The sequence below is a fragment of the Pseudomonas sp. So3.2b genome (genome assembly GCF_019464415.1).
Classification (GTDB): domain Bacteria; phylum Pseudomonadota; class Gammaproteobacteria; order Pseudomonadales; family Pseudomonadaceae; genus Aquipseudomonas; species Aquipseudomonas shahriarae.
This window is the reverse complement of sequence record NZ_CP080494.1, coordinates 2,482,458-2,540,128: the sequence shown is the minus strand read 5'-3', so window position 1 is coordinate 2,540,128 and position 57,671 is coordinate 2,482,458. Positions and strand designations below refer to the sequence as shown.

The following is a 57,671-nucleotide window of genomic DNA, read 5'->3' as shown; positions in this document are numbered from 1 at the left end:
CCAGGTCGACGTATTGCGCGGGATCGACCTGTCGATCCATGCCGGGGAATTCGTGGCGATTGTCGGGGCCTCCGGCTCAGGCAAGTCGACCTTGATGAATATCCTCGGCTGCCTCGACCGCCCCACCGTCGGCCAATACCTGTTCGCCGGGGAAAACGTCGCGCAACTGGACACCGACGAACTGGCCTGGCTGCGCCGCGAAGCCTTTGGTTTTGTGTTCCAGGGCTACCACCTGATCCCGTCCGGCTCGGCCCAGGAAAACGTCGAGATGCCGGCGATCTATGCCGGCACGCCGGCCGCCGAACGCCATGCCCGCGCCGCCGCCCTGCTCACCCGCCTGGGCCTGGCCGGGCGCACCGGCAACCGCCCGCACCAGTTGTCCGGAGGCCAGCAACAACGGGTGTCGATTGCCCGAGCCTTGATGAACGGCGGGCATATCATCCTCGCCGACGAACCCACCGGCGCCCTCGACAGCCATAGCGGCGCCGAGGTCATGACCCTGCTCGACGAACTGGCCAGCCAGGGGCACGTGGTGATCCTGATCACCCACGACCGCGAAGTGGCGGCCAGGGCCAAGCGCATCATCGAGATCCGCGACGGCCTGATCATCAGCGACACCCCCAACTCCCACGCAGACACCGACGCCAACCCCAAGGCCTTGCAGGCCGTGGACCTGCGCCAACGCCTGGCCGATGGCGCCGAGCACAATGGCGCGTGGAAAGGCGAACTGCTGGACGCGGTACAAGCAGCCTGGCGGGTCATGTGGATCAACCGTTTCCGCACCGCGCTGACCCTGCTGGGGATCATTATTGGCGTGGCCTCGGTGGTGGTGATGCTGGCCGTGGGCGAAGGCAGCAAGCGCCAGGTCATGGCGCAGATGGGCGCCTTCGGCTCCAATATCCTCTATGTCAGTGGCTCGGCGCCCAACCCGCGGACGCCGCCCGGCATTATCACCATGAACGACGTCAGCGCCATGGCTGCCCTGCCCCAGGTCAAGCGCATCATGCCGGTCAACGGCGCGGAAGCCGGGGTGCGCTTCGGCAATGTCGACCACATGGCCTATGTCGGCGGCAACGACACCAACTTCCCGGCGATCTTCAACTGGCCGGTCGTCGAGGGCAGCTACTTCACCGAAGCCGACGAACGCAGCGCCGCCACCGTCGCGGTGATTGGCAAACGGGTGCGCGACAAGCTGTTCAAGGACCTGCCGAGCCCCATCGGCCAATACATCCTCATCGAAAACGTGCCGTTCCAGGTGATCGGCGTCCTCGCCGAAAAAGGCGCCAGCTCCGGCGACAAGGACAGCGACGACCGTATCGCCATCCCCTACTCCGCCGCGAGTATCCGCCTGTTTGGCACCTACAACCCCGAATATGTAGTGATTGCCGCCGCCGACGCACGCAAGGTGCATGAAGCGGAAAAAGCCATCGACCAACTGCTGCTGCGCCTGCACAACGGCAAGCGGGATTTCGAACTGACCAACAACGCCGCGATGATCCAGGCCGAGGCCCGCACCCAGAACACCCTGTCGCTGATGCTCGGCTCGATTGCCGCCATCTCGCTGCTGGTGGGCGGCATTGGCGTGATGAATATCATGCTGATGACCGTGCGCGAACGCACCCGGGAAATCGGCATCCGCATGGCCACCGGCGCCCGGCAGCGGGACATCCTGCGCCAGTTCCTCACCGAAGCGGTGATGCTCACGGTGGTCGGCGGGGTGGCGGGGATCGGCCTGGCCCTGCTGGTCGGCGGCGCGCTGATCCTCAGCAGCGTGGCCGTCGCCTTTTCGCTGCCAGCCGCCCTTGGCGCCTTCGTCTGCGCGCTGGTCACCGGCGTCATCTTCGGCTTTATGCCAGCCCGCAAAGCAGCCCGGCTCGACCCGGTCACGGCCCTTACCAGTGAATGATCGCCCTATGAAAGCGCACTTGACCCTCGTTGCCGCCAGCCTGCTGCTGGCCGCGTGCAGCAGCCCGGCGCAGCGCCCGGAGAGCGGTTTGCAGCCACCGCCCGCGTGGGACACGGCGAGCAAGGCCCAGGCCCAGCACGTCAACCAGCAATGGTGGACGGCATTTGCCAGTCCGCAACTCGACCAATTGATCGAACAGGCCCGCGCCGGCAGTTACGACCTGGCCAGCGCCATGGCCCGGGTACGCCAGGCCCAGGCCAGCGCGGTGGTCGCCGGCGCGCCCTTGCTGCCCGCGCTCACCGGCGGGCTCAACGCCAGCCGGCAGAAACAGCTGCGTGGCACGGGCAACAACCCACCGCAGAGCAACAGTAACAAAGACGCGGGGGACTACTTCAGTACAAACCTCACCGCCACCTACGAAATCGACTTCTGGGGCGGCAAGCGTGCTGCACGCGACAGCGCGGAACTGGCCGTGCGCGCCAGCGAATTCGAGCGCGCCACGGTGGAGTTGACCCTGCTAAGCGGCGTGGCCACGACCTACACCCAACTGCTGGCACTGCATGAACAACAGCGTATCGCCGAACTGAACCTGGCCAATGCGCAAAGCGTCCTGAAACTGGTGCAGACCCGCCATGACGCCGGCTCTGCCACCCAGCTGGAACTTGCGCAGCAAAAGAGCCTGGTCGCCGCGCAACAACGGCAGCTGCCAGAAGTCCGTCAACGCACCGAAGCCGCCCGGATCAGCCTGGCCGCCCTGCTCGGCCAACCGGTACAGACCCTGCAATTTACCGATCAATCCTTTGACCAACTGCGCTGGCCCAGCATTGCCGCCGGAGTACCCAGCGACCTGCTCAGCCGTCGCCCGGACATCGCCAGCGCCGAAGCACAACTGGCGGCGGCCCAGGCCGACATCATCGTCGCCCGCGCCGCCATGCTGCCCACAGTCACCCTGACCGCCAACCTCGGCTCCGGCGCCAATCGCACTGCCGATATGCTGCGCAACCCGTTCTACAACCTTGCGGGCGGGCTGGTCGCGCCAATCTTCAACAACGGTCGCCTCGGCGCCGAACGCGACAGAGCGACGGCACGCCAGGATGAATTGCTGCACACCTATCGCGGGGCGATCATCAATGGCTTTGCCGATGTGGAAAAGGCCCTGAGCAGCATTCGCCAGCTCGACGAACAACGCCAGTGGCAGCGTGAGGAGTTGAGCCAGGCACAGACCGCCTTCCGCATCGCCCAAAGCCGTTATGAGGCCGGCGCGGAAGACTTGCTGACGGTGCTGGAAACCCAGCGCACACTGTATGCCGCCCAGGACCTGAACGTGCAACTGCGCCAGGCGCGGCTGGAGGCCAGTGTGGCGCTGTACAAGGCGCTGGGTGGAGGCTGGCAGGCACCCGACCTTCAACGATGAAGATCTAATGTGGGAACTGGCTTGCCAGCTCCCACATGGTTTAGTGTGCATTCAGGTTGATGGCGCGTCGGTCAAATGATCCGCTCCCTGACCTTCAAATGCCGCGCATACCACGGCCGTTTCGGCACCTTGCGGAACAAGTCCTGTAACTTGTCATCATCAGCGCCAAAGGTGATGCGCAAGGCCAGCTTCATGGTTTCCGGATCCATCTCCACGGTGCGCCCCATCTGCAATCCCGGGGTGGTACTGCAACCATGGGTGTCCGGCCCCAGCCACGGATCACCCACCTCGACCCAGCGCCCCGGCGCAAACCACGGCACACCGTTGACCTCCAGGCGGCTCAGTTCACCCGGGTGAAAGCGCTCATGGGCGCGAAACCAGTCCTCGAGCCGATCATCGATCCAACCATGAAAATGCCAGAACACCGGGTTCACATGGGAGGAAAACGGATCGCCCAAAAAGTCATTCTCAGGCTCATACCAACGCGCCGCGAAGTCCGCCGGATCTCGCGCAAATGGCACGGGCGCACCATTGGAAGGATCGCGCGGCACCGAAGCCCAGCGCATATGCAACCAATCGTGCAACCCCAACTCAAGCTCCGAGCCGAACTGACCCAGAGTCAACTTGGCCAGGTAACGCGGGTCACGGTATTGCGACTCCCACACCTGGAAGTTGCTGTGATAAGTCTCGGCCGCCTTGATCTCACTGACCCACTGGGTGTACTGCTCGTCACCGCTGGCCATCCAAGTGGGTGGCAGCGCAAAGCCATCGTGATTGTCGAAGTAGCGCGCAAAACCCCGGCGATCAGCCTCAAGTGCCGGCTGCGGCCCAGGGAAACGTGGCCATGACGGCAAGTCCTGCATGGAGCGCGCAGTACCGAGCATGTGCCGATGCATAAAGAAAAAGTCGATCCCCGAACCGTTGCGGTCCTTGCGCGGGCCACGGGCGTCGCGCTCTTTATCTCGTGGCCCGGGCTGCCAGCCGATACCGCGCAGGGCATTACGCTTGTCTTCAGGGAGCTTGTGCCACTGGTCCCGCGAGGCGTGCCAGAGCTGATGAAACAGGCGGTGCTCGGGCGCAACCAACCACGCCAGCAGCGTCGGGTTCAGGCCGATACGCTCGCGGGCTTCGGGAAAAAGCTGCTTGGTAGCGACAAAACGGTTGTCCCGCTCCAGCAGCGCCAGCGGGCGGTCGAGACTGAGGATCTGCCCGCTAAGGGTGCCGCTACCGGCATTGCCGAAGCTGCCCCAGACTTCGTCCAGGCGCATCTTGAATTCATAGGCCGGCCTGCCGTCTGGCGAGTCGCGGTCAATCAGGCGCCAGTACAGCAGCGCCGCATTGCCTGGCGCCAGGTCGCCGAGCACCTGATAGCGCGGCTCACCCTCTGCGCGCAGTTGCCCGGCCGTATCCAGGTAGCCACGCAGGCCTCGGCCACGCGGCGCAATATCAAGAAACAGTTCCAGGCCGTCGAGGGGCAAGCCTTGCAGCCCGGCATCAGCCCCTTCCAGGCGCAGGCTCCAGACACCCCGCAGGCTGTCCGCCAATTGCTGGCCGGCGGTGTCCGCCAGGTCCACCGTGGCCTCTTCGGGCGTGATGGGGAATTCCTCACGCGTCAACTCACGATGGGCATAAAAGGCCGCAGGTACGGCGGCGCCGGTCAGCGCCAGGCCTGCGATAAACCCTCGTCGAGAAATCGTCATGTTCCTACCTGTGTCAGCCTTGGAGCAGGCTTTATCCAAGCTAGAACGTTTAGCCGGGTGGCAAATTTACTGTAGGCGCCGGCTGCCCGGCGATGGCGGTCTTCCTGTCGATGCATCACTGCCTGACCCACCGCTATCGCCGGCAAGCCGGCTCCTGCAGGTGATCGTTGGCGCGCTTAAATTTCCCTGCCCATCACTCGTTCTTCCCAGATAGCAAAGGCCCCTTGCGCCTGCACCTCAAAGGCGAACCGACTGAGATGGCAATGACAAAACCACGTTCGAAAAAGGCTCTATACATCGGCCTGCCCTTGGCCCTGGCCATTGCTGCCGGCGCAGGCTTTGCCTGGGATCACTGGTTTCGCGGCAATGCCGGCTACCCGCTGGAAGTGATCAAGCAAGCCAATGAACTGCAAGATCGGTTGATCTCGTTCGACAGCCATATCACCGTGCCCCTGGACTTCGGCACCGCAGGCCATGAAGCGGACAAGGACGGCAGCGGCCAGTTCGACCTGGCCAAGGCCAGCCGCGGACGCCTGTCGGGGGCGGCGCTGACGATTTTCGGCTGGCCCGAACTGTGGAACGGCGCCAACGCGCCCCACAAACCGACTGCAGGCTTTGTCGACGAGGCCCGGCATCAGCAAGAGGTGCGCTACAAGATCATCGCCGGTATGGTCCGCGACTTTCCCAACCAGGTCGGCATTGCCTATACCCCCGCCGATTTTCGCCGCCTGCATGGCGAAGGCAAGTTTGCGATTTTTATCAGCATGCTCAACGCCTACCCGCTGGGCAATGACCTGAACCTGCTGGACATGTGGACCGCACGCGGCATGCGCATGTTCGGTTTCAGCTACATCGGCAACAACAGCTGGTCGGACTCTTCGCGCCCACTGCCGTTTTTCAACGATTCACCGGACGCCCTCGGCGGCCTTTCGGATATCGGCAAGCAAGCCGTACAGCGCCTGAACGACCTGGGCGTGATTATCGACGTATCGCAAATGTCGACCACCGCCCTCGAGCAAGTCGCCCAGCTTAGCCGCACCCCCATGGTCGCTTCCCACTCCGCGCCCCGCGCATCGGTGGATATCCCACGCAACCTCAGCGACAAAGAACTGCAACTGATCAAAAACAGCGGCGGCGTGGTGCAAGTGGTGGCCTTCGGCGGTTACCTGCGACCGTTGAGCCAGCCGATCCAGGACAAGCTCAACGCACTGCGCGCGCGTTTCGACCTACCGCCACTGCCCAACCTGGCGATGGCATTGATGCCGGGGGATCCGATCATCGCCGCCTGGCCAGAACAGAAGTTCGGTGAATACGCCAGCGAGCTCTACGCCATTCTCGAAGAGGAACCCAAGGCCAGCCTCAAGGACCTGGGGGATGCCATCGACTACACCGTGCGCAAAATCGGCATCGACCACGTCGGCATTGCCTCGGACTTCAACGAAGGCGGCGGCGTCAAAGGCTGGAACGATGTCAGCGAAGTACGCAACGTGACCGCCGAACTGATCACCCGCGGTTACTCCGAAGCCGATATCGCCAAGCTGTGGGGCGGCAATTTCCTGCGGGTGTGGGAGCAGACGCAAAAATCCGCCAAACCTGGCGTCTTGCCAAGCGAGCCGACGCCATGACCGACCGCCGTACCTTTCTCAAGCAGGCCGGCATCCTCGCCGCCAGCCTGCCGTTGGGGGCCGGCCTTGAGGCCCAGGCAGCCCCCATCCCGGCACCCGCAGACAAATGGACGGGCCTGCGCCACCTGTTCGACCAGGACCCAAGCTACATCCACTTCTCCAACTTCCTGATCACCTCACACCCAAGGCCCGTGCGCGAGGCCATCGAACGGCACCGCGCCGCCATTGACCGCAACCCCGGCCTGACCATGGACTGGGACCTGCAGGAACCCTGGAAACGCGAACGCCAGGTGCGCGAATGGGCAGGTCGTTACCTGCAAGCCAAACCCGGCCAGATCGCCCTCACCGGCAGCACCACCGAGGGCTTGGCGATGATCTACGGCGGTATCCATGTGCGGCCCGACCAGGAGATCCTCACCACCGAGCACGAGCATTTTTCCACCGACAGCATCCTGGGGTTCCGCACCCGGCGCGACGGTACTCAGGTGCGCAAGATCAAGCTGTTCGCCAACGCCAATCAAGTGTCGATCGATGAAGTGCTGGCGGCCATCGAGCGCAATATCCGCCCCAACACTCGGGTGCTGGGTATGACCTGGGTGCAATCGGGCAGCGGCGTGAAGCTGCCGATCGGCGAAATCGGCCAACTGGTCAAACGCCATAACCAGGGGCGCGAAGAAAAAGACCGCATTCTCTACGTGGTCGATGGCGTGCATGGCTTTGGCGTCGAAGACCTGGCCTTCCCCGACATGCACTGCGATTTCTTTATCGCCGGCACCCATAAATGGATGTTCGGCCCACGCGGCACCGGCCTGGTATGCGCCGCGTCAGAGCAGGTGACCACCCTCACCCCCTGCGTGCCGACCTTCTCCGAAGACAGTGATTTCGCCACCTCGTTCTCCCCCGGTGGCTATCACGCCTATGAACACCGCTGGGCGCTGGACGAGGCCTTCAAGCTGCACCTGCAACTGGGCAAGGCCCAGGTTCAGCAGCGTATCCACAGCCTCAACACCTACCTCAAGGACCGCCTGCAAGCGCGACCGAACATCGAGCTGGTCACCCCGTCCAACCCGCAGTTCTCAGCCGGCTTCAGCTTCTTTCGGGTCAAGGGCCAGGACAGTGACAAGGTGGCCGCCTACCTGATGCGCAACCGTGTGGTCAGCGACGCAGTGAACCGCGACGTCGGCCCGGTGGTGCGCACCGCACCCGGCTTGCTCAATACCGAAGATGAAGTCGACCGCTTCCTGGTCCTGCTCGACAAAGCCCTCTGACACCCTTTTTTCTTGCCCACGAGACGACTCATGAACGATGAACCGCTCACCCCGACGCTCCTCAAATCCCTGGCCCTGACGGCATTGATGGCCTGCCTGTTGCCGTCCGCCCAAGCCGCGACGCCGCCCAAGCCCGGCACCGTGTTCAAGGACTGCAAAAACTGCCCGGAAATGGTGGTGCTGCCTACCGGCACGTTCAAAATGGGCACCCCGGATGATGAAGTCGGTCGCCAGCCCGATGAAGGGCCGATGCATGACGTGACCTTCGCCAAACCCGTGGCCATCAGCCGCTTCCAGGTGCTGGCCGGCGAATGGGACCGTTACGTACAAGAAACCGGCTACAAGATGCCCGACGGCGACGACCGTCCAGGGCGCAAATGCACGGCCGGCAAACCCACCTACAAGACAAGCCCCAAACATCCGGCAGTGTGCATGGACTTTGCCGAAGCCAATGCCTATGTCGCCTGGCTGTCGAAGAAAACCGGCAAGCAGTACCGCATGGTCAGCGAGTCCCTGCGTGAATACGCCGCCCGTGGCGGCACCTCCGGCCCGTTCCCATTTCCATTCGATGAAGGCAAGGAGTACAGCATCGCCAAGCACGCCAATACCTACGGGCCGGCGGATGGTTACAGCTATACCGCACCGGCCGGCAGCTATGCGCCCAATGCGTTCGGCGTGTATGACATGCATGGCAACGTCTACGAATGGGTCGAAGACTGTGAAAACGACAGCTATGTCGGTGCGCCCAGCGATGGCAGCGCCTGGCTGACCGGGCAGTGCGAAGTGCGGCAGATTCGCGGCAACGACTGGGGCGAAGCGCCGGTGTTTTCCCGCTCCGGCAACCGCAACAGCCTCAACTCCAACGTGCGCGGCGACTGGCTGGGCTTTCGCGTGGCACGGGATCTCTGAGCCTACGCACCTCGGGACGCGGCTAAATCGCGCCCCGCCCGACTCGTCCTCCTACTATCGGCCTGCCAACGGTAAACCTCCGCGCGCAGGCCTTCACTTGCCCACAGCACGTAGCCACGTCGCGATCGAGGTAGTTTCATGACCGCAGCACCGCGCAGCGCCATTCGAGAACTCTTGAGCCTGCTCAAGCCCTATCGGCGGATTGTTATTTCTTCCATCACGCTGGGCATCATCGGCGGCCTTAGCGTCACGGCGCTGCTGGCCACGGTCAACCGCGGCCTGCACAGCGCCGACGGCATGGGCACCGGCGTGGTGCTGGCCTTCGCCGGGCTGTGCCTACTGGCCCTGCTCAGCAGTATCGGCGCCGACATCGGCACCAATTTCGTCGGTCAGAAGGTGATTGCCAAACTGCGCAAGGACCTCGGCGCCAAAGTGCTCGCCGCCCCCATCGAGCAGATCGAGCGCTACCGCACTCACCGCCTGATCCCGGTTCTGACCCACGACGTGGACACCATCAGCGACTTCGCCTTCGCCTTCGCCCCGCTGGCGATTTCTACCACGGTGATCCTGGGCTGCCTGGGCTACCTGGCGGTGCTGTCCTGGCCGATCTTCCTGATGACCCTGCTGGCCATCGGCATTGGTTCGGCGGTGCAGTACGTGGCTCAAAGCAAAGGCATCAAAGGGTTCTACGCGGCACGCGACGCCGAAGACAACCTGCAAAAACACTATTCGGCGATTGCCGAGGGTGCCAAGGAACTGCGCATCCACCGCCCACGTCGGCATGCCATGCACACCCGTAATATCCAGGGCACCGCCGACAAAATCTGCGACACCCACATCCGCTCGATCAATATCTTCGTAATTGCCAAGAGCCTGGGCTCGATGCTGTTTTTCGTGGTTATCGGTCTGGCCCTGACCCTGCAACAATTCTGGCCCAGTTCGGACCCAGCGGTGATGAGCGGCTTTGTCCTGGTGCTGCTGTACATGAAAGGTCCGCTGGAAAACCTGATCGGCAACCTGCCGATCATCAGCCGCGCGCAAATTGCCTTCCGCCGCATTGCCGACCTGTCGGAGCGTTTCTCCTCGCCGGAACCACACCTGCTGCTCGATGACGCCGACAAAACCGTGCCCGTGATGAAGCACTTGGAACTGCGCAACGTGCAGTACGCCTTCCCAACGGTCGAAGGCAGCGAGCCGTTCAAGCTCGGGCCGGTCAACCTGAGCATCGAGCCTGGGGAAATTCTGTTTATCGTCGGTGAAAACGGTTGCGGCAAGACCACCCTGATCAAGCTGCTACTGGGCCTGTACACCCCGCAGCAAGGTGAAATCCGTCTCAACGGCCTGCCCGTGGACGCCCTGGGGCTGGATGACTACCGGCAGATGTTCACCACGATTTTTGCCGACTACTTCCTGTTCGACGACCTGGTGCAGAACGACAAGGCCTTGCCCGACGACGCCACTCAATACCTGGAGCGCCTGGAAATCGCCCACAAGGTCAGCGTGCGCGACGGCGCGTTCACCACCACCGACCTGTCCACCGGGCAACGCAAGCGTCTGGCCCTGGTCAACGCCTGGCTCGACGAGCGCCCGGTGCTGGTGTTCGACGAGTGGGCGGCGGACCAGGACCCGACCTTCCGGCGGATTTTCTACACCGAGCTGCTGCCGGACCTCAAGCGCCTGGGCAAGACCATCATCGTCATCTCCCACGACGACCGTTACTTCGACGTCGCCGACCAACTGGTACGCATGCAGGCCGGCCGAGTCATCACTGAAAAAGCCTGCGCCTGACCTCCCCTGTAGCAGCCGGCTTGCCGGCTACTACAACGCTCCCCGCCTGCTATTGCACCTAAATCTCATTGATCGAACTTCGTCTTCCTGACACAGCTTATTTCCTCTGCCGACGGCGACGAGATCGATCATGAACCAATTGAACCAACTTCCCGATGACGACCTGCTGGCCTTGTTGCTGGCCGATGAAGCCGGCGCCGGGCAGTCCATCCAGAGCCTCGCCGGGCGTGATCCGGTGCCGCTGTCGTTCGCCCAGCAGCGTCTGTGGTTCCTGCAACAGTTCGATCCGCAAAGCCATGCCTATAACCTGCCACGGGCGATTGCCATCAAGGGACCGGTGGACGCGTGCGCCCTGGAAGCGGCCCTTAACCAGGTGATCAATCGCCACGATATCCTGCGTACCGCCTTTCGCAACACCGAAGGCACGCCCCTACAAGTCATCGACCAGGGCGCACAGCTGAACCTGCTCGAAGAGGACCTGAGCGCCCTGGACAGCGTCCAGCGCGAACAGCAAGTGCAAGATCGCATCCGCCAGCATGCCACCCAGCCCTTCGACCTGAGCCAGGCGCCGCTGATTCGTAGCACCCTGCTCAAGCGCGCCACGCAGGATTATGTGCTGCTGCTCAATATGCATCACATCGTCTCGGACGCCTGGTCCAATCCGATCCTGATGCACGACCTGGCAAGCGCCCTTGGCCAACCAGGCCGGGCCCTGCCGCGCCCGTCCATCCAGTACGCCGACTACGCCCAGTGGCAACGCCAAGACTACCCGCTGACACCGCAACACGCCGCAGCCGCCCAGTATTGGAAGGCCATCCTTGGCAAGGATATCCCGGCCCTGACATTGCCTCGCGAGCGCCTGGAAAACCACGCAGGTGCCGGCCATCATGCCCACACCCTGCCTGCACACTTGAACGAGCAGCTCCAGAGCTTTTGCCAGCAACAAGGCCTGACCCCGTTCGTAGTGCTGCTCGGCACCTGGCAATTGCTGCTGGGACGCTACAGCGGCCAGACCGACTTCACCGTCGGCGTGCCCAACGCCACACGCAACCAGGCACAGATCCAGGACCTGGTGGGCTTTTTCGTCAGCAGCCAGGTGTATCGCGCGCGACTGGCACCCGAGCAATCGTGCAGCGCGTTCCTCCAGGCCCTGCGCCAGCAATCCCTCGCCGCCCTGGAACATGCCGACTACCCCATCGAGCTGATCCTCGAAGACCTCCACCTGCAACGCAGCCCCCAGGCCAACCCGCTGTTCCAGACCCTGTTCAACTGGCGCGCCGGCGCCGCGCAGGACGCGCCCCTGCACCTGGGCCCGTTGCAACTGACGTTTATGGACAGCCACCCGTTGCAGGCCAAGTTCGACCTGTCGCTGGACGTGGAGTACAGCCAGCAGCAGATCACCGCGCATTTCGACTATGACGCCGGGTGCTTCACCCCGGCGACCATCGCCACTCTGGCCGGGCACTGGCAGAACCTGTTGCAAGCCATGGTTGAGCAACCGCAGGCACTGATCGGCGAGCTTGCGATGCTCAGTGATGAGGAGCGTGAGCGGCAGTTGGGGCAGTGGAATACCACGGCCGTCCACTACCCCAACGCAGCCCCTGTGCATGTGTTGGTCGCGGAGCAAGCCGAACGCCTGCCACATGCCGCCGCTGTGGTGCTCGGCGAGCAGCAGTTGACCCTGGATCAGCTCAACCGTCGCGCCAACCAACTGGCTCACAAGCTGCTGGAGCTGGGCGTTGGCCCCAACGTCTGCGTGGGCCTGGGCCTTGAGCGCAGCCTGGAAATGGTCATCGCCCTGCTGGCCGTGCTCAAGGCAGGCGGCGCCTATGTACCGCTGGACCCGGCCTACCCCGCTGACCGCCTGGCCTACATGATCAACGATAGCGGCATCGGCCTGCTGCTGACCCAAAGCAGCCTGGCATTGCCCGCCCCGGACAGCCTGCCGTCCCTGTGCCTGGATCAGGACAGCGACTGGCTGGAAGGCTATGACAGCGCCAACCCGCAGCTAACAGTCAGCGCCGATAATCTGGCCTACATGATCTACACCTCCGGCTCCACCGGGCAGCCCAAGGGCGTGCAGGTGCGCCACGGCGCCCTGACCAATCATATGCTGTGGATGCAGGGCGAATTGGGCCTGAACGCTGCGGACCGGGTCTTGCAAAAAACCGCCTTCAGCTTCGACGCCTCGGTGTGGGAGTTCTGGTTGCCCTTGCTCAACGGTGCGCAGTTGGTCCTCGCCTCCCGCGAGTTGTCCGACGATTTGTCAGTGCTGTGGTCGGAAGTAGCCGCCCAGCGCATCAGCGTGCTGCAAATGGCCCCCTCCCTGCTGCAAGCCTTGCTCGTCGACGAACAGGGCGCGCAGATGCAATCCCTGCGCTTGCTGCTGCTGGGCGGCGAAGCCTTGGGTACTCCGCTGGTCGCACAATTGCGCGAACGCTGGAACGGCCGCCTGTGCAACCTTTATGGCCCAACCGAAGCCACTATCGACACCACCTTCTTTGATGTCGCCAGCCTGCCCGAAGGCGCCATCGCCCCTATCGGCCGCCCCCTCGCCAACGTGCATACCTACCTGCTCGACCACGACCTGCAGCTGTGCCCGGTGGGCACCAGCGCCGAACTGCTGATCGGCGGCGACTCCCTGGCACAGGGCTACCACCAGCGCCCGGGGCTGACCGCCGAACGCTTTATTCCCGATCCGTTTGCAGGCAATGGCGCACGCCTGTATCGCAGCGGCGACCTGACGCGCTACCGTGCCGATGGGGTCATCGACTACATCGGGCGTATCGACCATCAGGTAAAAATCCGCGGCCTGCGTATCGAACTGGGAGAGATTGAAGCGCAACTGCTGCAACACAAGGCGGTGCGCGAAGCCGTGGTCATCGCCCACCCAACCCCGGGCGGCCCGCAGTTAGTGGGTTATGTGGTGCCGACGGAACCGGCAACGGACATTAACCGCCAGGACGCCTTGCGCGAGGTCTTAAAAGCCTGGCTCGGCGAACAGCTGCCAGACTATATGGTCCCAGGTCATTTGCTGATCCTGGCGCAACTGCCCCTGACCCCCAACGGCAAACTCGACCGCAAGGCCCTGCCCGCCCCCGACGCGAGCCAGGCCCTGCACGCCTACGTGGCCCCGCAAAACGATCTGCAACAACGCATCGCAGCCATTTGGCAAGACGTGCTCAAACTTGCAAAAATCGGCCTGAACGACAACTTCTTCGAACTGGGCGGCGACTCGATCATCTCCATTCAGGTGGTCAGCCGCGCCCGCCAGGCCGGCATCCACTTCACCCCCAAGGACCTGTTCCAGCACCAGACCATCCAGGGCCTGGCCAGCGTGGCGAAAACCCACGGCCAGGGCCTCGCGATCGATCAAGGTCCGGTCACCGGCAGCGCACCACTGCTGCCGATCCAACACCTGTTCTTCGATACCGAGATCCCCGAGCGCCACCACTGGAATCAGTCGGTACTGCTCAAGCCCGCCACGGCCCTGGACCCGCACCTGCTGGAACAGGCCCTCAACGCCCTCATCCAACACCACGACGCCCTGCGCCTGAGCTTCACTCAGGCTGATTCTGGCTGGAACGCCGAATACCGCCCGGCCACGGCGTCGGTGTTGTGGCAGACCCGGATTGACGACGCAACGCAACTGCAATCTTTGGGCGACGAAGCCCAACGCAGCCTCAACCTGCAAGACGGGCCGCTGCTGCGCGCGGTGCTGGTCAGCCTGGGTGACGGTAGCCAGCGCTTGCTGCTGGCGATTCATCACTTGGTGGTGGATGGCGTGTCGTGGCGGATTTTGTTTGATGATTTGCAAACCGTGTACCGGCAAGTGCAGGCGGGCCAGGCGATTGAATTGCCGGAGAAGACCAGTGCGTATAAAGCCTGGGGCCAGCGTTTGCAGGAATACGGTCAAAGTGCCGGACTGCAAGGGCAAACCGCCTACTGGCAGCAACTGGCCGACGACTACGCCGACCTGCCTGTGTTGCACGCGGGCGCCAGCCTGAAGAAAACCGACAGCCTGACCGTCCATACTCATCTCAACCAGGACCTGACCCGGCGCCTGCTGCAAGATGCCCCGAGCGCCTACCGCACACAGATCAACGATTTGCTGCTCGCCGCACTGGCACGGGTCATCAGCCGCTGGACCGCACAGCCTCAGGTACTGATCCAACTGGAGGGCCATGGTCGAGAAGCGTTGTCCGACGAAATCGACCTGACCCGTACCGTGGGTTGGTTTACCACGGTATACCCGGTGCGCCTCACACCGCAGGCCGAGCTCGACGCCAACGTCAAACAGATCAAGGAACAATTGCGCAGCGTACCGAACAAAGGCCTGGACTTTGGTGTCCTGCGCTACCTGGGCAATGCCCAGACGCGGCAAGCGTTGCAGGCATTGCCGGTACCACGCATCACCTTCAACTATCTGGGCCAGTTCGACACCGACTTCAACGCCAACGACAACGCACTCTTTGCCCTCGCCCCGGAAAGCAGCGGTGCCGAACACAGCCCAGAGGCCCCGCTGAGTAACTGGCTGACCCTCAATGGCCAGGTGTACGACGGTGAACTGAGCCTGGGTTGGACCTTTAGTGCGCAAATGTTCGAGCCGGCGCGCATGCAAGCCTTGGCCGATGATTACGCCCAGGAACTGGCGCAGTTGATCGAGCACTGCTGCGACCCGCGCAACCGTGGCGTGACACCATCGGACTTCCCCCTCGCACACCTCGACCAGTGGCAACTGGATGCATTGCCGGTAGACGTCGCACAGATCGACGACATCTATCCGTTGGCGCCTATGCAACAGGGCATGCTGTTCCACTCGCTTTACGAGCAAAACGTCGGCGCCTATGTCAACCAGATGCGCCTGGACGTGACCGGCCTCGACCCACACGGTTTGCGAGATGCGTGGCAACAGGCGATGGACGCTCACGATATCCTGCGCACCTCGTTCGTCTGGCAAGGTGATCTGCAACAACCGGTACAAGTGGTGCACAAGCAGTTGACCCTGCCCATGACCCTGCACGACTGGCAGCAGTACCCAGACCTGCAGCCGGCCCTGGACCAATTGGCCCTGGAGCGTTTGCAACAACGCTTCGATCTGGCCCACGCACCCTTGCTGGACGTGCAGGTGATCAAGACCGGCGATGCTCAACATCACCTGATCTACACCGTGCACCACATCCTGATGGATGGCTGGAGTAACTCCCAGCTCATGGGCGAGATTCTCCAGCGCTACGCCGGCCAGGCCTTACCGGCCAAAATGGGGCGTTACCGCGACTACATTGCCTGGCTGCAGCGCCAGGACAACAGCGCCAGCCAAACCTGGTGGGCAGACCAATTGGCGACACTGCAAGAGCCGACCCGGCTTGCCAGTAGCCTGCCAAGTGTATCCACCACGGCCAGCGGCCACGGCGACCACTATCAGCATTTTGGCATCGTCGAGACCCGCTACTTCAACGAGTTCGCGCGCCACCAGAAAGTCACCCTCAATACTTTACTGCAAGGCGCCTGGCTGCTGCTGTTGCATCACTATACCGGCCAGGACAGCCTGTGTTTCGGCGCCACCGTCGCCGGACGTCCGGCCGAAATCGCCGGTATTGAGCAGCAGGTCGGGTTGTTCATCAATACCCTGCCCGTGATTGCCACGGTGAATCCGCAGACCCGGGTCGACCAATGGCTGCAGAGCGTGCAAGCGCAAAACCTGTCGTTACGCGAACACGAGCACACCTCGCTGGCCGATATTCAACGCTGGGCCGGGCACAACGGTGAAGCGCTGTTCGACACTCTGCTGGTGTTCGAAAACTACCCGATTGCCGATGCCTTAGAGCAACAAGCCCCCAAAGGCCTGGAGTTTGGCAGCGTCGATACCTTCGAACAAACCAACTACCCGCTGACCCTGGCCCTGAATGCCGGAGAAACCCTGTCGCTGCACTACAGCTTTGCCCACGACGCCTTCAGCGAAACCGTGATCGAACGCATGGCGCAGCACCTGCATAACCTGCTGTTGCGCCTCACCGAACGGCCCGACCGGGCCATTGGCGAACTGAACCTGCTCGGCGACAGTGAACGTACACAGGTCATCCACCGCTGGAATGACACCGCCAGGCACTATCCGCTGGGTTACCCAGTGCAGACCCTGATTGAACATCAGGTCAAGCAGACGCCTGATGCTCCGGCACTGATCTTTGCCAATGTTCGGCTGAGCTACGCCCAACTCAATGCCCGGGCCAACCAACTGGCCCATCACCTGATCGCCCTGGGTGTAGGCCCGGACCGGCTGGTGGGGATTGCGGTCGAACGCAGCGTGGAAATGGTGGTCGGCTTGCTCGCTATCCTCAAGGCCGGCGGTGCCTACGTGCCGCTGGACCCTGAATATCCGGCTGATCGCCTGGCCTACATGATCGACGACAGTGGTATCGACCTGCTACTGACCCAGCAATCGCTGATCAGCACCCTGCCATTGCCAGCAACGCTCAACACCTTGAGCCTGGACACTCTGGCATTGGATACCTTGCCGGACACCAACCCTGGCGTCAGCGTGGATGCGCAAAACCTCGCCTACGTGATCTACACCTCGGGCTCTACCGGCAAACCCAAGGGCGCGGGCAACCGCCACAGTGCCCTGACCAACCGCCTGTGCTGGATGCAGCAAGCCTACGGGCTGAACAACGACGACACCGTGCTGCAAAAAACCCCGTTCAGCTTTGATGTGTCGGTGTGGGAGTTTTTCTGGCCGCTGATGACGGGTGCCCGCCTGGCCGTGGCAGGTCCTGGGGATCATCGCGACCCGGCCAGGTTGGTGCAGTTGATCACCGAGCACCGGGTCACCACCCTGCATTTTGTACCCTCGATGCTGCAAGCCTTCCTGCTGGACGACAGCAGCGAGCGTTGCACCGGCCTGACCCGGATCATCTGCAGCGGTGAAGCCTTGCAGGTCGATACGCAACAGCAGGTGTTCGCCCGCCTGCCTGGTGCTGGCCTGTACAACCTATATGGCCCAACCGAAGCGGCCATTGACGTCACCCACTGGACCTGCCGCGAAGAACCGGCCCATACCGTACCGATTGGCCAGCCTATCGCCAACCTCAGCACCTTCATCCTCAATAGCGATCTCGCGCCATTACCGGTCGGTGTGGTGGGCGAGTTGTACCTGGGCGGCGAAGGCCTGGCCCGTGGTTACCACCGCCGCTCAGGCATGACCGCCGAGCGCTTTGTCGCCAGCCCCTTTGCCAACGGCCAGCGCCTGTACCGTACCGGCGACCTGGCACGGCAACGGGCCGACGGCGTAATCGAGTACATTGGCCGTGTCGACCATCAGGTCAAGATTCGTGGCCTGCGCATTGAACTGGGAGAGATCGAAGCACGCCTGCTGGAACAGGATGAAGTTCGCGAAGCTGCCGTCCTGGCCGTAGACAGCGGTCGCGGCTTGCAACTGGTCGGTTACGTGGTGCCAAGCGCCAATGCCGGCGGGGACCTACGCGAAACCCTCAAGACCGGCCTCAAGACACACTTGCCGGATTATATGGTCCCGGTCCACTGGGTGTTCCTCGACGCCCTGCCCCTGAGCCCCAATGGCAAACTTGACCGCAAGGCCCTGCCAGCGCCAAACACCAGCCAGATGCAGATCCAGTACATCGCACCACAGAGCGCACTGGAACAGCAAATCGCCAGCATCTGGCAAGACGTACTGAAGGTGCAGAATGTCGGCCTGACCGATAACTTCTTCGAACTGGGCGGAGACTCGATCATCTCCATCCTGGTGGTCAGTCGCGCGCGTCAGGCCGGGATTCAATTCAGCCCCAAGGAGCTGTTCGAAGCCCAGACCGTGCAACAACTGGCGCTACTGGCTCGCACCGGCACGCCGGCGCAGGAAATCGATCAACAACCGCTCACGGGACCGACCCCGCTGCTACCGGTGCACCAGGCGTTTTTCCAGCGGGCGATCCCCGAGCGTCACCATTGGAACCAGGCGGTACTGCTATCGGCCCAGGCACCTTTGCAGGCCGATGCGCTTGAGCAGGCGCTAAGGGCCCTGATCATCCATCACGACGGTTTGCGCCTGAGCTTCAGCGAAAACACCGCCGGCTGGCAGGCCCACTATCGTTCGGTGGCGCAACAGCAGCAGGACTGGCAACAGGCTCCTGCCTTGCAACAAGCCAGCGCCTTATCTACCACAGAACTGGAAGATCTGTGCAATCAGGCCCAGGCCAGTCTCGACCTGAGCCAAGGCCCTCTGCTGCGTGCAGTCCTGGTGACACTGGCCGATAACAGCCAGCGCCTGCTGTTGGCAGCCCATCACCTTGTGATCGATGGTGTGTCGTGGCGCATCCTGTTTGAAGACCTGCAGAACGCCTACCAACAAGCATCAGCCAGGCAGACCATCAGCCTCCCGGCGAAAACCTACTCTGGCAAATCCTGGGCCGAGCACCTGCAACGCCACGCCACCCAGGGGGCCCTGGCAGAGGAACTCACCTACTGGCAAGCCCAGTTGCAAGAGACCAAGTGCGACCTGCCCGGCGCACGCTCAGGCGCCAGCCTGGAAAACCGCCACGGCCATAGCGTCAATACGCGACTGGACAAAACCCTCACCCGGCAATTACTGCAAGAGGCCCCCGCCGCTTACCGCACACAGATCAATGATCTGCTGCTGACTGCGCTGGCACGGGTGATCGGCCGCTGGACCCAGGGCCAACACTGTCTGATCCAGCTCGAAGGACATGGTCGCGAAGAGTTGTTCGAACCATTGGACCTGACCCGCACCGTGGGCTGGTTCACCAGCCTGTTCCCGGTGGCCTTGACGCCGGTTGCCGATAACCTGGGTGCGTCGATCAAGCAAATCAAGGAACAATTGCGGGCCGTACCCAACAAAGGGATCGGTTATGGCGCCTTGCGCTACCTGGGCGATGCTCAGGCCCGGGCGACCCTGGCGGGCCTGCCTGAACCGCGCATTACCTTCAACTATCTGGGCCAGTTCGATGGCAGCTTCAACGCCGAGGAACAGGCCCTGTTCAGCCCGGCCAACGAGGGCACCGGCGCAGAGCAAAACCCTGAGGCGCCGCTGGGTAACTGGTTGACGCTCAACGGTCAGATCTACGCCGGTGAGCTGAGCCTGAACTGGTTGTTCAGCCGCGAGATGTTCGACGATGCCACTATCCAGCACCTCGCCGATGAGTACGCCAGTGAGCTCAAGGCCCTGGTCGCCCATTGCATTGATCCGGCCCACCGCGGCCTGACCCCTACCGATGTGCCGCTGGCCAAGATCAGCCAAACACAGCTCGATCGCCTACCAGTGCCCGCCGCGCAGATCGCCGACCTCTATCCGCTGTCGCCGATGCAACAGGGCATGTTGTTCCACACCCTGTACGAACAAAGTGCTGGCAACTACATCAATCAACTGCGCGTGGATATCGACGGGCTCGACCCGCAACGCTTCCAGCAAGCCTGGCAGGCGGCTATGGACAGTCATGACATCCTGCGCACCGGGTTTGTCTGGCAAGGGCTGGAGCAACCTCTGCAACTGGTACTAAAACAGGCGCAGATTCCGTTCACCGTACACCCGTTGGGCAGCCACGATGCACAGCAACTGGACGCACTAGCCCTGGCCCAATTGCAGCAGCCATTCACACTGGATCAAGTACCGTTGCTGCGCCTGACCCTGGTACAAACCGCTGCCGAACGTCACCACCTGATCTACACCGCCCATCACATCCTCATGGACGGCTGGAGCAACTCCCAGCTCATGGGCCAGGTGTTGCAGCACTACAGTGGGCAAAGCGTGGCCGCCAACCCCGGACGCTACCGTGACTACATCGCCTGGCTGCAACAGCAGGACAGCACCACCAGCCAGCGTTTCTGGCAAGAACAGCTGCGTGACCTGGAGTCGCCAACCCTGCTGGGCCAAAGCGTGGTGCACGTACCTGGAGAAGGCCATGGTGAATACCGCAAGGTAATCGACACCGCCACCACCGCACGCCTGAACGCCTTTGCCCGTCAGCAGAAAGTCACCGCTAACACCCTGGTGCAAGCGGCGTGGCTACTCCTGTTGCAGCGTTACACCGGCCAAACCACGGTGTGCTTTGGCGCCACCGTAGCCGGGCGCCCGGCACAGCTCAACGGCGTAGAACAACAGATCGGCCTGTTCATCAACACGCTGCCTGTCGCGGCCAGCCCCCGCCCCGAGCAAAGCGTTGCGCAATGGTTGCAGCAAGTCCAGGCACAAAACCTGTCATTGCGTGAGCATGAACACACGCCGCTGTTCGAAACACAACGTCAGGCAGGTGTGGGCGGCGAAAGTCTGTTCGACAATATCCTGGTGTTCGAGAACTACCCGATCTCCGAGGCCCTGGAAAAGGGCGCACCACAGGGTCTGGGTTTTGGCCCGGTGCACAGCCAGGAGCAAACCAACTACCCATTGACCCTGAGTGTTGGCCTGGGTAGCAGCCTGACCCTGCAATACAGTTATGTGCGGGCAAATTTCAGCGATGCGCTGATCGAGCAAATTGCTGCGCACCTGGATCAACTGTTGAACGGTTTGATCGACAATGCCGACCGCGCACTGGGCTCGCTGCATCTGCTGGGCAAGGCCGAAAAAACGCTGATCCTCAATAAGTGGAACAGCGCTCCTCTGTCGGTTGCCGATGAACAGTGTATTCACCACCTGATCGTCCGTCATACCCAGGCAGCGCCTGGCCAATTGGCTCTGATCGACGGTGAACAACGCCTGAGTTATCAGCAACTGGACCAGCGCGCCAACCGCCTGGCCCACAAACTCATTGAACTTGGGGTTGGCCCGGAAGTGCGGGTTGGCGTGGCGATGCCGCGCAACAGCGACCTGCTGGTAGCGTTGCTGGCGGTACTCAAGGCCGGTGGCGCTTATGTGCCGCTGGACCCCGACTACCCAGCTGACCGCGTGGCCTACATGCTCGAAGACAGCCGCGCGCACCTGCTGCTGGTCGGCCAGCACCTGCCGGACGAATTGCGCGCCAGCGCAACCACCCAAGTGCTGGCCATCGAACCCGGGGATGCCTGGCTGGGCGGTTACAGCGATCACCCGCCCATGACCACGGTAAGCCCTGACAACCTGGCCTACGTTATCTACACCTCCGGCTCCACCGGCTTGCCCAAGGGCGTGGCCATCGCCCACCGTAACGTTTCGGCCTTGGTCCGCTGGTCTGCGCAGGTCTATTCAAGCGATGACCTGCAAGGGGTACTGGCCTCGACCTCGATCTGTTTCGACCTGTCAGTGTGGGAGCTGTTTGTGACCCTGGCTTGCGGTGGTCATATCGTCCTGGCGCGTAACGCTCTGGAACTGCCAACCCTGTCGGCACGCGAGCAGGTGCGCCTGATCAATACCGTGCCTTCGGCGATCAACGCGTTGCAGCGCGCCGGGCAGATCCCAGACAGCGTGCGCATCATCAACCTTGCCGGTGAACCACTGAAGCAGACACTGGTAGACACGCTCTATGAACACACCAACGTCAACCATATCTACGACCTGTACGGCCCGTCGGAGGACACCACCTACTCCACCTGGACCCGTCGCGAAGTCGCAGGCTCGGCAAACATCGGCCGCCCGGTCGGCAACACCGCCAGCTACCTGCTCACCCAGGATCTGCAACCTGCTCCCCTGGGCGTAGCAGCCGAGTTGTATCTGGCTGGTGCCGGCATCACCCGGGGTTACCTGGGCCGTGCGGCGCTGACTGCGGAAAAATTTGTGCCCAACCCGTTTTCAGGCAATGGCCAGCGGCTCTATCGCACCAGTGACCTGACCCGCTATCGCCAGGATGGCGTAATTGAATACATCGGTCGCATCGACCACCAGGTGAAAATCCGTGGCTTTCGTATCGAGTTGGGCGAAATCGAAAGCCGCCTGCTGCAACACCCAGAGGTACGCGAAGCCGTGGTACTGGCCCAGGAACACCTCGACGGCCAACAACTGGTGGCATATGTCGTCGCCCGGCAGTCGTTCCCAGACGCAGCATTCCAGGATCAACTGCGCACGGCGATCAAGGCTCGACTCCAGGAAAACCTTCCGGCCTACATGGTTCCGGCGCACCTGCTGTTCCTCGATCAACTACCGCTGACGCCCAACGGCAAACTGGATCGAAAAGCGTTGCCAACGCCTGAGGCCGCCCAGTCGCAACGTGCCTTTGTCGCCCCCCAGACGCCTTTGCAACAACAGATGGCGGACATCTGGCAACAGGTCCTGGAGCTTGAGCGCGTCGGCCTGGACGACAACTTTTTTGAACTGGGCGGCCATTCCTTGCTGGTGGTGCGCGTGGTCTCACGCGCGCAACTGGAGCTGGGCATGCAACTGACCCCACAACAACTCTTTCAATTTCCCACACTGGGCGCATTCGTCAATGAACTGCAAAGCAGCGGTGGGCAATTCGATACCGAAAAACTGAGCAAGCTCGAAGCGCTGCTTGACGATATGGAGCAACTGTAATGGACAAGAGCGTCGCTACCCGAATCGCCAAGCGTTTCATCACCCTGCCGCTGGACAAGCGCACGCTGTATCTGGAAAAGATGCTGGCCGAAGGCGTCTCGCCCGCCAACCTGCCGATCCCCGAAGTACGCAGTGAGTTCGAGCTCATCCCGCTGTCGTTTGCCCAGGAGCGCCAATGGTTCCTCTGGCAACTGGACCCTACCAGCGCCGCCTACCACATCCCCACCGCCCTGCGCCTGCGCGGCGCCCTGGACGTGCCAGCGCTGGAGCACGCGTTCAACGCCCTAGTGGCGCGCCATGAAAGCCTGCGCACCACCTTCCAGCAGGTCGACGAACGTGCGGTGCAAGTCATTGCCCCCCACCTGACCCTGGCGGTGGAACTGCTCAGCCTCGACGCACACCTGAGCGACAACGAGCAACAGCAGCAGATCAAAGAATTCGTCGAACACGAAACCCAGCAACCCTTCGACCTGCACAACGGCCCACTGCTGCGGGTCAAACTGCTGCGCCTGGCCGACGACGACCACGTACTGGTGCTGACACAACACCACATCGTCTCCGATGGCGCCTCCATGCAAATCATGGTCAGCGAACTGGTGCAGGTTTATGGCGCTTTCGTCCAGGGCCAGGACACGACCCTGGCACCGCTGCAGATCCAGTATGCCGACTACGCCATCTGGCAACGGCACTGGATGGAAGCGGGCGAGCGTGAGCGGCAACTGGCGTACTGGAACAAGCAATTGGGCGGGGAGCAGCCGGTACTGGAATTGCCGACGGACTATCCGCGGCCGGCGGTGCAGAGTTTTCGGGGGGCAAAATACTCATTTGAGTTGAGCGCTGCACTGGGAGCGGCTCTTAAAAAGCTGGCTCAACAGTACAACGTCACACCGTTCATGATGTTACTCGCCTCGTTTCAAGCCTTGCTTCACCGTTACAGCCGACAAACAGACATCCGGGTTGGCGTACCATCGGCCAACCGAAACCGAGTGGAGACCGAAGGGCTGATCGGCTTTTTCGTCAATACCCAGGTGCTCAAGGCAGATATCTCGCCCCTTTCGCCCTTCAGCGATTTACTGGCCCAGGTCAAACAAACATCCCTTGACGCCCAAACCTACCAGGAGTTGCCCTTCGAACAACTCGTCGAAGCGCTGCACCCCGAGCGCAGCCTGAGTCATAGCCCGCTGTTTCAAGTAATGTTCAACCACCAGAACGCCAACGTCGCTGATCACGATGAGCGCAGCCGTCAACTGTCCGGCTTGACGATGGAAGGACTGAGCTGGGAAAACCCGACGGCACAATTTGACCTGACCCTGACTACGGTGGAAAACCCACAAGGGTTCTGCGGCTCCTTCACTTACGCCACCGACTTATTCGACCCTGCCACTATCGAACGCATGAGCCGCCACTGGCAATGCCTTCTGACAGCGGTCGTGGCCAACCCGCTGCAATCCGTCGCTCAGCTACCGATGCTCGATGCTGCGCAACAGCAGTTAATACTTGAAGAATGGAATTGCAGTACCGTCGACTACCCCCGCGAGCTGCGGATTCACCAGCTAATCGAGAACCAAGCCGAACGCTTACCCAACGCCATTGCAATAGTGTTTGCAGAGCAACGACTGACCTACCAGCAACTCAACAGCCATGCCAACCGCCTCGCAGGCAAATTGATTGAGCTGGGTGTTGGCCCAGACGTACTGGTAGGCATCGCCGTCGAGCGCAGCGTAGAAATGATTGTCGGGTTGCTGGCTGTGCTTAAGGCCGGCGGTGCGTATGTGCCGCTTGATCCCAGCTATCCCGAAGACCGCCTAGCCTACATGATGCAGGACAGTGGGGTCGCCTTGTTGCTGACCCAGAGCTTCGTCCTGCCCCGCATGCCGGTTCCCCATGGTGTTCAGACCTTGATTCTGGATCAAACGAAAAACTGGCTGGAAGATTACGCCGACGTCAACCCACGACAACCGCTTTTTCCGGAGCATTTGGCTTATGCGATCTACACCTCCGGCTCAACAGGCAAGCCAAAAGGCGTGATGGTGCCCCACGGTGCCTTGAGCAATTTTGTCGCCAGCATGACCCAAGCGCCCGGAGTCAGCAGCCAAGACCGAGTTCTTTCACTGACAACCTTCTCGTTTGATATTTTCGGCCTGGAGATCTATGTACCGCTTTCCATTGGCGCCCGTGTGGTGTTGACCGGCCAGGCGATCAATCAAGACCCAGACGCGCTACTCAAACTGGTACATAACGAGGAGGTAACGGTTCTGCAAGCCACCCCTTCGACCTGGCGAATGCTGCTTGACAGCCCAGATAGTCAGGCGCTGCGCGGGTGCAAGCTGCTCTGCGGAGGCGAAGCGCTGCCTGAGGAGCTGGCGCAACGCATGCTCGCCTTGTCAGATAAGGTGTGGAATCTCTATGGTCCCACAGAAACGACCATCTGGTCCGCCCTCCACGCTCTCGATCAAGCGCATGCCCAGCCTTACCTGGGCCGTCCAATTGCCAACACCGTACTGTTTCTGCTGGACGATGATCTGGGTACAGTGCCCATAGGCGTAGGGGCCGAACTGTTGATCGGTGGTGAAGGTTTGGCTCGCGGTTACTTCCAGCGGCCGGCACTGACCGCAGAGCGCTTCGTGCCCAATCCATTCGGGGCTCCAGGAGAACGCCTGTACCGCACCGGAGACCTGACACGTTACCGTGACGACGGCATTATCGAATACATAAGCCGCCTCGATCACCAAGTGAAAATCCGGGGCTTTCGTATCGAACTGGGCGAGATCGAAGCGAGATTACTCGAGCACCATGACGTTCGCGAAGCCGCTGTTCTGGCACAGGAGGGGCCGGGCGGGACTCAACTGGTGGCTTACCTCGTCCCCAATTCGCTGTCGGTTGAAAGCGAGCTGCGTCAAACCCTCAAGTTGCATCTCAAGCATGGCCTGGCGGATTACATGGTCCCGCCTCATTGGGTATTTTTACCAACCCTGCCACTCACCCCCAACGGCAAGCTTGATCGCAAGGCTCTGCCTAGCCCTGATGCAGATCAACTGCGAAAAAACTATATAGCACCGCAAAACGAAGTAGAACGAACGGTGGCCAATATCTGGGCAGAAGTGTTGAAGCTCGACCAAGTCGGTATGACGGATGACTTCTTCGAACTGGGCGGCCACTCATTATTAGCGACCCGGGTAGTTTCCCGTGTCCGTCGGGCGCTCAAGTGCGATGTATCCCTGAAAAGCCTGTTCGAACACAGTGAGCTACAGGCCTTCGTGACAGCGCTTGAGGCTTCATCCTCTGATCACTCCCAACTGATACCACAAGAGCGCGGCAGTTCTCTGCCATTGTCATACGCCCAAGAACGTCAATGGTTCCTCTGGCAGTTGGACCCTGACAGTGCGGCCTATCATATTCCCGCAGCGTTGCGTCTGAAGGGTGAGCTCGACATCCCGGCTCTGGAGCGCAGTTTCAGCTCGCTGATCGAGCGCCATGAGTCCTTGCGCACCACATTTATACTTGAGGGCGAACACGCCGTCCAAGTCATCGCCCAGGCCACACCACTGAGCATCAAGCTGGATACGTTGGTATCCATCAACGAGCCAGAACAAGCTATCAGGAAGTACGTTGAAACGCAGATTCAAGAACTCTTCGACCTGCAGTCAGGACCACTACTGCGGGTGAAACTGCTGCAATTGGCTACGGACGACCATGTGCTGATTATCGTTCAGCATCATATCGTCTCCGACGCCTGGTCGATGCAAGTCATGGTGCGTGAGTTGATTGAGCTGTATGCCGGACAGAGCCTGGGGCTGAATGTAACGCTGCCAGCATTGCCGGTGCAGTATGCCGACTACGCGATCTGGCAGCGCCAATGGATGAACGCCGGTGAGCGCGAACGTCAACTCGCGTATTGGTCACAGCAACTGGGAGGTGAACAAACACTGCTGGAACTACCACTAGACCATCCTCGCCCGATGGAGCAGAGCTTTCGTGGCGCGAAGGTGGAGTTTGCCTTATCCGACACCCTGAGTTTGTCACTCAAACAGCTCGCCAAACAACTGAACGTGACGCCGTTCATGCTATTGCTCGCGTCGTTCCAGACGCTATTGCATCGCTATAGTCGACAATCCGAAATTTGCGTTGGGGTGCCTATCGCCAATCGCAATCGCCTGGAAACAGAAGGACTCATCGGCTTCTTCGTTAATACCCAGGTGCTTAAAGCCATTATTGATGGCCAGTTGCCGTTTAGCGAGTTCGTGCAACAGGTCAAGCGCACGGCGTTGCAGGCACAAGCACATCAAGATCTGCCTTTCGAGCACTTGGTCGAGGCATTGCGCCCGGAACGGGCCCTGAGTCACAGCCCGTTGTTCCAGGTTCTGTTCAATCATCAAAACAGCGGACAATTATCCAAGGAACACCTGACGAAACTCTCCGTTGAAAGCCTCCCATGGGAGACCCAGACCGCGCAGTTTGATCTGACCCTCAATACCTTCGAGTCGGTTGATGGCTTTTCCGCTGCCCTAACTTACGCCACCGACCTGTTTGAGCCGGCAACCATCGAGCGTATGGTCAACCATTGGCAAACATTGTTACACGCTATTGTCAAATCGCCCCAAAAGCGTATCGGCGAGCTGATGCTACACACTGCCAGCGACCTGCAACTGACGCTTGAAGAATGGAACCCTGGCGTCACGCAATATCCGGCGACTGGCTGCCTGCATCAGCTCATCGAAGCTCATGCCGCGCATGCCCCGCACGCCATAGCGCTGACGTTGGGCACGCACCAGTTAAGCTACGAACAACTCAACACCCGCGCGAATCAGTTGGCCCATCAACTGATCGAGCAGGGCGTAGGTCCCGATGTCATGGTAGGGCTTGCTAGCGAGCGCAGCCTTGAGATGGTCGTAGGTTTGCTGGCAATTCTCAAGGCAGGCGGTGCCTATGTACCTCTTGACCCGGCTTACCCAACTGATCGGCTTGCCTACATGATCCAGGATAGCGGCCTGACATTGGTACTTATGCAGGCGGTCCTGCGTGAACAGATCCCTGTTCCGTCCAATGTCCGCACCCTGCTGCTGGAGTCTGACAAGCTCATTCACTACAGTGTGGAAAACCCACGGATCAAGATAGAGGCAGAAAATCTCGCCTACGTCATCTACACCTCGGGCTCTACCGGTCACCCTAAGGGCGCCCTACTTGCCCACCACAATGTGCTGCGACTCTTCAGCGCCTGCGAGAGCGAGTTTTCCTTCAGCGCCCAGGATGTCTGGTGTCTGTTCCATTCCTACGCCTTCGATTTTTCGGTTTGGGAGATTTTTGGCGCGTTGCTGTATGGAGGACGACTGGTAATAGTGCCCCATGAGGTCAGCCGCTCACCGGAGGACTTCCATGCACTGTTGTGCGAACAGCAGGTCAGCGTACTCAACCAAACACCTTCGGCGTTCAAGCAATTGATGCAAAGCGCCTGTGAAACACAGGCCACAGACAAAAAACTGGCACTACGTTACGTCATATTTGGCGGTGAGGCGCTCGAAATCCAGAGCCTGCGCCCTTGGTTCGAGAAGTTCGGTGATCGCTCACCGCAATTGATCAACATGTACGGCATTACCGAAACCACAGTGCATGTGACCTATCGACCTATCAACCTGGCCGACCTGTCGAACGACACCACCAGCCCAATTGGGCGGCCACTGCGTGACCTGTCTTGGTATTTGCTGGATGCCGACCTCAATCCTGTAGCCAAAGGCTGCATCGGCGAGCTGTACGTAGGCGGCGCAGGACTGGCGCGTGGCTATCTCAACCGTACGGACCTGAGTGCAACGCGTTTTATCGCTGATCCGTTTTCCCACGACGGCGCGCGCCTCTACCGCACCGGAGACTTGGCTCGCTACCGGGCGGATGGGGTGATCGAATACATCGGGCGTATTGACCACCAGGTAAAAATTCGCGGTTTCCGTATTGAGCTTGGGGAAATCGAAGCCGTCTTATCGAGCCTGGAGGCTGTACGTCAAGTTGTCGTTCTGGCGCAAAAGGGTCAAAGCGGACAGGTGCAACTCGTTGCCTATATCGTCCCAAGCCACACAACAACCCAGGACATCATGCGTGAAACCTTAAAGGTGCACCTGAAAGAGAACTTGCCTGATTACATGGTGCCAAGCCACCTGCTGTTCTTGCCGCAGTTGCCGCTGACGGCCAACGGAAAACTCGACCGCAAGGCCCTGCCCTCGCCGGATAGCGGCCTGCTGCAACAAACCTACATCGCGCCACGAAGCGAGATGGAGCAACGTATTGCTGCGATTTGGCAGGATGTCCTCAAGCTCGAAAGAATCGGCATGAGCGACAACTTCTTCGAGCTAGGCGGTGACTCGATCATCTCCATCCAGGTCGTCAGTCGCGCCCGCCAGGCAGGTATTGGCTTTACTCCAAAAGAGCTGTTCCAGCATCAGACTATCGAGGGCTTGGCTCGGGTAGCAAAGGTTGGCACCCAGGCTGTATCGGTCGACCAAGGAGCCGTCAGCGGACCTGCACTGCTGCTACCGATTCAACAAATGTTCTTCGAGACCGAAATACCCGAACGCCATCATTGGAACCAGTCGGTATTGCTCAAACCGAACACTTCACTGCAGGTTGGTTTGCTGGAAAGTGCCCTACAAGTGCTGATCGAGCATCACGATGCGCTTCGCCTAGTTTTCCTGGAAAACAATCAGGGTTGGCAAGCAAGCTTCCTGAACAGTGGCGAAGTCCCGGCGGTGCTTCGACAGGTAGTTGCACGGGATCCTGATGAGATTGACCGGATCTGCACCGAGGCGCAGCGTAGCCTGGACCTAAGCAAAGGCCCGCTGCTGCGTGCGCTGTTGATTGATCTGAACGATGGCAGTCAGCGTTTGCTATTGGCAGTTCACCATCTGGTGGTTGACGGTGTTTCCTGGCGCATCCTGTTTGAGGATCTGCAATCCACCTACCAACAACTGCAAAACGCACAACCGCTGACATTACCCAGCAGAACCAGTTCGGTGCAATCCTGGGGCGAGCGACTACGCAAGCATGCCCACAGCGATGCCTTGCGCCAACAACTGCCCTACTGGCAAGAACAACTTTCCGACGCCGCTGTGGCCTTACCTTGCCATGACGACACTGGCAGCCTGGAGCGCACTCATAGCCGGGGGGTACAGACCCGATTGGACGCTCAACTCACGCGTCGATTACTGCAAGATGCCCCGGCTGCGTATCGTACCCAGATCAATGATCTACTACTTACTGCACTGGCCCGCGTCATTGCACGGTGGACCGCGCGTCCCGACTGCGTGATCCAACTTGAAGGCCATGGTCGTGAAGATTTGTTTGACGACATCGACCTGACCCGTACTGTCGGCTGGTTCACCAGTATTTTCCCGGTAAGACTATCTACGACCGACGACTTGGGTGAGTCCATTATCGGTGTCAAAGAACAACTGCGCCGCATTCCCGACAAGGGTACTGGCTACTCCGCACTACGTTATCTCGGTGATGAGCGGACACGTCTATCGTTGAGCGCACTGCCTACTCCGCGACTCACCTTCAACTACCTGGGGCAGTTCGACAGTAGTTTTGACAACACTGAAGGTGCGCTTTTTGCACCATGCAATGACAGCGCTGGCGCAGAACGCAGTCCAAAGGCCCCACTGGATAACTGGTTGAGCATCAACGGCCAAGTGTATGGCGGTGAACTAAGTCTTAACTGGGGCTTCAGCGTAAAGATGTTCAATGAAAGCACTATTAAGCACTTGGCAGATGATTACGCCGACGAGCTGAAAGCCATCATTGAGTATTGCTGCAATGGTATCCATTCAGGCGTCACGCCATCTGATTTCCCACTCGCAGAGCTCAGCCAGCAGCAACTGAATGCATTACCTGTACCCTCGCAAGACGTCGAGGACATCTATCCCCTCTCCCCGATGCAGCAAGGGATACTGTTCCATACACAAGAGTCGCCGGAAGCTGCACTTTACATCAACCAAATGTCGGTCCCTGTCGAAGGTCTGGACAGTAGCCGTTTCATCAATGCCTGGAACAGTGTGATCCAGCACCATGAAATCCTGCGAACCGGTTTCTGGTCCTCCAGCGATTTGGCTGAACCGCTGCAAATTATTTACCGCCAGGCTAGTTTGCCCGCTCAGATCATTGATTGGCAGAATCTAGCCGTCTCGCCGCAAGACCTTGAGCAATTAGCCAAGGCCGATCTAGAAAAAGGCTTTGATTTATTACACGCACCACTGATCAGACTGACATTGATCAAGCTCGATGAAAAACGGATGCATCTTATCTGGACCAGTCATCACATATTGATGGACGGCTGGAGCAGTTCTCGTCTGCTGGGTGAAGTGTTCCAGATCTATAATGGCCAGACTCCAGCCGCCAAGCGCGGAAGCTATCGGGATTACATCCAGTGGTTGAGAACTCAGTCCCAGGCCAACCTGGAAACCTTCTGGAGAGGCAAGCTCCAAGGGTTCAGCGGCCCGACGAGCCTGACCAACAGCATCGCGCCGCGCGCACAATCGGACCTCGAAGGTCATGCGGCGCTATATATGATTTGGGACACGGAGCGGACCCAGCACCTGCGGGAGTACGCGCAGCGCCTGCGTGTTACGCCCAACACGCTAATCCAGGCCACGTGGTTGTTACTCTTGCAGCGCTACACCGGACAAGCCACCGTATGCTTCGGCGCCACCGTCGCTGGCAGACCAGCGAGTTTGCGCGGAGCCGATGAAATGCTCGGGTTGTTCATCAATACCCTTCCTATTATCCAGACTCCAGAGCCAACGTCATCCGTCTGGCAGTGGCTACAAGCGCTGCAAAACTACAATCTAGAGATACGCGATCACGAACATGCTTCTCTCGCCGACGCGCAGCGCTGGTTGGGCCAGGGCGGAACGCCGCTGTTCGACAGCATCGTGGTGTTCGAGAACTACCCGGTGGATGAGCGCTTGCAAGAGGCCGAGCACAACCAGTTACGTTTCGGCAAAATCAGCACCCGCGACGTCACCAACTTTGCAATGGACTTGGCCATCAATCTGGGCAACACCCTCACAATCGAGTTCCTGTACCTGCGCAATCGTTTCACCCCAGAAGCTACGGAACAGATCCGCACAAGCTTCGAAACCCTGCTATGCGCGATGCTCGACAACCCGGATGCAACGCTGGGCAGCCTGAACATGCTCAGCAACAACGAGCAGCAACGCCTCAGCCAACGCAACACCCTGGCGCCTTTGCAGGAGACGCTGCCGCTGCTGGCCGAAGTCATCCGAAACCACGCAGTGGCCACCCCAGGCGCCGTCGCGGTGGTGTGCGCCGAAACCCAGTTGAGCTATGGGCAACTGGAGTCCCGCGCGAACCGACTCGCCCATCACCTGATCGCCCAAGGGATAGGCCCGGAGAGTTTTGTCGGGATTGCCCTGGAGCGTTCGGTGGACGTCATCGTCGCGTTCTACGCGGTCATGAAAACCGGTGGTGCCTATGTACCACTGGATATCGACTATCCCCAGGAGCGCGTGCAATGGATCGTCGAAGACTCCGCCATGAGTTTGTTGATCACCCACGAAAGCCTGCATTCGCGCTTCAATCAACCGTGGGCTCCGACACTGATAGCACTCGACGGCCTGAGCCTGGACAGTCAGCCCGACCACTGCCCTGCCAGCGCCGTACTGGATGACAATCTTGCCTACCTGATCTACACCTCCGGCTCCACCGGTAAGCCCAAAGGTGTGGCGGTCAGCCACGGGCAGATCCGCATGCATTGCCAAGCCATTGCCCGGCGCTACGACATGGATGCCAATACCCGCGAATTGCTGTTTATGTCGTTTGCCTTCGACGGTGCTCAGGAGCGTTGGCTCTCGACGTTGGCCAGCGGCGCTCGTTTGGTAGTGCGCGACAATCGGCTGTGGACCCCTGAAGAAACCTGGCAAGCCCTGCATCAGCACGCCATCAGCATCGCCTGCTTCCCACCGGCCTATCTGCAACAACTCGCTGAGTTTGCCCAGACTCAGGAACAGGCCCCACCACCGGTACGCATCTACTGCTTTGGCGGTGATGCGGTAGCCGACGCCAACTTCGAACTGGTCAAGCGCGCACTCAAGCCGCAGTACTTAACCAACGGTTACGGGCCGACTGAAACCGTGGTGACCCCACTGCTGTGGAAAGTCCCGGTAGACGCCGTGTGTGGCGCGGTTTATGCGCCGATCGGCAAGCGTGTCGGCGAACGTACCCTGTATGTGCTGGACGATGCCCTCAATGCTGTGCCGGACGGCATAGCCGGTGAGCTGTATATCGGCGGCGAAGGCGTCGCGCGCGGTTATCACCAACGGCCCGGATTGAGCGCCGAGCGTTTTGTCGCCGACCCGTTCTCAACCACCGGCGCACGCCTGTACCGCACCGGCGACCTGGTGCGCCAGCGTGCAGACGGGGTGATTGATTACCTCGGTCGCTTGGACAATCAGGTAAAAATCCGTGGTTTTCGCATCGAAATGGGAGAGATCGAAGCGCGTCTGCGTGATCTTTCCGATGTTCAGGACGCTGTAGTGGTTGCCCGGGAAACTGCCGGTGGCAAACAACTGATCGGCTATGTGGTCGCCAGCGACGTGGCCGGCCTCGGTGAGCGCCTGCGTGGCGAACTGCAACAGGATCTGCCGGACTATATGGTGCCTGTGCAAATCCTCGTACTGGAGCGCTTCCCACTCAACCCCAACGGCAAACTAGATCGCCATGTCCTGCCCGACCCGGACTTCAAGGGACGCCAGTTCATCGCCCCGCGCAACGCGCTGGAAAAAGCCTTGGCAGCGATCTGGCAAGAGGTGTTGGAGGTAGAGCAAGTCGGGGTCACCGACAACTTCTTCGAGCTGGGCGGCGACTCGCTACGGGTGCTTAAAGTGTTGTCCAAAGTGCGTAGTCAACCGGAACTGGGGCTGAGCCTGAAGCTGCGCGACATGATGGGCAAACCGACCATTGCCGAACTGTCGGGCTACACCCCGAGCGAGCAGAACCTAGACCCGCTGTTGCTGCTCAACAATCGTGTGGCCAATGCTGCGCCGCTGTTCTGCCTGCACGCCGGTTTCGGCACGGTATTCGACTACGAGCCCCTGGCGCGGCGTCTGGACGGCCAGCGCAGTGTCTATGGCCTGCAATGCCGAATGCTGCTGGACCGCGATTGGGAGGATGAATCCTTGCAGGCCATGGCCATCGACTACGCCCAGTACATCCGGCAGAAACAGGCCGATGGTCCGTACCACCTATTGGGCTGGTCCCTCGGTGGCCCATTGGCGTTACTGGTGGCGCAGGAGCTGGAAAGCCAGGGCCAAGTCGTGGAGTTCGTGGGGTTGGTCGATGCCTTCACCCCGACTGCAGAACAGACGCAGCCTGAGGACGACTGGAGCGATGACTTGCGCGGTTTCCTCGCGGTCATCTTCGATGTGGCTGGCGAGCGTTTACCGGCGATTGAAATTCCGGCGGGCAGCGACATTGCGCGCCTGGAACAGTTGATCGCCTCGGTGCAAAGCAATGTCGCTGGCGACTCGGCATACAGCAGCATCAGCACCGAAGAATTGGCCCATACGTTTATCGTGGCGATGAAACTCAAGGCGTTGTCCGCACAATTTCAGGTCCTGCCAGATACCAGCTGCCGTCCCCATTGTTGGTGGGCCAGCACGCCGCAAGCGGACTTCATCAGCCCGATGCCTGGTGCACTGAGCGACGAACTGATTGCCGCTGGTCACTACGACATCCTGAAAAACCCGGACTGGCTCCATGACCTGCTGCAGCAACTGCCGCAAAACGAAGCCGTGACCAACTGAACCCAACGCCGCCCCTGCACAGGGGCGGCACTGTATTGAATCAATAAGGAACACGTAATGCCCCTGGACCCCGATCTCGAAGGTTTTCTGGAGTTGGCTGAAATGGGCCGCCTGAGTGGCAAGAGTCAGCCCATGCATGCCTTGAGTGTGAGTCAGGCACGGCAGGAGTTCGAGATGAGCTCGCAGATCCTCGACCCTTCGCCGCCCGCCAGCCTGACGATTACAACCTTGCACATCCCGACACGCGACGGCGCAAAGATAGAAGCCCGGCTATATCGCTCGGCACATCATGCCCAACCTTCACAACCGAGCATTCTGTATTTCCACGGCGGCGGCTACGTGGTCGGCAGCCTTGACTCCCATGACTCGATTTGCCGCCGCCTGGCATCCAGCGGACGCCATGCGGTCCTGGCCCCGGCTTATCGGCTGGCTCCGGAGCATCCGTTCCCCACGGCCGTCAACGATGCCCTGGATTGCGCCAACTGGCTGGCTCGCGAGGCGCACACCCTGAATCTGGACCCGGACAATGTCAGTGTCGCCGGCGACAGTGCCGGCGCCACCCTGGCCACGGTACTGGCCATCAGCGCCGTGCAGACACCCGAACACCTTGCGCTAAAGCCCAAGACCCAGTTGCTGTTTTACCCGGTGGCCGACACTCAGCGTACGCGCCCTTCCCACCAGTTGTATGCCGAAGGCTACCTGCTGGAAAGCGATACCTTGCAGTGGTTCTACCAGCATTACACTCCCGACTCCGAGCAGCGCGGTGACTGGCGTGCATCACCGTTGTTGGCAAAAGACCTTGGGCCGCTGGCACCGGCCTACGTTAGCCTGGCCGAATATGACCCGTTGTATGACGAAGGCTTGGAGTATGCGCAGTTGCTACGCGCCACTGGGACGGATGTCACCTTGTTGACCCAGGGTGGGTTGACCCATGACTTTCTGCGGATGTCTGGAATCAGTACTGACATCGGCGTGATTTATATGGCTGTCGAAGGTTGGTTGGAAGAGCACACGGCCTGAACGTATGACCTTACTGTGGACACAAGGCACAAAAAAGGGACATCTCGCGATGTCCCTTTTTCGTTTCAAACCGCGCTTACCAGAAGGTACCGCGCAGGGTCAGCATGTGGTTGCGCTCGTCACCGTACCAGTTGCCCGATGCCGAAGATCCCAGTTTGCTGTAGTACTTCTTGTCAAAGAGGTTGTTGGCGTTGTAGATCACACTCCAGTTCTCATTGACACGATATTCGGCCATGGAATCCCATACGGCGTAACCCGCCTGAACGTACTTATAGTTCTGCTCCACATCGTTCACGAAGGTAGTCCCACTGACGTAGGTAGCGCTTTGCAAGTTAACACCACCTCCGACTTTCACGTCGTTGAATATGCCCGGCAAACGGTAGGTTGACCACAGTTTGATCTGATGTTTTGGCGTAATGCTGCTGAATACCTTCGCCGCAGTGCGGTTACGATTGTGGTTATACGTATAGCCCGCCAGAACGTTCCAGTCCGGCAGGACTTCACCGGTAAACTCCATGTCGACGCCTTTGCTGACGACCTTGCCCTGAGGCAAGTAGCAGCAGTTGCCGCCAAACAGAACACTAGATTCTTCGTAACGAGGATCCAACACTGCCTCGTTGTTACGCGAGGTGTAGTACAACGCAAAGGAAGTATTGACGGCTCCGCCCCACAACTCGCCCTTGACGCCGGTCTCGTAAGTCTTGCCGGTTATAGGCTCCATCGAACTGCCCGGCAATGGTCCCTGCATCGTGCTTTGTTGGGGCTTGAAGATTTCGGAGTAGCTGGCATAGGTCGACCATTCATCCGTCAGGTCGTAGACGATACCGCCATAAGGAACCAGTTTGGTTGCTTCGCGGGTCGATACATCCGACTGAACCTTCCAGGCTCCATTTTCGATCGCCTGGTACAACTGATCAAATTTGTACCGCTGCGCACGAGCACCGATGATCAAGTGAAGTGGGTCCGCCAGTTGCAAGCGCAACGTCGAGTACAGGCCATACTGGGTCTGACTGTTGGGACTGTAGTTACGAATAAAGTTCTTGTCTGTTCCTGGTTGTGGCCAGGGTGTCGCATCCGGGTCAAATACATTGACCGGATTACCCGCCCCGTTGGACGAGGCAGTCCCCTCCCACTGGCTGGTGATTTTCTGATGATCCATGCCGACCAGCAGCTCGTGCTCCAAGCCTGCGTACACGAATTTCCCTGCTAGGTTTACATCGAGAAGCTTCTGATCGCTGCGATACTGATTGTTGGTACCTCCGGTTTTAGGCCCCGTGAGTGTTACCGGATCGACAGCACCAAAGCTGAAAGCCGCCTTCGAAAACCCGGAGTCCAGCGTTTGGGTATATGAAACATTGAGCTTCCAGTCATCGTTAAGCTCATGGTCGACCTTGGCAAAAATTTCTTGGGATCGCCCGTCCAGATACGACCATTTTTGGGTCAAGCTAGTACTTCTGGACAGACCAAGGTCCTTGCCATTCACATCGCGCGGCAAACCGATCCCCGATCCCGTTTCATGAATACGCTCCGAGCGTCCACCCAAAGTCAATCGTGTATCCGGGAGGATATCGGCTTCCAGAATCCCGTAGAAAATCGGCTTCTCTGTACCACGATCATCCACCATGTACTGACGATCCGTGTAAGCCGCGACCATCCGGCCACGCAGCTTGCCATCAAAGCCCAATGGCCCTGTGACATCCATTTGTGTGCGGTAGTTGTCCCAACTGCCCGCCGACATATCGACTTTCAACTGATAGGCATCCAGCGGACGTTTGCGCACCAGGTTGATCATGCCGCCCGGATCGCCCGTACCGCCAAAGAGACCGGAAGCACCACGCAGGACTTCAACATGGTCGAACTCAACCAGATCGTAGTTTTTGTTGGAATAGAAACTGCCCGACGTAGTGCCTAATGCCATCGGGGCAGCACCGTCGATTTGAATGTTTTCAATCTTGAAACCGCGCGACGAGAAATCCGACAAACGGAAGTTGTTGTTAGTGACCGTGATACCCGGCGTCACTTTCATGGCTTCAGCCAGGTCAGTCATGCGTTTTTCGTCAATAACCTGCGACGTCACTACCGACACCGACTGCGGCGTCTGCCGCAGACTGGTCGGGGTCTTCGAACCGATACTGGTCAAGCCGGTGGTGTAGGAGCCGGAGTTCTCCGTCATCTCCCCCATGCCCTGGCCCTGGATGGTGGTGGCACCCAGTTCAAGGGCTGAACTCGTACCATTTTCGGGACCGAGAATGACCGTATTGTTTTCAACCCGGAAAGTCAGGCCCGCGCCTTTCAGCAATGCTTCAAGAGCGGCCTCGGGCTCCAGGGTGCCTTTGACGGCAGTGGACTTCTTGCCCGCGACCATCTCCGGCCCAAAAAGTACTTGCAGGCCGGTCTGCTTACCTAGCTCGGTCAGAGCCTTGTCCAGAGACTGGGCTGGCACATTGACCTGGATTGGTTGAGCGAGCGCTCCAGTGGAGACACTGAGTGCCAACCCCAGGACCGCCACCGATACGCCATTGCGGCAGGAAGCCAGGGGGGTGTGGAAGAGTTTTTGCCTGAACCTTGTACTTGCGCGCTTCATTGTTTTGTTTAACCCCAGAGATGTCATTAATGTCGAAGGCCTCCCACTCTTCGGGCGGAATGGCCTGAATATAGTTAAACCGTCCGGACTCCACTCCCTGTTGCAGAGGGACGGTTTTGACTTGAATCGGTGTCGAGCCATTAATGAACGTTTGGGAGAAAAATAATTTAGAAGGATTCTCAATCACTTTGTAACAGCAGCAAAAACCTTGCCTTCGGCCGACACTTTATCTTGTCAGGCACCCTGGGAAACTCTCACCTTTAAATCATTCGAGAGCCTGGCGCACGCAAAAAAAATCACCTCAGGTGAGGTGATTTTTTACGGCGACGGAGAAAGCCTAGAACGTACCCCGCACAGTCAGCATGTAGTTGCGCGGCTCACCGTAGTAATTGCCGTACTCGGAAGTTTTCAGGGTCTCGAAGTACTTGCGGTCAAACAGGTTGTTGCCATTGAGGGCGACGGTCCAGTTCTCATCGACTTTGTATTCGACCATGGCGTCCCATACGGCGTAGCCGCCTTGAGCAAAGTCAAAAGGCGTCTCACGGGAAACGTCATAGTAGTTACCTGTAGGATTCTTTCCATCAATCCGATAAGCAGTACCGCTGGCATAACTGGCGCTCTGCACATTGACACCACCGCCGACCTTCCAGTCGGAAAGGCGATCAGGCAGGGTATAAACGGTCCACAATTTGGCCAAATGCTTAGGAGTAACCGTGGTGAGGAAAGTATCTTTAGTGCCATTCTCGATAAGGTTCAGGGTATATCCCCCCATCACCATCCAACCAGGTGCTATCTCGCCGTTCGCCTCAAGCTCGACACCCTTACTGATAATCTCGCCTTCAGCCAAGTAACAGCAACTGCCGCCATATAGAACGGCCTGTCGTGGATACCTCGGGTCCTCAATCGCTTCTTTTTCACGCTTGGTGTAGAACACCGCGGCTGAAACGTTCAGCGTCCCGCCGTAGAGCTCACCTTTAATACCTGTCTCGTATGTCTTGCCAACCATCGGCTCCAGTACTGTGCCGGAAGCCACTGGGCCTTGCAGTTGATGAGCCTGGGGCTTGAAGATTTCCGAATAGCTGGCGTACACCGACCATTCATCATCGAGGGCATATACCAAACCACCGAAGGGCACCAGTTTAGTGGGTTCACGATGATTACTCTGGGACTCAAGGCCCCATGCGCCCGTATCAGCATTTACGGCCATGTAGGTCTGTTCGAACTTATAGCGCTGCACCCTGGCCCCGATTATCAGCTTAAGCGGATCCGTCAGCTGTAAACGCAAGGTCGAGTACAGACCATATTGCCTACGGGTATTGGGGCTGTAATCACGCTCAAGCTTGTTGCCAATGCTGTCGGAAGGTAGAGGCGTGAGGTCTGGATTGTAGACATCAATAGGATAGAAGCCCTGCATAGCTTTCGTTGAGCGCCAGCGACTGGTCACCTTCTGCACATCAGCACCGATTAGCAGTTCATGCTCACGATTGAACGCCGTAAATTTCCCGGACACGTTGCCATCGAACAGCGTCTGCTCACTCCAGCTTTTAATGTAACTCCCTCCCCAGGTCGCACCTTCAAGCGTTACCGGATCAGGTGAGCCCCACAGGAACGCACCTTTGGTCTCGGATTTATCAAAGGTACTGGTCAAGGACACATTGAGCTTCCAGTCGTCAGCCAGTTCCTGGTCGTACTTGGCGAAGATTTCTTGGGAACTGTTATCGCTATAGGCCCAGTTCGGCGAGTACCAAGTGCTGCGGCTGAGCTTCAAGTCCTGCCCGGTGCTGAAGCGCGGCAGCCCGTCGCCAGTACCATTTTCATGAATCTTCTCGTAGCGCCCCCCAACGGTAACCCGGACCGTATCCGATACATCGGCCTCCAACACCCCGTAGATGAAAGGCTTCTCGGTACTACGGTGATCCATGAAGTACTGCCGGTCGGTATTGGCGACCACAACACGTCCGCGAAGCTTGCCATCAAAGGCCATTGGCCCCGTCACGTCGACTTCAGTACGGTAGTTGTCCCACGAACCTGCCGACGTATTGAACTTGAGCTGGAAGTAATCCAGCGGGCGCTTACGCACGGCGTTGATGATGCCGCCCGGATCGCCGGTGCCGCCAAACAGGCCAGATGCCCCCTTCAAAATTTCGATATGGTCGAACTCAGCCATGTCATACGTTTTGTTGGCGTAGAAGGTACCGATACCAGAACCGATATCCATCGGCGAGGCACCATCAATCTGAATGTTATCAATACGAAAACCACGAGAGATGAACTGCGGTAGACGATAATTGGCGTTTTTGACGGTGATGCCCGGCGTGCGTCGCATCGCATCGGACAGATCGACAATGCGCCGGTCTTCCAGAAGCTGCTGGGTGATGACAGACACCGACTGCGGCGTGTCCTTCAAACTCGTAGGCGTTTTGGAACCGGCGCTGACAAGGCCGCTGGTATAAGACCCCGAATTCTCCGTCATCTCCCCCATCCCCTGCCCCTGAATGGTGGTAGCCCCCAACTCCAACGCCCCACCCTGTACCGGCGCCTTCTCAATCAAAATCACATCATCACTCAATAGGGCAACCAAGCCGCTGTTCAGCAACAACCGATCAAGTCCCTGCTGCACCGGGTAGCTCCCCTTCAACCCGTCCGACTGCTGACCAGCCACCAATTCGCTGACAACCATCAACCGCAACCCGGACTGCTCGGCAAAGCGCGTCAATACCTGGTCAAGTTGACCGGCCTCGATAGCGTAGGTCCGGCTGTCGCTCTTCTGCTGCTGCGCCGCCTGTGCCGGCAGGCTCATACCCACGGCACTGGCCGTGGCAAGTGCCAGGCTCAAGGCGGTGTGCCTGATCAGATGCTGCATAACGCTCCCCTTGCTGAAATCAGCCAAATAAAAATCAATCTCAACAGGAAAGACGTCAGTCCTCTGAAACCCGACAGCGGCGGCAAGTGTATTTTTTGCAAGCTGAGTTACTGTCGCGGCGAGTCGTCGCGCTCGATCACGGTCAGCCACGGCAGCAAGCGCACTCGCAGCGGCAAGGTGCGTTGCAGCAGTTTCAATTGGGCGTCGGTGTCGTCGGTGGCGATGATGCCGGTCACGGGCAGGTCGCGCAGGCCGCTGTCACGGACCCAGATTACGCCGCGATGGTAGCGGCCAAGTTGCTCCAGCACATCACCCAGGGGCTGGCGGTTGAACACCAGTTTGTCGCGGCGCCAGGCCGTGGCGGTGCCGACGTCGACTGGCTGGGTGCGCGAGAGACCTTCCGGGCCGTATTGCACGGCCTGACCGGCCTCGACATCGGTGGTCTGTGGATCGTCGTCCAATGTCACGCGCACCGTGTGTTCGGTGACGACCATCCGCACCTGCTCGCCTTCGCGCCGCACGTCGAAGCCGGTGCCCAGCGCACGCAGGCTGCCACGGCCGGCGCGTACTTCGAATGGGCGCTGGGCATCGCGGGCGACCTGGACAAAGAGCTCCCCGGTATAGAGATGCAACACACGACGATTACCGTGCATTTCTATATCCACACGCGTGCGTGGCGCCAGTTCCAGGTGTGAGCCGTCGGCCAGTGTCACACGGCGGTGCTCACCCAGGCCGGTCACCTGGTCCGCCATCCAGCCTTGCTGCTCCGCCTGCCAGGACAAACCGCCTGCCAGGCTCAACGCGACGACAAGTCCCAGTTGCAGCAAGCGGCGTGACGACGCGGGCGGACGCTCCAGTGCGCTGCCCAGGCTCTCCCACAACCGCTCCGCCGCATGGGCGGCGCGTTGGTGCTCCGGGGAGGTTTCGCACCACTGCAGGTAGGCGTCCCAAGACGGTGCCTCGGCACTGCCCGAATGCAGGTCGACCAGCCACTGCAACGCTTGCTCGGTCAGCAGCGGCGAAGGTTTACTCGGGGCAGGGTCGCGTGTCACTCGGTCATCCCGAGGCGACGGGCACAGTGCAGCACGGCACTCATGATGTATTTGCTGACCATGCTGGGGGAAACCCCAAGCTGCTGGGCGATGGCGGCATGGCCCAATCCATCGAGGCGATTGAGTAACAAGGCCTGGCGGCTGTTCTCGGACAATTCACTCAACGCCTGATGCAACAGTTGCAACTGCTGGCGCATTTCCACCAGTGCCGCAGGCCCCGGGCACGGATCCAGCAGTTCGTGCTGCACATCCTCCAGCGAGTCCATCGGCCCGCGCCGCGTACGGCTGCGCCCAAGGTCAATGATCAGGTTGCGCAACACGCGAATCAGGAAAAACCGTGGGTTGATGATCGTATGGGTGCGCTGCTGTCGATCCAGGCCAACGTAACGCACGAATGCGTCCTGAGCGAGGTCGGCAGCCATCTCCCTGTCGCCCAGGCGACGGTAGGCAATCTGCTGCAGTTCGCGATGATAGAGGCGAAACAACCGGTCCAGATTATCCAACGCACACTCCATGAGCATCCGTGTGCAGGGCACACATAGGGGGCGCTAGACTACAATTTATGAGAATCGTTCGCAACAGCATAAAACTTGCGAGCGCTGACTGACTGGCAGCGCCCGCAACCGTTTTAGCTCTGCACCGCCGCCTGTTGGCGCGCCTTCTCCAGCAGCGCGGCCTTTTCCTCTGGACTCATTGCGTCCAGCCGCAAACGTGCCTGGGCCAGTTTCTCCAACTGGCCTGGGCTATCTTCCTGGGCGCGCAAGGCCTGGGCCAGTGCGCCGGGACTTGGGTGATCGAACACGATGCCGGGGTGGACTTCGCAGTGCAGCAGTTTGCGAATCCCGGCGACCAGCTTGATCACCAGCAGCGAATGGCCACCGGCGGCGAAGAAGTCGCGGTCGCGGCTCAAGCGCTCGCGCCCCAGCAACTGGGCCATGCGACTGGCCAGCAAGGTTTCAAGGGCGTCCAGGGGCTCGATGAAGGTGTCGTCTTCTTCGACCAACTCCAGATTCTGCAAGGCCTGGCGGTCGACTTTGCCGTTGCCCAGGCGCGGCATGTGCTGCACCACCTGGTACTGGTGCGGCACCATCACCGCCGGCAAGCGCTCAGCCATTTGCTGCTTGAGGGTTTGCAGCCAATCCGCAGGCGCGTCCTGGCTCGGCAGTACAAAGGCGACCGGCTCATCGTGCGCCAGCAGCACCACGGCTTCGCTCACGCCTGGCACGCGCAGCAATTGTTGTTCGATTTCTGCCAGTTCGATACGGAACCCGCGCACCTTAACCTGATGGTCACGCCGGCCATACAGCGCGATACCGCCTTGTGGCAGGTAGCGGGCCAGGTCGCCGCTGCGGTACAACCGTTCGCCAGGGTTAAACGGACTGTTGATAAACGCTGCATCGGTCTGCGCCGGGTCATTCAGGTAGCCACGGCACAATTGCTGGCCGCCGATATACAGCTCACCCAGTTCGCCGCAGGCCACCAGTTGCAGGCCCTCGTTGAGGACGAACAACTGGTTGTTGGGCAATACCCGAGTCAGGGGAATGGCCAGGTGTTGCAAGTCGTCCGGGCTGATTGTATGCACGGCGACGCCAACGGTGGTTTCGGTGGGCCCGTAGTGATTGAACAGACGGCAATCGGCGCGCAGGTTGAAGATGCGCGCAACCGTCCCCTGGCCGATGGCTTCGCCGCCGAGGATCAGGGTGGCCGGCACCTTCGGCTGCGGTGCTTCGAGCAAGGCGGCAAGATGGGACGGCACGATTTTCAGGCAATCAATGCCCTGGGTGTCGATGAAGGCTGCGAAGGCTTCGGGATCCTGCATCGTCGCCTCGTCAACGATATGCAAGGTGGCGCCGTTGTACAGCGCACCAAACAGGCTGGTGTTACCCAGGTCCGCCGCGACAGTGGAGCCTTGGGCGAAGTGCCGGCAAGCAGCCAGCTCCAGCTCACTGCTGACGCCCGCGACGTAATTGAGCAATTGCCGATGCTCGACCACCACGCCCTTGGGCACCCCGGTGGTGCCGGAGGTAAACAGTACATAAGCGGCGTCCTGGCCTTGCAGGGTTGCACTAGGTCCTTGCGCCAGCGGTTGCTGCATCTTTTGATCGAGGTCCAGTACTGCGCAACCGACTCCATCCAAAGCCATACCCTGGGTGACCAGTAGTTGCGCGCCGGCCTGTTCCACCAGTTGGGCCTGGCGCGCCACTGGCCAGTTCGGGTCCAGCGGCAGATAGGCAGCGCCTGTGCGCCAGGTCGCAAGAATAGTCAGCACCTGGGCCACGCCACGCGGCAAGGCCAGGGCGACAATGCTGCCCGGGGCTACACCCTTTTGACGCAGACGGCTGGATAATTGACGCACGCCGGCATCCAACTCGGCGTAGGTCAGCGACTGCTGCCCCGCGACCAATGCCAACGCGTCCGGGGTGATTTCGGCCCAATTGAGAATATGCTCAGGCAACAGCACCCGCTCTTCCAGCACTTGCGGCGCGGGATTGAACGCCAGCAGGCGTTGGCGTTCCGCCTCACCCAACAGGCTCAGGGTTGCGATGGCCGCGTCCGGCTGCTCCAGCAAACTGCCCAATAGCACTTGATACTGCGCCAGCAGCGTCTGCATCGCGGCCTGGCTATAAACGGCAGCGGCATAGTCCAGCGACAGGCCGGAGACAGCGCCGCCCTCCTCCATATCGACATTCAGCGCCAGTTCAAACAGCGGCCGAAGATCAGCACTGTAGGCGCCGCTCCAGGTGCATGTCCCCACTGTGCGCGCTGCCGGTTGCTGGCGCACACCAAAGCCATGGGTCAGCGGCAGGCCGGCGTCGAGCGGCGCATATTCTTGCCAGGTGCCATGGGTCTCCAGCACACCGGTCAGCTCAGCCAACACACGCGTGAACGATGCTGTCGGCGCCAGGTTCAGGTTCAACGGCAGGGTTCTTTCCAGCAGGCCCACGGTGGGTGCGAAGAACTCATAGTCCTGGCGCGCGTCATGCCGCAGGCCCGCGACAAAACCTTCGCGCCCACTGACGCGCGCCAGCAGCACCCACCAGGCTGCTTGCAATAGCGTGGTCACCGGCGTGTTGTGCTGGGCTGCCAGTTGGCTCAGGCGCTCCAGCACACGTGGGTCGAGGGCGGCAGTCAGTGTCTGCCCACCGGCCTTGCCCGGCGCAGTGTCCGCGTAGCGCACCGGCAACTCCGGTGCCAGCACCCCAGTGCTCGGCAGGCAGGCTTGCCAATAGGCCTTGGCAGTATCGGCATCTTCGTCGAGCACTACTTCGGCATGCCACTCCAGGTACTGGGCAAACTGCCCCAGCTCCTCATCCACGGCGCAACTGCCCTGCTCATACGCCGTACACAGGTCTTGATAAAGAATCCCCAGGCTCGCCTGATCCCCCACAAAACCCGCCAAGCCCAGGGTCAATTGCCAGTGTTGCGCGTCGATACGCTGCAACAGACCCTCGAAAAACACCCCGGACGCCAGGCTCACCGGGCGTTGGCACCACTGCACCAAGACCTGCGCGGTGTCGCTGGACTCATCCACCGCCAATGCCACATTCGCCGCACCGGCCTCAAAGAACTGCCGCAGGCCACGATAACCGGGCGCCGTCGCCAATCGGGCGAGCAGCGCGGTGTGACGCTGGCTCAAACCGTTAAAAGCCGCTTGCAGGCGTGAAACGTCGAGCGCGCCCTTGATCTGGATATGCAACAGGTGCGCGATATCACCCCAGCTCGCACCGTCCTGTGCGTCCAGCACCCGCTGTTGTTGTTCCGGGAGCAGCGCCAGGCCTGCATCGTTAAGCGTACTCATGCCTCAGTCCCTTCAGTTTGCATACGTGTAGAGGGCGTTACCGTTTCCAGGTCGCGCCGCTCGATCATTTCACCCATGGCCACGACGATTTTGCGTGGGCCTTCAAAGGGGTCGCGGGCGTGGGCGGCAAGCATGTTGTCCAGCAGGATCACATCGCCCTTGCGCCAGTCAAAACGCACCGCACAGGCCTCGTAGAGTTCGCCCAGGAGTTGCATCACCACGTCTTCAATCGGGCTGCCATCGCCGTAGTACACGTGGCGCGGCATCCGCTCGGGACCGAACAGGCCCAGCAGGTCGTCGCGCACGTCAGGGTCCAGGCAGTAGATGTGGTGCAGTTGCACCTGGTTGAAGAAGGTTTTCTCGCCCGTGGTCGGGTGGGTGATGATCGCCGGGCACGGGGTGCGGATTTGCAGTTCGTCGTTGTCCAGCCAGGTCCATTGAATGCCAGCCAGCGCGCAGCGCTGCTCGACCTGGGCGCGGTCTTCGGTCTTGAAAAAATGCTGCCAGGACACGTCGAGCTTATCGGCGAAGGTGCGCACATACAGCAGGCCCTTGCTTTCGAATGTATCGCGCAACGCTTGCGGCAAACGCAGGTACATCTGCCGGCAATCGACCACCGGCGTGGCACCGCCCACGGGCGACGGTTGCTCGCAGAAAAACAGTTGCTTGCGCGGCCAGCGATCCTGATGCGAGCTCTCGTTGTGGAACAGGATCATTTTCTTTTCCGGGTACGGCGTAGAGCGGTAGGTGTTCTTGCCGCCCTCTTTCTTCGGCAAGTCGCCGTACTGGCCGTACAGGCCCGGCTGGACCGCTTCGGCAAAGGCCTCGAAGTCGTGGATATCACGCATGGCAAAGCCTCGGAACAGGATCCCCGCATGCCGCGCCAACTTCTCCTCGACCAAGGCGCGATTGGCCTGGACCCACGTCACCAGGTCGAGCCCCGGATCATTGGGCTCCATCAGCAACGGGAATACCTGGTCGGCGTTCAACAGCGATTCACGCATCGCCGGCAGCGGGGCTCTGGCCACCGGGCTCGACGGTTTCTTGAGGAACTTGCCCAGTTTGTCGGCTTTCGGGCTGGCAGGTGCGGCAGGAGCAACAGCGGTATTCGACGGCATGATGATGTCCCCTAATCGGATGTCTGGATCCATGACAATCTGTTGAAGAATTCCCATCCAGGCGCTCACAAGCTCGGTAATGCGCTCTTGTTTGAATAAGTCATTGGCGTACTGCCAGGTGCCTTGCCACTGCCCGGCTTCTTCGTCGATGAACAACGCCATGTCGAACTTGGAATAGCCGCCCAGGCTGGGCACCACCTCCACGGCAATGTCCGCCAGGCCAGCGCTGTACACCGGCAGGTTGTTCATCACAAACAGCACTTGCACCAAGGGGTTGAAGCCCCTGTGCCGGGGCACGTTGCTGGCTTCGGCGATCATGTCCAGGGGCAGGTCCTGATGCTCGAATGCCGTGAGGGAGGTTTCCCGCGCAGCAGCGAGGAAATCACTGAACCGGGCCTTTGCGTCGAAGCGCGAACGCAGGGGCAGGATATTCACGAAGAAACCAATCAAGCCTTCCAGCTCGGCATGCTGACGCCCCGCGACATCAGCGCCCACCAGCAAGTCGTCGCTGGTGCCCAGGCGATGCAGTAACACCTGGAATGCCGCCAGCAAGGTGGTGTAAGGCGTGACGCCGTGGCGGCCGGACAAGCCTTTGAGTGCCTCGCCCAATACCGGCGGCACGCTGAACGACTCGCTGGAGCCTTCAAAAGACGGTACTGGCGGCCGTGGAAAATCAGTGGGTAACAGGAGTTGGCCGGGATGACCGGCCAGGGCGTCCTTCCAGTAGTGGGCCTGTTGCTGCAAGACCCCGGCCTGCTCCAGCGCCAGTTGCCATTGGGCATAGTCGCTGTATTGCACCGGCAGCGGCGGCAAGTCGATGCCACGGCCGTGCTTGAGCGCGGCGTAGTGTTGCACCAGTTCACCCACCAGCACCGCCATCGACCAACCATCGGAAATGATGTGGTGCATCGAATACAGCAGCACATGCTCATGGGCACCCAGGCGCAGGATCTGCCCACGCAACAGCGGCGCTTGTGCCAGGTTGATCGGGTGTCGGGTGTTGTCCAGCGTGGCCTGGGCGACCTGGGCTTCCTGTTCGATACGGTCCAGGTGCGACAGGTCGACCAGGGCGAAGTCCAGTGCCACCTCAGGCGAAATCACTGCCAATGGATCGCCGTCATCGTCTGCGACATAGGCGGTGCGCAGCACTTCATGACGCTGCACCACGCACTTGAGGCTTTCGATCAGCAACGGCACCGAGACTTCGCCACGCAAGCGCAACGCCAGCGGCATACCGTACGCGCCGTTGCCGGCCGAGAACTGTTCGGCCACCCACAAGCGGCGCTGGGCCAGGGACAAGGGCGCAGTGCTGCGCGGGCCATGGGCCCGCAAGGCGATCTGCGCCGGTTGCGCGGCCGAGCGGCCCGCCAACACGGCGGCAAAGTCTTCCAACACCGGAGCATTGAACAGGTCCCGCAAGCCAGGGTCGCTGGCCAGGGTTTGCTTGAGCCGCGCAATCACCTGGGTGGCCAGCAGCGAGTGCCCGCCCAGTTCGAAGAAGTTGTCGCTCACCCCCACCTGCGCCAGACCCAGCACCTGTTGCCAGACCTCGGCAATCTGCTGCTCCAAGACATTGCGCGGCGCGATGTAGTGCTGCTGCAAGGCACTGGCATCCGGCGCCGGCAACGCCTTGCGATCGAGCTTGCCGTTGGGAGTCAGCGGCAGGCTGTCGAGGAAGACCCAATGGCTGGGCACCATGTACTCCGGCAGGTCGCCCTTGAGCTGACGCTTGCACGCCTCACGCAGCGCCTGTTCATCGCTGACCGCTTGCACGGCAACCACGTACGCCACCAACTGCGGATGGCCAGCGACGTCCCGCACCACCACGGCGGCTTCACGCACTTGCGGTTGCTCCAACAGCCGCGCCTCGATTTCCCCCAGTTCGATCCGCAATCCACGGATTTTTACCTGGTGATCCACCCGGCCGATGTACTCGATCACCCCGTCCGCGCGGTAGCGCGCCAGGTCGCCGGTGCGGTACAGGCGCGTACCGGGCGCACCAAATGGGTCAGGCAGGAAGCGTTCGGCGGTGAGTGCCGGGCGCTGGAAATAACCCCGCGCCAGGCCATCGCCGCCAATCAACAATTCACCCGCCACCCCGACCGGCACCGGCGCCAGGTTATCGTCGAGGATATACAGGCTGGTATTGGCAATCGGCCCGCCCAGCCACGGCTGCGGCTGGGTTGGCGTGAGCGGGTACTGCGCCGACCAGATGGTGGTCTCGGTCGGCCCGTAGAGGTTCCACACCTGGGGCGAAAGCGCCAAAAGGCGGGTCGCCAGTTCCAGGGGCAGCGCCTCACCGCCGCACAGCAGTTTGCAGCCCTTGAGCTCATCGGCCTGCGGGTGATCGAGCAGCATGCGCCAGGTCGAGGGCGTGGCCTGCAACACGCTGATGCGCTGCTGTTTGACCAGGGCAAGCAAGGCTTGCGGGTCGAGGTTGATGTCCTGCCCGGTCAGCACCAGGGTTGCGCCAGCCAACAGTGGCCCATAGATTTCCAGGCCGAAAATATCGAACGAAAAGGTGGTCAGCGACAGCAGCCGGTCATTGGCATCCAGGCCCGGCTGGCGGGCCATGCTGCACACAAAGTTGGTCAGGGCGCCATGGCGCACCATCACGCCTTTGGGCTTGCCGGTGGAGCCGGAGGTGTAGATCACGTAGGCCAGGTGTTCGGCCGTGGTGCGCGGCAGCGGGTTTTCGCAGCTGTAGCCATCGAGCCACGCATCCGGTTGGTCCAGGGCCAGGGCACTGACCCCGGCCGGGATCGGCAAGCGCGCCAGCAACGGTGCCTGGGTCAGCAGCAGGGCCAGGCCGCTGTCTTGCATCATGTAGGCTAGGCGTTCCTCGGGGTACGCCGGGTCCAGTGGCACATAGGCGCCACCGGCCTTGAGAATCGCCAGCAGCCCGACCACCAGGTCAACGCTGCGTTGCACCGCAATCCCCACCAGTACATCCGGGCCGACACCGGCCTCGATCAGTCGATGGGCCAGGCGGTTGGCCTGCTGGTTGAGTCGGGCAAAGGTCAATGACTGGGTGTCGAAGACCAATGCTACGGCATCCGGGGTGCGGGCGGCCTGGGCTTCGATCAGGTGGTGGATGGCGCTGTCGCGAGGGTAGTCGGCAGTGCTGGCGTTCCAGGTTTGCAACGCCAGGCGCTGTTCAGTGGCGTTGAGCATCGGCAGTTGACCGATGCGCTGCCGTGGATCATCGACCATGCCCTGCAACAATCTCTGCCAATGCCGCGCCATGCGTTCGACGGTCGAGGCGTCAAAGATATCGGTGGCATAGGTGAGGACCGCCGACAGGCCATCAGGGCCGTCGAAGGTATTGAGGGTCAGGTCAAACGGCGCACTGAGGTTCTCCGAGTCGACTGGCGTGCACAGCAATCCGCCCAGGGGTTGGCCATCGGCAAACCGGCCAGTTTCCATCTGATGGTTGAACATCACCTGGAACAGCGGCGTGTGCAGGCTGTTGCGCTCGGGCTGCAGCGCCTCCACCAACTGCTCGAACGGCAGGTCTTGCCAGGTCTGGGCCTCGTGGGCCGCCGCCTTGACCGTCTGCACAAAGTCCGCAAAGGGCTGCTGGCTGTCGAGCGTGGCCTGCATCACCTGGGTATTGACGAAAAAGCCGATGACCCGCTCGGTCTCGGCCCGGTTGCGGTTGGCGGTGGGTACGCCGACGCGAATGTCAGACTGGCCGCTGTAGCGGTGCAGCAGCACCTGGAACGACGCCAGCAACAACATGAACGGGCTCACCCCTTGCTGCTGCGCCAGGCCCTTGAGGCCGTCGCTCAAGGCACGATCCAACGCCAGCGGCAGCGTCGCCCCACGCTGGTCCGGTGGCCCCAGGCGTGGGCGATCCACCGGTAGTTCAAGCAAGACGTGCTCGCTGCCCAATTTACCGCGCCAGTAATCCAGTTGCCGGCGCCCTTCCCCGGCCTCCAGCCATTGCCGTTGCCAGGCGGCATAGTCAGCGTATTGAATGATCGGTGCCGGCAACGCGCAAGGCGTGCCCGTGACCTGGGCAATGTACAGCGCCAGCAGCTCATCGATCATGATCTGCATCGACCAGCCATCGGTGATGATGTGGTGCAACGTCAGTACCAACACGTGCTCATCGTCCGCCAGACGCAACACTGCGGCGCGCAGCAGCTGATCGTGTTCCAGATCGAACGGCTGGCTGCTCTGCACCTGGACAAACGCCTTGATTAAGGACTCGGGATCGCCTGCCGGGGCAGCCTGCACCGCCAGCTCCACGGCTTCGATGGGCCGCATGATGCATCGCACCTGCTCGCCTTGCTGCACAAATCCGGCGCGCAGCCCTTCATGGCGCGCCAGCACCTGCGACAGGCTGCGTTGCAGCGCCTCGACATCCAGCTCCCCCTTCAAATGCAGCGCCGTACAGATGTTGTAGGCACTGCCCGTTGGGTCGAACTGCCAGAGAAACCATTGCCGCTGCTGGGCATACGACAGTTGCTGGGGCCCGGTTTCGCTAGCCGGCACAATCGGGAAACGCGCGACGTTGACGCCCTGCTGCTCCAGCTTGCGGAACAGTTGCGCACGCTTGGGTGCGCTCAAGTCCTTGATGCGCGCCACCAGTTCTGCGGTTTTGGCCCCGCCTTGCTTAAGCATTGGTTTCCTCCAGGTTTTCCTGCTCCAGCTCATCAAGGGCATCGAAGATCAGGTCAAAGTCATCATCCAGGCCATCGTCCCGGGTCGCATCGACCAGCGATTGGGCCAAGGCCCCGAGGCTGTCCTGCGCGTAAAAGTCCTTCACGGCCACGTCTACCCCAAGCACTGCCCGCACACGGGACAGCATCACCACCACTTGCAGGGAGTGCCCGCCCAGGTCGAAGAAGTTGTCGCCAAGCCCCACGCGCTCGACCTTGAGCACCTCTTGCCAGATCCCGGCCAGTTGCTGCTCAAGTTCCGAAACCGGCGCCACATAGGCTTTTTGCGTCTGGTTGACATCCGGTGCCGGCAAGGCCTTGCGGTCCAGTTTGCCGTTGGGGGTCAAGGGCATCTGCGCAACGAACACCAGGTGCGCAGGGATCATGTAGTCGGCCAGATGCTGCTTGAGCCCGGCCTTGATCGACTCGCGCAACGCCGTATGTTGCTCGGTGCTGTCCGTCGATTCGGCGAGCACTACGTAACCCACCAGTTGCGGGCCGCTGGGTCCATCGAGGGCCACCACGGCCGCTTCGCGCACAGCATCCTGGGCCTGGATGCGCGCTTCGATTTCCCCCAGTTCGATCCGGAAGCCGCGAATTTTCACCTGGTGGTCCAAGCGCCCGAGGTATTCGATCACCCCTTCGGCGCGATAGCGCGCCAGGTCGCCGGTGCGGTACAAGCGCTGGCCGGGCGCACCGAACGGGTCGGGCAGGAAACGTTCGGCAGTCAGGCCTGGGCGCTGGAAGTAGCCGCGCGCCAGGCCATCACCGCCGATCAACAGCTCGCCGGGCACGCCGACCGGGGCCAAGGCACCGTCCTGGCTGACGATGTACAGGCCGGTGTTGTCGATCGGCCGCCCCAGCCATGGCTGGCCGTCGAGACGATGGGCGGCTGACCAAATGGTGGTTTCGGTTGGCCCATAGAGGTTCCATACCGCTCCACCGAGGGCGAGCATGCGTGCCGCCAGTTCATCGGCCAGGGCTTCGCCACCGCAGAGCAAGGTGCAGCCCTGCAACGCCGCCACCTGCGGGCTGTCGAGCAACATGCGCCAGGTCGAGGGCGTGGCTTGCAGGGTGTTGACACGCTGGGTAGCCACGGTGGCGAGGATCGCGTCCGGGTCGAGGGTGGTGTCTTTGTCCACCAACACCGCACAGGCGCCAACGGTCAGCGGCAGGTAAATCTCCAGGCCGAAGATATCGAACGAGAAGGTGGTCAGAGACAGGATCCGCTCTCCCACCGCAAGCCCCGGCTGGCGGGCCATGCTCGCAATGAAGTTGCCCAGGGCGCCATGGGGCACCATTACCCCTTTGGGCTTGCCGGTTGAACCGGAGGTGTAGATTGCATAGGCGAGGTTGCCCGGTCCGGCCGATGGCTGCGGGTTGTGGCTCGGATAGCCCGCGAACCAGCCCGCCTCACCGTCCAGCACCAGCGCCTCAACACCGCCTGGAATTGGCAGCGCCCCCAGCAGCGGCGCCTGGGTAATCAGCAACCTCAGGCCGCTGTCTTGCATCATGTACGCCAGGCGATCAGCCGGGTATGCCGGGTCCAGCGGCACATAGGCGCCACCGGCCTTGAGGATCGCCAGCAGGCTGATGATCATCGGCAAGCCGCGCTCCACCGCGATCCCCACCAGACGATCCGGCCCGACACCTTCGGCCAGCAACCGATGCGCCAGTTGGTTGGCCTGTTCGTTGAGCTCGCGATAGGTCAGCGACTGCTGGCCGAACACCAGGGCGACGGCATCGGGAGCGCGCTCAGCCTGGGCCTCGAACAGTTGGTGGATGCATTGCCCGCGCGGGTAATCGACTGCCGCCGGGTTCCATTGCGCGACCATCTGTTGTTGCCGCGCAGCGCCTTGCATCGACAAATCACCCAGCGCCAGCTCGGGCTGATCGAGCATACCCAGCAGCACGTGGCTGAAATGCCCGCTGAGCTCGCTGATGGTGTCGGCGCTAAAGTGCCCATGGCTATAGCGGTAATGCACACTCAGGGTCTGCCCCAGACTGACCGACAGGCTCAACGGATAATGGGTCTGCTCATGACTCTGCACTTCGCCGAACACCAAGCCTTGCGGCGCGCCGCGCTTGAGGGTTTCGGCCACCGGGTAGTTTTCAAATACCAGCAGGCTGTCGAACAGTGCGTCACCGCTCTGCCCGGCCCAACGCTGGATATCGAACAACGGCGTGTGCTCATGCTCGCGCAAGGCCAGGTTTTGCCCCTGCACGACCTGTAACCATTGGCTGACGGTTTGCTCGGCGCGCGGGCTGGCAACCACCGGCAAGGTATTGATGAACAGCCCAACCTGCTGCTCGATACCCGGCAAGTCAGCCGGGCGACCGGCGACCGTGGCACCAAACGCCACGCAGTCCTGCCCAGTGTAGCGCTGCAACAGCAACAGCCACGCGGCCTGCACCAAGGTGTTGGAGGTGACTTTTTGCTGGCGGGCAAACTCGCTCAGGCGGCGGGTTTGCTCCCCATCCAACATCAAGTGATGGTCGCCGTGACCGGCGGCGGCCTGCCCCTGGCCACTGACCGTCTGTGCCAGCAGGGTCGGCTCCTCCAGTGCCGTCAGATTGGCGCTCCAGAATTGTTCACTGGCCTGTTGATCCTGGCGTTGCAGCCAGGCGATGTAATCGCGATAGCGCCCAACGGACGGCCCCGGCGCCTGGCCGTCATAACGCTGCAGCACCTCACCCAGGAGTTGGGAATTGCTCCAGCCGTCCATCAGGATGTGATGGTTGGTGTAAAGCAGTTCGCAACGACGGTCATCCAGGCGCACCAGTACCAGGCGTAATAGCCCAGGCCGGTTCAAGTCAAAACCCTGGGCCAGTTCGGCAGCAGCCAGCGCTTGCAGCGCAACTGATTGATCGTCGCGCGCGCGCCAGTCGAGCACGGTAAAGGGCACATCAAGCTGCTTGTGCACCACCTGCATCGGCTGCGGCAAACCGCCCTGCCAGGCAAAGGCCGTGCGCAGAATGGCGTGCCCATCGACCACCGCCTGCCACGCTGCGCGAAAGCGTTCTGGGTCCAGGCCGTCCACCGATACTTGCATCTGATTGACGTAATCGCCGCCGCTTTGCTCCAGCAAGCTGTGGAACAACATGCCTTGCTGCATGGCCGAGAGCGGGTAGATGTCTTCGATGGCTTCAGGCGCGCCGGCAAGCACATCCACGTGGGCCTGTGTCAACGCCGCCAGCGGGAAGTCCGACGGTGTCACGCCGTGATGACCGGTTGTGGTGCAGTGCTCAATCACAGCCTTGAGCTCTACAGCCAGGGCGTCGGCCAGTGGCTGGATGGTCGCTGCGTCGAACATCTGCTGGCTGAACGTCCAGCCCAGGCACAATTGGCCTTCAAATACCTGGCCGTTGAGGGTCAACCAGTTACCCAGTGGTGCGTCCGGATGCTGCTCAACCCCGGCATGCTCGCCACTGGGCAAAAACAACGCCGTTTGCTCGCCTTCAACGGTGCTGTCGAATTGGCCCAGATAGTTGAAGGTGATACGCGGCGCCGGCAGTGCCGCCAGGGTTTGCTGCACGGCAGCGTCACCCAGGTAACGCAAGACGCCAAAGCCTGCGCCCCGGTTGGGAATGGCGCGCAGTTGTTCCTTGACCTGCTTGATTGAATCTCCCAGCGCCTCGGCAGGCGCCAGACGCACCGGGAACAGGCTGGTGAACCAACCCACGGTGCGGGTCAGGTCCTGGTTGTCGAACAGCTCTTCACGGCCATGGCCTTCGAGCTGGATCAGCACCTCGCTGCGTCCCGTCCAGCGCGTGATGACTCGCGCCAGCGCGGTCAGCAGCAGATCGTTGACCTGGGTGCGGTAGGCCGCTGGCGCATCCTGCAACAGGCGCCGGGTCAGCTCGGCATTCAGGCGTGTATCAAGCGTGACGCCGTCGCGACTGCGCAAGCTGGCATCCGGCTTGGCGCCCGGCAGATGGTTGTCGGTTGCGCCCAGTGATTGCCAAAACGAAATCTCGGCTTGCAGCGCGGGACTGCGGGCAAGACCTTGCAGTTGCTCGGCCCAGGTTTTGAACGCGGTGGTCTTGGCCGGTAAGCCCAGGGCGGGCTGACGGTAAGCGTCCTGCAGATCTTGCAAGAGGATGCGCCATGACACGCCGTCGACTACCAGGTGGTGAATCGCCACCAGTAAGCGCTGGCTGCCATCGGCACGCTCAAACAACACCGCGCGCAGCAGCGGGCCTTGTTGCAGGTCCAGGCTGGCCTGGGCCTGATCGGCCACCGCCTGGAGCTGGGCTTCATCGTTGACCCGATGCTGCCACAGCAGCTCAGGGTTCGACGCCTCGCCATGGCTGGCGACCCACTGCTCGCCGTCGCGGTAGAAATTCAGGCGCAAGGCATCGTGATGGGCGACCAGCGCCTGCAAGGCCTGGGCGAGTCGTGCGCCGTCCAGGGGTTGCTGGGGCGCAAGCAGCACGGATTGGTTCCAGTGATGGCGCTGGGGAACATCCTCCTCGAAGAACGCCTGCTGCACCGCCAGCAACGGCATGACGCCGGCCACCGGCCCTTGGTCGATGGTCGGCACGCCTTCACCGCTGCGCGTTACGCTGGCCAAACCTTGAATCGTTTGCTGCTCGAACAACGCTTTGGCAGTGAAATGCAGCCCCGCCTGACGGGCGCGGCTGACCACCTGCATCGACAGGATCGAATCGCCTCCCAGCTCGAAGAAGTTGTCGTTCAAACCCACGCGCGGCAGGTTCAACACTGTTTGCCAGATATCGGCCAGTTGCTGTTGCAGTGCCGTGACCGGTGCCACGTAGTCCTGTTGCAACAGGCTGGCGTCCGGTGCCGGCAGGGCCTTGCGGTCGAGTTTGCCGTTGGAGGTCAGTGGCAAGTGGTCGAGCACCATCCAATAGGTCGGCACCATGTAGTCCGGCATGCTCGCCTTGAGACTGGCCTTGAGGCGCTCGCACAACGAGCGCTCGGCCTGCGCCGGCACGATATAGGCCACCAGTTGCTGGGTACTTGCGCCTTGATGGGCCAGGACCACCGCGTCACGCACACCGGATTGTTGCAACAGGCGCGATTCGATTTCGCCCAGCTCGATGCGAAAACCACGGATCTTCACCTGATGGTCGATCCGCCCGCAGTAATGCACCACGCCCGCCGCGTCGCGGCGCGCAAGATCGCCAGTGCGATACACGCGGCTGCCGGCCACGGCGGCTAAAGGATCGGGAATAAAACGCTCGGCGGTCAGTGCCGGACGCTGGTGATAACCCTGGGCCAAACCTTCACAGGCGGCGAGACACAACTCACCCACCACGTCATCGGGCACCGGGTTGGCGTCGCGGTCGAGCACATACAGCGCTCGCCCCGGTAAGGCACGACCAATCGGTACGCCATTGGCTTCATCGACATCCTCGAGCTGGCACAAGTGGGTGCTGGACACTACCGTGGCTTCGGTCGGGCCGTAGGTATTGAGCAAGCGCACGCCGCCAAGGCCTGCGGCGTGCCAGAGCTTGAGCCCCTCCACCGACATCGCCTCACCCCCCACGTGCACCTGGCGCAGTCGCCCGCGACTGCGCTGCGGGTCCGCCGCCCAGTCCTGGGCCAGCAGGAACCAATAGGCTGCCGGCAAATCGGCCAAGGTCACGCCGTGTTCGATGATCTGCTCGTACAAGGTCGCCGTGTCCCAGGTTTCATCGCCGCGCAGCACCAGGCAGGCGCCTTCGCACAGCGGCGGG

At 60.9% G+C, this 57,671-nt stretch carries 17 protein-coding genes (2 of these 17 cut by a window edge); 9 read left to right on the top strand and 8 right to left on the bottom strand.

Annotated elements, in window-relative coordinates:
* A protein-coding gene (locus K1X80_RS11355) for a MacB family efflux pump subunit (RefSeq protein WP_198792332.1) crosses the window boundary here: on the top strand, positions 1-1,906 show its 3' portion. Its footprint begins 62 nt before the window's first position; only the last 1,906 of its 1,968 coding nucleotides appear in the window; its start codon lies off the left edge, out of view; the stop codon is at positions 1,904-1,906.
* 7 nt (positions 1,907-1,913) lie between these two features.
* Positions 1,914-3,320, top strand: a complete 1,407-nt coding sequence (locus tag K1X80_RS11350) for an efflux transporter outer membrane subunit (protein WP_128593404.1) — start codon at positions 1,914-1,916, stop codon at positions 3,318-3,320.
* Between the two features lie 71 nt (positions 3,321-3,391).
* Here K1X80_RS11350 and K1X80_RS11345 read toward each other — a convergent pair whose 3' ends face one another.
* Positions 3,392-5,020 (bottom strand): hypothetical protein, encoded by a 1,629-nt coding sequence (locus K1X80_RS11345; protein ID WP_057959176.1) that lies wholly within the window; start codon positions 5,018-5,020, stop codon positions 3,392-3,394.
* A gap of 263 nt (positions 5,021-5,283) precedes the next feature.
* On the opposite strand from K1X80_RS11345, the gene pvdM reads away from it, so the two are divergent.
* The 7 genes from pvdM (at position 5,284) to K1X80_RS11310 (ending at position 35,885) form a co-directional block, all read left to right on the top strand.
* Positions 5,284-6,645: a pyoverdine-tailoring dipeptidase-like protein PvdM gene (pvdM, locus tag K1X80_RS11340; protein ID WP_115127934.1), complete on the top strand. Its 1,362-nt coding sequence runs from the start codon at positions 5,284-5,286 to the stop codon at positions 6,643-6,645.
* Positions 6,642-7,913, top strand: a complete 1,272-nt coding sequence (locus tag K1X80_RS11335) for an aminotransferase class V-fold PLP-dependent enzyme (RefSeq protein ID WP_120732508.1) — start codon at positions 6,642-6,644, stop codon at positions 7,911-7,913. The genes pvdM and K1X80_RS11335 overlap by 4 nt, the downstream gene beginning before the upstream one ends.
* 30 nt (positions 7,914-7,943) lie before the next feature.
* Entirely contained in the window at positions 7,944-8,822 is an 879-nt protein-coding gene (locus K1X80_RS11330) for a formylglycine-generating enzyme family protein (RefSeq protein WP_057439090.1), read from the top strand.
* Between the two features lie 138 nt (positions 8,823-8,960).
* Positions 8,961-10,610 carry a cyclic peptide export ABC transporter gene (locus tag K1X80_RS11325; protein WP_057959172.1) on the top strand — a complete coding sequence of 550 codons (1,650 nt, stop codon included), beginning with the start codon at positions 8,961-8,963 and terminating at the stop codon, positions 10,608-10,610.
* 130 nt (positions 10,611-10,740) lie between these two features.
* The gene (locus K1X80_RS11320; RefSeq protein ID WP_220172901.1) at positions 10,741-23,058 is read left to right on the top strand and encodes a non-ribosomal peptide synthase/polyketide synthase; all 12,318 of its coding nucleotides are present in this window, start codon (positions 10,741-10,743) and stop codon (positions 23,056-23,058) included.
* Positions 23,058-34,865 carry a non-ribosomal peptide synthase/polyketide synthase gene (locus tag K1X80_RS11315; RefSeq protein WP_220172900.1) on the top strand — a complete coding sequence of 3,936 codons (11,808 nt, stop codon included), beginning with the start codon at positions 23,058-23,060 and terminating at the stop codon, positions 34,863-34,865. The genes K1X80_RS11320 and K1X80_RS11315 overlap by 1 nt, the downstream gene beginning before the upstream one ends.
* Positions 34,866-34,922: 57 nt before the next feature.
* A complete protein-coding gene (locus K1X80_RS11310; protein ID WP_198792335.1) occupies positions 34,923-35,885 on the top strand; it encodes an alpha/beta hydrolase in 963 nt (320 codons plus the stop codon).
* A 76-nt stretch (positions 35,886-35,961) separates the two neighbouring features.
* Here K1X80_RS11310 and K1X80_RS11305 read toward each other — a convergent pair whose 3' ends face one another.
* From K1X80_RS11305 to K1X80_RS11275, 7 genes are all read right to left on the bottom strand, one after another.
* Positions 35,962-38,469 carry a TonB-dependent siderophore receptor gene (locus tag K1X80_RS11305; RefSeq protein WP_198792336.1) on the bottom strand — a complete coding sequence of 836 codons (2,508 nt, stop codon included), beginning with the start codon at positions 38,467-38,469 and terminating at the stop codon, positions 35,962-35,964.
* Positions 38,470-38,806: 337 nt separating this feature from the next.
* The gene (locus K1X80_RS11300) at positions 38,807-41,332 is read right to left on the bottom strand and encodes a TonB-dependent siderophore receptor (RefSeq protein ID WP_220172899.1); all 2,526 of its coding nucleotides are present in this window, start codon (positions 41,330-41,332) and stop codon (positions 38,807-38,809) included.
* A gap of 107 nt (positions 41,333-41,439) precedes the next feature.
* Positions 41,440-42,384: a FecR family protein gene (locus K1X80_RS11295; protein WP_220172898.1), complete on the bottom strand. Its 945-nt coding sequence runs from the start codon at positions 42,382-42,384 to the stop codon at positions 41,440-41,442.
* Entirely contained in the window at positions 42,381-42,887 is a 507-nt protein-coding gene (locus K1X80_RS11290; RefSeq protein WP_225923851.1) for an RNA polymerase sigma factor, read from the bottom strand. Before K1X80_RS11290 ends, K1X80_RS11295 begins: the two co-directional genes overlap by 4 nt.
* Positions 42,888-43,012: 125 nt before the next feature.
* Positions 43,013-46,183: an amino acid adenylation domain-containing protein gene (locus tag K1X80_RS11285; RefSeq protein ID WP_220172897.1), complete on the bottom strand. Its 3,171-nt coding sequence runs from the start codon at positions 46,181-46,183 to the stop codon at positions 43,013-43,015.
* Entirely contained in the window at positions 46,180-51,930 is a 5,751-nt protein-coding gene (locus tag K1X80_RS11280; RefSeq protein WP_258571555.1) for a non-ribosomal peptide synthetase, read from the bottom strand. The genes K1X80_RS11285 and K1X80_RS11280 overlap by 4 nt, the downstream gene beginning before the upstream one ends.
* Positions 51,923-57,671 carry the final stretch of a non-ribosomal peptide synthase/polyketide synthase gene (locus K1X80_RS11275; protein WP_220172895.1) on the bottom strand. The gene runs 6,545 nt beyond the window's last position, so 5,749 of the gene's 12,294 nt are visible here — the last part of the coding sequence; its start codon lies beyond the right edge, outside the window — the gene reads right to left on this strand; it ends in the stop codon at positions 51,923-51,925. The genes K1X80_RS11280 and K1X80_RS11275 overlap by 8 nt, the downstream gene beginning before the upstream one ends.

Excerpts from the sequence above, each read along its gene's own strand:
- K1X80_RS11350 (WP_128593404.1), top strand. The coding sequence starts at position 1,914 with ATGAAAGCGCACTTGACCCTCGTTGCCGCCAGCCTGCTGCTGGCCGCG.
- K1X80_RS11345 (WP_057959176.1), bottom strand. The coding sequence starts at position 5,020 with ATGACGATTTCTCGACGAGGGTTTATCGCAGGCCTGGCGCTGACCGGC.
- pvdM (WP_115127934.1), top strand. The coding sequence starts at position 5,284 with ATGACAAAACCACGTTCGAAAAAGGCTCTATACATCGGCCTGCCCTTG.
- K1X80_RS11335 (WP_120732508.1), top strand. The coding sequence starts at position 6,642 with ATGACCGACCGCCGTACCTTTCTCAAGCAGGCCGGCATCCTCGCCGCC.
- K1X80_RS11330 (WP_057439090.1), top strand. The coding sequence starts at position 7,944 with ATGAACGATGAACCGCTCACCCCGACGCTCCTCAAATCCCTGGCCCTG.
- K1X80_RS11325 (WP_057959172.1), top strand. The coding sequence starts at position 8,961 with ATGACCGCAGCACCGCGCAGCGCCATTCGAGAACTCTTGAGCCTGCTC.
- K1X80_RS11320 (WP_220172901.1), top strand. The coding sequence starts at position 10,741 with ATGAACCAATTGAACCAACTTCCCGATGACGACCTGCTGGCCTTGTTG.
- K1X80_RS11315 (WP_220172900.1), top strand. The coding sequence starts at position 23,058 with ATGGACAAGAGCGTCGCTACCCGAATCGCCAAGCGTTTCATCACCCTG.
- K1X80_RS11310 (WP_198792335.1), top strand. The coding sequence starts at position 34,923 with ATGCCCCTGGACCCCGATCTCGAAGGTTTTCTGGAGTTGGCTGAAATG.
- K1X80_RS11305 (WP_198792336.1), bottom strand. The coding sequence starts at position 38,469 with ATGAAGCGCGCAAGTACAAGGTTCAGGCAAAAACTCTTCCACACCCCC.
- K1X80_RS11300 (WP_220172899.1), bottom strand. The coding sequence starts at position 41,332 with ATGCAGCATCTGATCAGGCACACCGCCTTGAGCCTGGCACTTGCCACG.
- K1X80_RS11285 (WP_220172897.1), bottom strand. The coding sequence starts at position 46,183 with ATGAGTACGCTTAACGATGCAGGCCTGGCGCTGCTCCCGGAACAACAA.
- K1X80_RS11280 (WP_258571555.1), bottom strand. The coding sequence starts at position 51,930 with ATGCTTAAGCAAGGCGGGGCCAAAACCGCAGAACTGGTGGCGCGCATC.